Origin of the sequence: Acinetobacter sp. AL9, assembly GCF_041464035.1 — a bacterium.
Classification (GTDB): domain Bacteria; phylum Pseudomonadota; class Gammaproteobacteria; order Pseudomonadales; family Moraxellaceae; genus Acinetobacter; species Acinetobacter towneri.
Genome location: NZ_JAYFSK010000016.1, coordinates 1 through 49615, shown reverse-complemented (window position 1 = coordinate 49615; position 49615 = coordinate 1). Strand labels below are relative to the sequence as shown.

47 protein-coding genes, 6 tRNA genes, 1 other RNA gene and 1 pseudogene are annotated in these 49615 nt (G+C 42.2%); 25 read left to right on the top strand and 30 right to left on the bottom strand.

Going from position 1 to position 49615, the window contains the following annotated elements:
• Nucleotides 1–127: 127 nt before the first annotated feature.
• The 4 genes and pseudogenes from ACEO2X_RS05945 to ACEO2X_RS05930 form a co-directional block, all read left to right on the top strand.
• Nucleotides 128–340 (top strand): annotated as a pseudogene (locus ACEO2X_RS05945) (RsiV family protein); the annotation flags it as partial.
• Nucleotides 341–460: 120 nt separating this feature from the next.
• On the top strand, nucleotides 461–1732 hold the full coding sequence (gene serS, locus ACEO2X_RS05940; protein WP_104853137.1) for a serine--tRNA ligase: 1272 nt from the start codon (nucleotides 461–463) through the stop codon (nucleotides 1730–1732).
• A 63-nt stretch (nucleotides 1733–1795) separates the two neighbouring features.
• Complete coding sequence (cysG, locus tag ACEO2X_RS05935; RefSeq protein ID WP_131260688.1) at nucleotides 1796–3166, top strand: siroheme synthase CysG; 1371 nt, start codon at nucleotides 1796–1798, stop codon at nucleotides 3164–3166.
• A gap of 92 nt (nucleotides 3167–3258) precedes the next feature.
• Nucleotides 3259–3738 carry a tRNA (cytidine(34)-2'-O)-methyltransferase gene (locus ACEO2X_RS05930; protein WP_136144597.1) on the top strand — a complete coding sequence of 160 codons (480 nt, stop codon included), beginning with the start codon at nucleotides 3259–3261 and terminating at the stop codon, nucleotides 3736–3738.
• A 194-nt stretch (nucleotides 3739–3932) separates the two neighbouring features.
• Here ACEO2X_RS05930 and ACEO2X_RS05925 read toward each other — a convergent pair whose 3' ends face one another.
• From ACEO2X_RS05925 to rpoD, 6 genes are all read right to left on the bottom strand, one after another.
• A complete protein-coding gene (locus ACEO2X_RS05925; protein ID WP_178866175.1) occupies nucleotides 3933–5327 on the bottom strand; it encodes an APC family permease in 1395 nt (464 codons plus the stop codon).
• Nucleotides 5328–5594: 267 nt separating this feature from the next.
• Nucleotides 5595–6779 carry an iron-containing alcohol dehydrogenase gene (locus ACEO2X_RS05920; RefSeq protein WP_371971220.1) on the bottom strand — a complete coding sequence of 395 codons (1185 nt, stop codon included), beginning with the start codon at nucleotides 6777–6779 and terminating at the stop codon, nucleotides 5595–5597.
• A 1-nt stretch (nucleotide 6780) separates the two neighbouring features.
• The gene (locus tag ACEO2X_RS05915) at nucleotides 6781–7314 is read right to left on the bottom strand and encodes a hypothetical protein (RefSeq protein ID WP_371971218.1); all 534 of its coding nucleotides are present in this window, start codon (nucleotides 7312–7314) and stop codon (nucleotides 6781–6783) included.
• Nucleotides 7315–7389: 75 nt separating this feature from the next.
• On the bottom strand, nucleotides 7390–8046 hold the full coding sequence (gene lipB / locus ACEO2X_RS05910) for a lipoyl(octanoyl) transferase LipB (RefSeq protein ID WP_004972253.1): 657 nt from the start codon (nucleotides 8044–8046) through the stop codon (nucleotides 7390–7392).
• Between the two features lie 152 nt (nucleotides 8047–8198).
• The gene (locus tag ACEO2X_RS05905) at nucleotides 8199–8492 is read right to left on the bottom strand and encodes a YbeD family protein (protein ID WP_004972250.1); all 294 of its coding nucleotides are present in this window, start codon (nucleotides 8490–8492) and stop codon (nucleotides 8199–8201) included.
• A 113-nt stretch (nucleotides 8493–8605) separates the two neighbouring features.
• Complete coding sequence (gene rpoD, locus ACEO2X_RS05900; protein ID WP_004972247.1) at nucleotides 8606–10492, bottom strand: RNA polymerase sigma factor RpoD; 1887 nt, start codon at nucleotides 10490–10492, stop codon at nucleotides 8606–8608.
• 373 nt (nucleotides 10493–10865) lie between these two features.
• Here rpoD and ACEO2X_RS05895 point away from each other — a divergent pair, with 373 nt between their 5' ends.
• A complete protein-coding gene (locus ACEO2X_RS05895) occupies nucleotides 10866–11075 on the top strand; it encodes a PA3496 family putative envelope integrity protein (protein WP_004972246.1) in 210 nt (69 codons plus the stop codon).
• Between the two features lie 68 nt (nucleotides 11076–11143).
• Complete coding sequence (locus ACEO2X_RS05890) at nucleotides 11144–11668, top strand: YecA family protein (protein WP_004972244.1); 525 nt, start codon at nucleotides 11144–11146, stop codon at nucleotides 11666–11668.
• 105 nt (nucleotides 11669–11773) lie between these two features.
• Here the strand turns inward: ACEO2X_RS05890 and ACEO2X_RS05885 are convergent, their stop codons facing one another.
• The 5 genes from ACEO2X_RS05885 to ACEO2X_RS05865 form a co-directional block, all read right to left on the bottom strand.
• On the bottom strand, nucleotides 11774–12316 hold the full coding sequence (locus ACEO2X_RS05885; RefSeq protein ID WP_131260684.1) for a hypothetical protein: 543 nt from the start codon (nucleotides 12314–12316) through the stop codon (nucleotides 11774–11776).
• A 225-nt stretch (nucleotides 12317–12541) separates the two neighbouring features.
• A complete protein-coding gene (locus ACEO2X_RS05880; RefSeq protein WP_004972241.1) occupies nucleotides 12542–12958 on the bottom strand; it encodes an ABZJ_00895 family protein in 417 nt (138 codons plus the stop codon).
• 48 nt (nucleotides 12959–13006) lie between these two features.
• Entirely contained in the window at nucleotides 13007–13621 is a 615-nt protein-coding gene (locus ACEO2X_RS05875) for a DedA family protein (protein WP_004972240.1), read from the bottom strand.
• Between the two features lie 75 nt (nucleotides 13622–13696).
• Entirely contained in the window at nucleotides 13697–13984 is a 288-nt protein-coding gene (locus ACEO2X_RS05870; RefSeq protein WP_004972238.1) for a hypothetical protein, read from the bottom strand.
• A 342-nt stretch (nucleotides 13985–14326) separates the two neighbouring features.
• On the bottom strand, nucleotides 14327–15259 hold the full coding sequence (locus ACEO2X_RS05865) for a rhodanese-related sulfurtransferase (RefSeq protein WP_104853141.1): 933 nt from the start codon (nucleotides 15257–15259) through the stop codon (nucleotides 14327–14329).
• Nucleotides 15260–15477: 218 nt separating this feature from the next.
• Here ACEO2X_RS05865 and ACEO2X_RS05860 point away from each other — a divergent pair, with 218 nt between their 5' ends.
• Nucleotides 15478–15963, top strand: coding sequence for a DUF1289 domain-containing protein (locus ACEO2X_RS05860; RefSeq protein ID WP_180005774.1), 486 nt, complete (start codon nucleotides 15478–15480; stop codon nucleotides 15961–15963).
• A gap of 95 nt (nucleotides 15964–16058) precedes the next feature.
• Here ACEO2X_RS05860 and panD read toward each other — a convergent pair whose 3' ends face one another.
• From panD to ACEO2X_RS05805, 11 genes are all read right to left on the bottom strand, one after another.
• Nucleotides 16059–16439 (bottom strand): aspartate 1-decarboxylase, encoded by a 381-nt coding sequence (gene panD, locus ACEO2X_RS05855; RefSeq protein WP_004972232.1) that lies wholly within the window; start codon nucleotides 16437–16439, stop codon nucleotides 16059–16061.
• Nucleotides 16440–16585: 146 nt separating this feature from the next.
• Nucleotides 16586–17167: an aminoacyl-tRNA hydrolase gene (gene pth / locus ACEO2X_RS05850; protein WP_178318531.1), complete on the bottom strand. Its 582-nt coding sequence runs from the start codon at nucleotides 17165–17167 to the stop codon at nucleotides 16586–16588.
• A gap of 18 nt (nucleotides 17168–17185) precedes the next feature.
• Nucleotides 17186–17482, bottom strand: a complete 297-nt coding sequence (gene rplY / locus ACEO2X_RS05845) for a 50S ribosomal protein L25 (RefSeq protein ID WP_168418024.1) — start codon at nucleotides 17480–17482, stop codon at nucleotides 17186–17188.
• Nucleotides 17483–17583: 101 nt separating this feature from the next.
• Nucleotides 17584–18537 (bottom strand): ribose-phosphate pyrophosphokinase, encoded by a 954-nt coding sequence (locus ACEO2X_RS05840; RefSeq protein ID WP_004972226.1) that lies wholly within the window; start codon nucleotides 18535–18537, stop codon nucleotides 17584–17586.
• 36 nt (nucleotides 18538–18573) lie between these two features.
• Nucleotides 18574–18648 (bottom strand) — tRNA-Gln (locus tag ACEO2X_RS05835).
• A 93-nt stretch (nucleotides 18649–18741) separates the two neighbouring features.
• Nucleotides 18742–18816: transfer RNA gene (locus tag ACEO2X_RS05830), tRNA-Gln, on the bottom strand.
• A 19-nt stretch (nucleotides 18817–18835) separates the two neighbouring features.
• Nucleotides 18836–18910, bottom strand: a tRNA-Gln gene (locus ACEO2X_RS05825).
• A gap of 27 nt (nucleotides 18911–18937) precedes the next feature.
• Nucleotides 18938–19012 (bottom strand) — tRNA-Gln (locus ACEO2X_RS05820).
• The gene (gene ispE / locus ACEO2X_RS05815) at nucleotides 19011–19841 is read right to left on the bottom strand and encodes a 4-(cytidine 5'-diphospho)-2-C-methyl-D-erythritol kinase (protein ID WP_104853142.1); all 831 of its coding nucleotides are present in this window, start codon (nucleotides 19839–19841) and stop codon (nucleotides 19011–19013) included. The genes ACEO2X_RS05820 and ispE overlap by 2 nt, the downstream gene beginning before the upstream one ends.
• Before the next feature lie 19 nt (nucleotides 19842–19860).
• The gene (gene lolB, locus ACEO2X_RS05810; protein WP_004972223.1) at nucleotides 19861–20439 is read right to left on the bottom strand and encodes a lipoprotein insertase outer membrane protein LolB; all 579 of its coding nucleotides are present in this window, start codon (nucleotides 20437–20439) and stop codon (nucleotides 19861–19863) included.
• A 3-nt stretch (nucleotides 20440–20442) separates the two neighbouring features.
• Complete coding sequence (locus ACEO2X_RS05805) at nucleotides 20443–22158, bottom strand: tetratricopeptide repeat protein (RefSeq protein WP_180168176.1); 1716 nt, start codon at nucleotides 22156–22158, stop codon at nucleotides 20443–20445.
• Nucleotides 22159–22236: 78 nt separating this feature from the next.
• Here ACEO2X_RS05805 and hemA point away from each other — a divergent pair, with 78 nt between their 5' ends.
• Nucleotides 22237–23511, top strand: coding sequence for a glutamyl-tRNA reductase (gene hemA / locus ACEO2X_RS05800; protein ID WP_004972216.1), 1275 nt, complete (start codon nucleotides 22237–22239; stop codon nucleotides 23509–23511).
• A gap of 68 nt (nucleotides 23512–23579) precedes the next feature.
• On the opposite strand, the gene ACEO2X_RS05795 is transcribed toward hemA, so the two are convergent.
• Nucleotides 23580–25535, bottom strand: coding sequence for a DNA primase (locus tag ACEO2X_RS05795; RefSeq protein ID WP_026438292.1), 1956 nt, complete (start codon nucleotides 25533–25535; stop codon nucleotides 23580–23582).
• A gap of 199 nt (nucleotides 25536–25734) precedes the next feature.
• Nucleotides 25735–26715 carry an outer membrane protein assembly factor BamD gene (locus ACEO2X_RS05790; RefSeq protein WP_180061196.1) on the bottom strand — a complete coding sequence of 327 codons (981 nt, stop codon included), beginning with the start codon at nucleotides 26713–26715 and terminating at the stop codon, nucleotides 25735–25737.
• 71 nt (nucleotides 26716–26786) lie between these two features.
• Here ACEO2X_RS05790 and rluD point away from each other — a divergent pair, with 71 nt between their 5' ends.
• The 3 genes from rluD (at nucleotide 26787) to ACEO2X_RS05775 (ending at nucleotide 29263) form a co-directional block, all read left to right on the top strand.
• Nucleotides 26787–27839: a 23S rRNA pseudouridine(1911/1915/1917) synthase RluD gene (gene rluD, locus ACEO2X_RS05785; protein WP_004972212.1), complete on the top strand. Its 1053-nt coding sequence runs from the start codon at nucleotides 26787–26789 to the stop codon at nucleotides 27837–27839.
• Between the two features lie 71 nt (nucleotides 27840–27910).
• On the top strand, nucleotides 27911–28654 hold the full coding sequence (pgeF, locus tag ACEO2X_RS05780) for a peptidoglycan editing factor PgeF (RefSeq protein WP_167845845.1): 744 nt from the start codon (nucleotides 27911–27913) through the stop codon (nucleotides 28652–28654).
• 39 nt (nucleotides 28655–28693) lie between these two features.
• A complete protein-coding gene (locus ACEO2X_RS05775) occupies nucleotides 28694–29263 on the top strand; it encodes a flavodoxin family protein (protein WP_004972210.1) in 570 nt (189 codons plus the stop codon).
• Between the two features lie 78 nt (nucleotides 29264–29341).
• Here ACEO2X_RS05775 and smpB read toward each other — a convergent pair whose 3' ends face one another.
• On the bottom strand, nucleotides 29342–29818 hold the full coding sequence (gene smpB, locus ACEO2X_RS05770; protein ID WP_004972209.1) for an SsrA-binding protein SmpB: 477 nt from the start codon (nucleotides 29816–29818) through the stop codon (nucleotides 29342–29344).
• Between the two features lie 179 nt (nucleotides 29819–29997).
• On the opposite strand from smpB, the gene coaD reads away from it, so the two are divergent.
• From coaD to ACEO2X_RS05750, 4 genes are all read left to right on the top strand, one after another.
• Entirely contained in the window at nucleotides 29998–30489 is a 492-nt protein-coding gene (gene coaD, locus ACEO2X_RS05765; RefSeq protein ID WP_004972207.1) for a pantetheine-phosphate adenylyltransferase, read from the top strand.
• Nucleotide 30490: 1 nt separating this feature from the next.
• On the top strand, nucleotides 30491–30754 hold the full coding sequence (locus ACEO2X_RS05760; protein ID WP_371971209.1) for a YfhL family 4Fe-4S dicluster ferredoxin: 264 nt from the start codon (nucleotides 30491–30493) through the stop codon (nucleotides 30752–30754).
• Nucleotides 30755–30781: 27 nt separating this feature from the next.
• An RNA gene (gene rnpB, locus ACEO2X_RS05755) (RNase P RNA component class A) lies at nucleotides 30782–31159 on the top strand.
• Nucleotides 31160–31232: 73 nt separating this feature from the next.
• Nucleotides 31233–31309, top strand: a tRNA-Met gene (locus tag ACEO2X_RS05750).
• Nucleotides 31310–31347: 38 nt separating this feature from the next.
• Here the strand turns inward: ACEO2X_RS05750 and ACEO2X_RS05745 are convergent.
• Nucleotides 31348–31761, bottom strand: coding sequence for a hypothetical protein (locus ACEO2X_RS05745; protein WP_371971207.1), 414 nt, complete (start codon nucleotides 31759–31761; stop codon nucleotides 31348–31350).
• A gap of 193 nt (nucleotides 31762–31954) precedes the next feature.
• Between ACEO2X_RS05745 and ACEO2X_RS05740 the strand changes: the two genes are divergently transcribed.
• Nucleotides 31955–32031, top strand: a tRNA-Met gene (locus ACEO2X_RS05740).
• Between the two features lie 143 nt (nucleotides 32032–32174).
• Here the strand turns inward: ACEO2X_RS05740 and ACEO2X_RS05735 are convergent.
• From ACEO2X_RS05735 to gltA, 3 genes are all read right to left on the bottom strand, one after another.
• Nucleotides 32175–33800: an NAD+ synthase gene (locus tag ACEO2X_RS05735; protein WP_004972204.1), complete on the bottom strand. Its 1626-nt coding sequence runs from the start codon at nucleotides 33798–33800 to the stop codon at nucleotides 32175–32177.
• Nucleotides 33801–34154: 354 nt separating this feature from the next.
• The gene (locus tag ACEO2X_RS05730) at nucleotides 34155–34670 is read right to left on the bottom strand and encodes a hypothetical protein (protein WP_371971205.1); all 516 of its coding nucleotides are present in this window, start codon (nucleotides 34668–34670) and stop codon (nucleotides 34155–34157) included.
• 192 nt (nucleotides 34671–34862) lie between these two features.
• Complete coding sequence (gltA, locus tag ACEO2X_RS05725) at nucleotides 34863–36137, bottom strand: citrate synthase (protein ID WP_371971203.1); 1275 nt, start codon at nucleotides 36135–36137, stop codon at nucleotides 34863–34865.
• Between the two features lie 1154 nt (nucleotides 36138–37291).
• Between gltA and sdhC the strand changes: the two genes are divergently transcribed.
• The 9 genes from sdhC to sucD all read left to right on the top strand — a co-directional run bounded on the left by sdhC (nucleotide 37292) and on the right by sucD (nucleotide 49369).
• Nucleotides 37292–37690, top strand: coding sequence for a succinate dehydrogenase, cytochrome b556 subunit (sdhC, locus tag ACEO2X_RS05720; RefSeq protein WP_026438062.1), 399 nt, complete (start codon nucleotides 37292–37294; stop codon nucleotides 37688–37690).
• Nucleotides 37690–38055: a succinate dehydrogenase, hydrophobic membrane anchor protein gene (sdhD, locus tag ACEO2X_RS05715; protein WP_004972200.1), complete on the top strand. Its 366-nt coding sequence runs from the start codon at nucleotides 37690–37692 to the stop codon at nucleotides 38053–38055. The genes sdhC and sdhD overlap by 1 nt, the downstream gene beginning before the upstream one ends.
• A 12-nt stretch (nucleotides 38056–38067) precedes the next feature.
• Nucleotides 38068–39966, top strand: a complete 1899-nt coding sequence (locus ACEO2X_RS05710; protein WP_371971201.1) for an FAD-binding protein — start codon at nucleotides 38068–38070, stop codon at nucleotides 39964–39966.
• 14 nt (nucleotides 39967–39980) lie between these two features.
• Complete coding sequence (locus ACEO2X_RS05705) at nucleotides 39981–40691, top strand: succinate dehydrogenase iron-sulfur subunit (protein WP_004972196.1); 711 nt, start codon at nucleotides 39981–39983, stop codon at nucleotides 40689–40691.
• Nucleotides 40692–41574: 883 nt separating this feature from the next.
• Nucleotides 41575–44397 carry a 2-oxoglutarate dehydrogenase E1 component gene (locus ACEO2X_RS05700; protein ID WP_371971222.1) on the top strand — a complete coding sequence of 941 codons (2823 nt, stop codon included), beginning with the start codon at nucleotides 41575–41577 and terminating at the stop codon, nucleotides 44395–44397.
• A 16-nt stretch (nucleotides 44398–44413) separates the two neighbouring features.
• The gene (odhB, locus tag ACEO2X_RS05695) at nucleotides 44414–45628 is read left to right on the top strand and encodes a 2-oxoglutarate dehydrogenase complex dihydrolipoyllysine-residue succinyltransferase (RefSeq protein WP_004972191.1); all 1215 of its coding nucleotides are present in this window, start codon (nucleotides 44414–44416) and stop codon (nucleotides 45626–45628) included.
• 60 nt (nucleotides 45629–45688) lie between these two features.
• Nucleotides 45689–47122, top strand: a complete 1434-nt coding sequence (gene lpdA, locus ACEO2X_RS05690; RefSeq protein WP_004972188.1) for a dihydrolipoyl dehydrogenase — start codon at nucleotides 45689–45691, stop codon at nucleotides 47120–47122.
• 174 nt (nucleotides 47123–47296) lie between these two features.
• Nucleotides 47297–48463 carry an ADP-forming succinate--CoA ligase subunit beta gene (sucC, locus tag ACEO2X_RS05685; protein ID WP_168418044.1) on the top strand — a complete coding sequence of 389 codons (1167 nt, stop codon included), beginning with the start codon at nucleotides 47297–47299 and terminating at the stop codon, nucleotides 48461–48463.
• Nucleotides 48464–48475: 12 nt separating this feature from the next.
• Nucleotides 48476–49369, top strand: a complete 894-nt coding sequence (gene sucD / locus ACEO2X_RS05680; protein ID WP_371971197.1) for a succinate--CoA ligase subunit alpha — start codon at nucleotides 48476–48478, stop codon at nucleotides 49367–49369.
• Nucleotides 49370–49520: 151 nt separating this feature from the next.
• Here sucD and ACEO2X_RS05675 read toward each other — a convergent pair.
• Nucleotides 49521–49615: transposase domain-containing protein (locus ACEO2X_RS05675; RefSeq protein WP_046889966.1), on the bottom strand; the 95-nt coding region annotated here is incomplete at its 5' end.

The following is a 49615-nucleotide window of genomic DNA, read 5'->3' as shown; positions in this document are numbered from 1 at the left end:
GTCATGAGAAAGCCCATATAAATGGGTAATGTACAAGTTGCTGTAGAAGCATGTTTAATTCGTCTGATCACAGATACTTTATAAAGTATTTTAATACTTTTTTGAATCCGTCAATGCGTAAGTCCTAAATTGGTTAAATGAACATGATATTTCCCGTGAAAAGTTTAAATTGAGCGATAATTTTTATTATGGCGCTAATGGTTTGGTCTTTGTCTATCCGTTGTATGAATTAGCATCTTATGCAGAAGGTATGCCTGAGTTGATTCTGCCTTACTATGCGACGGAAAAATTAATTAAGCCTGAATATTTGCCAAGTTTGCCGCAGTATCCTCGCCAATAAAATTGCACAAAAATACGCAGAGATTGCTGTAATAAGGTGCAGCCGTGAATCGGGTTACTGTATTTTTTAACCCGAAGCGCTTACACTATAGCCAGTTTTTTTCTTATTCCAAGATTGGCTATGATTGACCCGAAATTACTCAGAAATAATATTGAGGCTGTAAATTTAGCCTTGGCAAAACGTGGTGTGCAATTAGATGTGGCAGAGTGGGCAGCACTTGAAGCACGTCGTAAAGAATTGCAATCTAAAACCGAAGCATTACAGGCAGAGCGTAATTCGGGCGCAAAACAAGTCGGTCAGATTAAAAAAGCAGGTGGTGATGCTTCTGAAATTATGGCTCGCATGGCTGCTATTGGCGATGAAATCAAAGCCGCTGAAGTGGCTTTGGCAGAGTTACAAGATGAGTTAGAAGCTAAATCATTGTCTATTCCAAACTTGCCAGATGAGTCTGTGCCTGAAGGTAAAGATGAAGCTGATAATGTGGAAGTATTGAAATGGGGCACACCACGCCAGTTTGATTTTGAAATTAAAGATCATACCGACCTTGGCGAAATGATGGGTGGTTTGGAATTTGAAACTGCAACCAAATTAACAGGTTCTCGTTTTAGCGTTCTGAAAGGGCCATTGGCGCGTTTACAACGTGCGATTACACAGTTCATGTTAGATACGCATACTGTTCAAAATGGTTATACCGAAGCGTATGTACCGTATTTGGTCAATGCAGATTCATTGCGTGGTACTGGTCAGCTGCCTAAATTTGAAGAAGATTTGTTCAAGCTACAAGGTGAAAAAGAATACTATCTAATTCCAACTGCCGAAGTTCCAGTAACCAACTTTGTGCGTGATGAAATCATTGATCCTGAACGCTTGCCATTAAAATATGCCGCTCATACCCCTTGTTTCCGCAGCGAAGCAGGTTCTTATGGTCGCGATACTCGTGGTTTAATCCGCCAACACCAATTTGATAAAGTCGAAATGGTGCAGATTGTAAAACCAGAAACCTCAATGCAGGCTTTAGAAGAATTGACTGGACATGCAGAAGGTATTTTGCAGGCACTTGGTTTACCGTACCGTAAAATTATTCTATGTGGTGGCGATATGGGCTTTGGCGCAACCAAAACCTATGACTTAGAAGTTTGGGTGCCAAGTCAAAACACTTACCGTGAAATTTCATCATGCTCAAACATGGGGGATTTCCAAGCGCGTCGTATGAAAGCACGCTACCGTGCCGACCAAAAGAAAACTGAATTTGTGCATACATTAAACGGTTCAGGTTTGGCGGTAGGACGTACTTTATTGGCTGTTATGGAAAACTATCAACGTGCCGATGGTTCGATTGAAATTCCTGCAGTATTACGTCCGTACATGGGCGGTTTAGAGTTTATTGACTAAGTTGAGTGCAGGTCGACTTAGGATGAAATTGCTTACAATCAGATTTAAATATTGAGGTTTAGTGTGGATATTTTTCCAATCTCGTTAAAGTTGCAGCAGCAACCTTGTCTGATTGTGGGCGGTGGGCATATTGCTTATCGCAAAGCGGTGTTACTGGCTAAAGCGGGCGCAAAAGTTGATGTGCTTGCCCCTGAAATTGATGTCAATTTATTGCAACTGGTGCAACAAAGTCAGGGGCAGTATGTGCAAGATGTTTTTAGTCCATCTACTGCGTTACGTCACTATCGTTTGGTGATTGCTGCAACGGATAACAATTTGGTCAATCAGCAAGTTTTTGCAGCTTGCGAAGCCGAAAATGTGCTGGTCAATAGTGTTGATGATCCACCACATTGCCGTTTTATGGTGCCTGCCATCATTGACCGTTCGCCTTTGGTGATTTCAGTCGCGAGTAATGGCACATCGCCTGTATTGTCACGTCAAATTCGTACACAACTGGAAAGTACCATTCCGCATGGTATGGGCAAACTGGCAGAGTTTTCAGGTCAGTGGCGTGCCGCAGTAAAACAGAAAATTGTAAATCCAGATGAGCGCCGTATTTTTTGGGAGGAGCTATATGCCAGTCCTCTTAAAGAACAGGTGTTCAACGACAATCTTGACGCTGCAAACCAAAGTATCCAACAGGCTTTAGCGGAATGGCAAACACCGAAAGGCGAGGTGTATTTGGTTGGTGCAGGGCCAGGTGATCCTGAGTTACTGACCTTAAAAGCCTTGCGTTTAATGCAGCAAGCCGATGTGGTGATTTATGATCGTTTGGTGTCTGCACCTATTTTAGAATTGTGTCGCCGTGATGCCGAAAAAGTCTATGTCGGAAAAGCACGTTCTAACCATGCTGTACCGCAAGAAGGCATCAATGCATTATTGGTGAAATATGCACAAGCAGGTAAGCGAGTTTGCCGTTTAAAAGGTGGCGATCCGTTTATTTTTGGGCGTGGCGGTGAAGAAATTCAAGAATTGTATGAAGCAGGTGTGTCATTTCAGGTCGTACCGGGCATCACCGCAGCCTCGGGCTGTTCGGCTTATGCAGGCATTCCACTGACTCATCGAGATTATGCGCAAAGTGTGCGTTTCCTTACTGGGCATTTAAAAGAAGGTTCGCCTGAATTGCCGTGGTCAGAATTGGTGTATGAACACCAGACTTTGGTGCTGTATATGGGCTTGGTTGGCTTAGAAAGCATTTGTGAAAAACTGATTGCACATGGACAACGGGCGGATATGCCTGTCGCCTTAATTTCTAAAGGCACGACCCCTGAACAAAAAGTGGTGGTGGGGACGTTGGCGGATATTGCCAGTAAAGTCGCACAGCACCACATTCAGGCGCCTACCTTGACCATTATTGGTGAAGTGGTCAATTTACGTGAACAGTTGAAATGGTAATGAATCTCCCCCAACCCCTCTTTTAAAAAGAGGGGAGTTCCTACATTTTCTAAAGGGAGCTGGGGAGGGATTGTGAAAAGTAGAGAAAATTTGTGATCCACGTTGTTTTATATGAGCCTGAAATTCCAGCCAATACAGGAAATATCATTCGTTTGTGTGCCAATACAGGTGCGCAATTACATTTGATTAAGCCATTAGGTTTTGAGTTGGATGATAAAAAGCTGAAACGTGCAGGTTTAGATTATCACGAATGGGCACGTATGCAAATTTGGGACAATCTTGAGCAATGCTTGGCTAATTTAGACAGCAAAGGCGTGGGGTTGGATGCGATTTATCCATTAACCACCAAAGGTACAGAAACACCACATACTTCGGATTTAAACCGACCTGTTGCCTTGTTGATGGGGCCTGAAACACGTGGTTTGCCAGAAGCAGTACGCATGTTGTTTCCGCAGCAGCACTGGATTCGTTTACCCATGGCAGAAAACTCACGCAGTTTAAACTTGTCTAATGCAACGGCTGTGATTGTGTATGAGGCATGGCGTCAGCAAGGTTTTAAAGCATTGCTCTAATTTGAGCATCAATTCATTTCAAATTTAATGCGATCTTTAGCATCAATGCGTACAATTGATAGATAAAAAGCTGAGACAAAACTGTACTCAGCTTTTTTGTTTTCGCTATTTTGCTGATTTAACGCTGCAATCCATTTGAGGCATAAGAAAAGGCGCATAAAGCGCCTGATCTTAAAGTTGTGATGCTATTTGTCTTAGCGATCATCAAACTCATTGTGCTGCGGAGCAGGGTGTTTAAAGCCTTTGGTTTTATAACCGAGGTATAAAACCCCAAACATTGCCCACCATAAGCCATACTTCAATGAAGTTTCATCGACTTCGAGCCATAAAGCAAAGACTGCAATAAAGCCGCACAACGGTACGATCACAAAATTGAGAAGGTCTTTAAAGCCTTTGGTACGACCATCACGTAGCGCGTAACGTGAAATCACCGATAAATTCACAAAGCTAAATGCGGTGAGGGCACCAAAACTGATTAATGAAATGACAAAATCCAAGTCCATAAAACCAGCAGTTAACGCTACAGCACCTACAATTAAAATATTGTATGAAGGTGTATAGCTGCGTGGGCTGATATGACCAAAGATTTTTTTGTTGATCACGCCATCACGACCCATCACGTACATTAAACGCGATACGCCCGCATGAGCCGAAATACCCGATGCCATTACCGTTACAATAGCAAAGGCAAGCACATATGACTGGAACAACGAGCCGCCGACCAAGAGCAGAATTTCTGGCTGTGTTTCAGCAATATTTTTAAAGTAGCTGCCTGGTTCATTCGGGAAGAAAATCTGCATGAAATAGGTGCTGACAATAAAAATCACACCCGCAATTAGCGCAGTTAAGAACATTGCTTTCGGTAAGGTTTTTTCAGTGTCTTTGGTTTCTTCTGCAAGCGAGCTGAGTGAGTCAAAACCTGTAAATGAAAAGCAGAGTAGGGTTGCACCTGTAATCAATGCGCCTACCGAAGTCAGTTCATTCCAGAAAGGTTCTAAGCTCCATAACTGATAGCGTTGCTCGGCAGTAATTGGACCATCGGCATTGAAGCCTGCCTGAAGTTTGGTGTACATCATCCATGTAAATACGCCAATGACCACCAACTGTACCAAAACGATCATACTGTTAAAGTTGGCGACAAAACGCGCGCCACGCAAGTTGACACCCGTCATAAATGCCGTGAGTACCACCACCCAAATCCAGTGATTCACATCAGGGAATAAGGCTTCCAGATAAATCACCGCCAAGATGATGTTGACCATTGGCGAGAGTAAATAATCTAGCCAAGATGACCAACCCACCATAAAACCAACGTTGGGGTGAATCGATTTTTGTGCATAGGTATACGCCGACCCAGAAGAAGGATAACGACGAATCATGTGACCATAACTTAAAGAAGTTAAAAGAATGGCAACCAGTGCAAAAATATAAGATGTGGGTACGTGAAAATGACTTTCTTCCGATACTAAGCCGAAAGTGTCGAATAACGTCATCGGTTGAATGTAGGCTAAACCAATAATAATAATGTGCCAGAGTCCTAGCGTTTTTTGCAGTTTAGCTGCCGATTGAGTCCCAGAGATATTTGTCAACGGCGTTATCCTCTTAATCGTTGATCAAGGATCAGTCATGTTTGTTCAGGATTGTTTGAGACGAACAATCCCCCCTACATAAAAAGTAAAAACGCGCCAATCTACTCCATAATGACGCGCTTTGTCAGTATCTTTGCTTTCTTTTTTAGCAGAAAAAACGCCATATTGATGAAAAAACATCAGACGCAGCAGTCTACCAATGAAAAGCCCGATGTTTAGAAAAACATCAGGCTAGATTTTCGGCTATGTTCGCCTATTTTGTAGGAATTACCAAGCCTTTTTTAAGATGGCTTTGAGTTCTTCTAAATTGGCTTCTTTCGGGTTGTAAATAATCGAACCATCGTTCAGGGCTTTTTCAGCGACTTCATCTAATTGTGCTTCGCTGACTTTACCAGTTTCTTGTAAAGTGCGTGGCAATTTGGTCAGTGCATATAAGCGGTCACGAATGGCTAAGAGTGTCGCAACGGTTTTATCGGCACGTAAATGTGCAGGGGTTTGCGCATAGACGTCTGCGCCTGCCAACGGTAATAGCAGCTCGGCAATTTTATCGGCATTGACGTCTTTGTTGTATTCCAACACGTATGGCAAGAATAAATTCATGCACAGTCCATGTGGCAAATGTGCCACAGCACCCAACGCATGACCTAGGGAATGCACTAAACCAACCATGGAATTTGAAAATGCAATGCCCGCCATAGTCGATGCTTGTGCCAGTTCCAAACGGCCTTGTTCATCGCTTGGGTTGTCTAATACATTGAACAGGTTATTGCTGATTTTTTTAATTGCTGCAGTAGCATAAGCATCAGAAATTGGGTTGGCTGCCATGCAACTATAAGCTTCAATGGCGTGCGTCATGGCATCCATAGCCGTCATTGCCGTTAAATGTGGTGGCAAAGTTTGCGTCATACGTGAGTCTAAAATGGCTGCATGTGGCATTAAGTAATACGATGCAAATGGCATTTTGACGTTCTTTTCGGTGTCGGATACCACCGCAACCATAGTCACTTCTGAACCTGTGCCTGATGTGGTTGGAATCACAAAAAAAGGTTTCAGTGGGCGTGGTAAGTTATGCGCACCTGAATATTGCAATAAGTCATCACCGCCCTCGCTGACTAAAATATTGGTGGCTTTAGAAGTGTCAATGACTGAACCGCCACCCACCGCGATAATGGCATCACAGTTATTTTCACGGTACAACTGTGCCGCACGACGCACTGTTGCCACACTTGAATCTTGCGGGACATCATCAAAAACATAGCCAATCACGGCATCGGTAGATTCAAAAGCCGCTTCAATCGGTGCAAGCAAATTGTTGGAACGCACACCTTTGTCGGTAATGATCATTGGACGCTGCGAACCGAGTGTCGCCAATTCAAACGGAATATGTTCAAGCGCGGCATGACCTGCAATGACTTTGACTGGGCAAAAAAATTCGTAATAAGGCTTCGCCATGTTATGCACTCCGTTTGAAATAAGATTGGGTAACTTTTAGATAGATATTGGCTGCACCTGATAGTTTTTCTTTTAAGCTGAGTTCAGTCGGATATTGTTTTACCGCCAGTTCTGCCAGTAATTTAGGCAAGATCAGTGCTTCCATTTTATTCAGGCAACGTACCAAGCGAATTGCATAAGACACATCACCATCGGCAATCATGCGGTCATGCGCAAAGGCCTGTGCGGTACTTTCCTGAAATGAAAACACTAAAAATGCATGATTTAAGTGTTTGAAGGTAATGGTTAAATCGGGTTTTTGTGCCGTATTCTGTAACAGTTCTAATTGATGATCTGCAGTGACTTTGGCAACAAAGGCTGGACCATTCGGAAAAACTTTCATAGACAACACAAAGTTGCTGGGAAATTTGGCAACTTCTTGTTTAATTTCTTCATCGACCTGACTTGCCATGACTAAACCTCTGCCAATCACATCCATCATGAGTTTGACATAGGCCAGTTGCAAAGCGGGTTTCACAGATTTAGTTGAAATCACGCGCTGAATCCCTGTGTTATAAATCATTATTTAGAGTAAATACTCTATTTTATTTCTTATTGAAAAGAAAGCCATTTATACGTGAATGACTTGAACGTCATTAAAGTAACCGCTGTTTTGTAAAGTTTCAATGATATCTGCGCAGAAGTTTTCAAAATGTGGATAGTCATTGACTAAATCCATCACACGTACCATTTCCAAACCTGCATAGCCGCAAGGGTTGATACTTTGAAAACCAGTCAAGTCACAATCAATATTGAGGGCTAAACCGTGATAACTACGGCCTTTACGAATTTTAAAACCAAGTGAGCCAATTTTCCGTTCATTGACATATACCCCCGGTGCATCGGCTTTGGCATAGGCTTCAATGCCGTATTTTTTAAGCAGCTCAATCATCAAGTTTTCAGCATAAGATACCAAAGTACGGACATTCCAGCCTAAACGGTTCAGGTCAAACATGAAGTAGGCGACCAATTGGCCTGGGCCATGCCATGTGACTTGACCACCACGATCAGTCTGTACCACAGGAATATCTGTCGCCATTAAAATATGTTCGGCTTTGCCTGCTTGCCCTTGGGTCAGTACATTCGGATGTTGCAAAATCCAGAGTTGGTCAGGGCTGTCTGCATCACGTTGTTCAGTCCAGTCTTTCATTTCCTGAAAGCGAGCTTGATAGTCAGTCAGGTCATGATATTGACGAATAATCAGGTTTGGCCGTTGTGCAGTATCCACAGTGATGCAGTCCTATCCATAAAAGCAAGAAATTGATTTTATTATACGAAAATGTGGCGGCTGTAGGGGATTTGTGGATTGAATAAGATTTTGGCAGCGCAGAAACAAAAAACACGCCCGAAAGCGTGTTATTTGAAAATCAATCTACAAAATTACAATGCAGTTTTAATCAGTGGGCAAGCTGCCAAATCTGCATAAATGGCATGCACTTGTTCCAATTCTTCAAAACGCAATTGTGCTGTAATTGAATGATACTTGCCTGTGCGTGATGGGGTAATGCTGATGCTTTGTGCATCAAACTCAGGGAAGTGCTTCACTAAAATTTCAAGCACAGCAATACGCAGTTCATCACCCGCGTCACCAATGAGTTTAATTGGGTAATCCATTGGAAACACCCAAAGATGCTCTTGTAGTTCACGAGATGGGGTACGGTTGAATAACGTCATAAGCGTGTGTCTCTATCTCTATATCAAACGCCTGCATAGGGCAGGCGTTTTTTGTCTTGTTGAATAAATGAGGCTGAATTTAAAAATTTCAATAGCTCATTTATGCAGCAATCTTAGTCATTTTCCAAGAACGAGCGTAAGTGTTCAGAACGAGAAGGGTGACGAAGTTTACGTAAGGCTTTGGCTTCAATCTGACGGATACGTTCACGGGTCACATCAAACTGCTTCCCAACTTCTTCCAAAGTATGATCGGTTGGCATATCAATACCAAAACGCATTTTCAGAACTTTGGCTTCACGTTCAGTCAAGTTTTCAAGCACTTCACGGGTCGCTTCTTTTAAGCCTTCAGAGGTTGCCGCATCAACAGGTGAGGTGATGTTGCTGTCCTCAATGAAGTCACCCAAATGTGAATCTTCATCATCACCAATTGGCGTTTCCATAGAAATCGGCTCTTTGGCAATTTTCAGAACTTTACGAACTTTAACTTCATCCATTTCCAAGCGTTCGCCTAATTCTTCTGGAGTCGGTTCACGACCCATTTCCTGAAGCAATTGACGCGATACACGGTTGATCTTGTTAATGGTTTCGATCATGTGTACTGGAATACGAATGGTACGCGCTTGGTCGGCAATAGAACGAGTAATCGCCTGACGAATCCACCATGTTGCATAAGTCGAGAACTTATAACCACGACGGTATTCGAACTTGTCTACCGCTTTCATCAAGCCGATGTTACCTTCCTGAATCAAGTCTAGGAATTGTAAACCACGGTTGGTGTATTTTTTTGCAATCGAAATAACCAGACGCAAGTTGGCTTCAACCATTTCTTTTTTCGCACGACGGGCTTTGGCTTCGCCTACTGCCATACGCTTAGAAATTTCTTTGATGCCTTTAACATCTAAGCCTAACTCTTTTTCAATGTCGGCAATTTTTTGTTGGAACGCCAAAATATCTGGACGTACTTTTTCCAAATAGCCTTTTTGGTCGGCAGGTGCTTTGGCAATGTGCTCGTCTAACCAAGCAAAGTTAGATTCCTGACCTGGGAATGAGGTACGGAATTGAGTACGATCCATACGACCACGACGCACCGCATAACGCATCACTTCACGTTCAGCAGTACGAATTTGTTCATGTGTACCACGAATCATTTCCGAAATAATATCGAATAAACGTGGCGTAAATTTAAACATCATGAATACAGTCGCTAAAGCTTCTAAAGCCTCTTGAGCTTCGGCACTTTCACGACCATGTTTTTCAATGGCAGCAATTTTTGCAAGATAAGCCTGTTCCAATTCACCAAAACGCATTCTTGCAATTTCTGGGTCTGGACCTGAATCTGCTTCAGATTCTTCTTCGGCTTCAGCTTCTTCTTCCTCATCGTCATCATCAAGTTTGACGTCTTTGGTTGGTTTGTTGCTGGTGTCTTCTTCTTTGTCTAAATCGGCTTCGTCTTCTAAAACTTCTGGAATTTCTTCATCGGTTTCAGGGTCTAAATAACCTGATAAAATATCGGCAAGGCGACGTTCGCCTGCTTCATAATCTTTATATTCTTGCAGTACCACTTGCACTGCGTTTGGCCAGTAGGCAATCGAGTGAAGTACATCGCGAATCCCTTCTTCAATACGTTTCGCAATGCTAATTTCACCTTCACGCGTTAACAGCTCAACCGTACCCATTTCACGCATATACATACGCACAGGGTCTGTGGTGCGACCAGGCTCATTTTCTACAGAGGCAAGTACCGCTGCAGCTTCTTCTTCAGCAACTTCGTCGGCAGCTTCCGCATTATCCTCGAACATTGCATCATCAGATTCAGGCGCACGTTCATGCACAGGAATACCGACGTCTTGAAGCATTTGAATAATGTCTTCAATCTGCTCGCTTTCTGTGATTGAGTCCGGGAGATGATCGTTAACCTCAGCGTAAGTTAGGTAACCTTGCTCTTTGCCTCGGCTAATCAGAGCCGCTACTTGCGAAGTAGGGGAATTCATATCGCTCATCTTTGCTTACTCTTCGTTGAATCTGTGGCAGTGAAAAACCGTGCATGATAGCACAATTCGCTTTAAATAGGGGGTGAATTGATCAATCAAGCATGATTTTAAAATGATGTTTGAATGAAGAATGTGATAGGAATATGGGGCTTCATTACTGTTTTTCAAGTCAATTTCCTTTTTGCCCGCAAAATATTTTTATGATTGGGGCGAATCTCAAATAATGATACTAACTTGTTCATAAATACACAAATTTGCCGCAATGTTGCAAGCTGTCTATGTTGCAGTTTTTTGAAAAAAATAAATAAAACTTGACAATATTTATAAAGGCAGATAAATAGCGGCTAGACCCTTCACATTTTTTCATTCTGAGGTAGTTTTAGTGTCTTCTACAGATTTTGAACTAGATGATAACTACGGTGATGATGATGTTAATTTCGATGAGGCATCAAACAAAATAAGCGCGAAAGAATCTTTAGAAAAGCGCCGTTTGATTGATGATTTACTCGCACAACGTCGTTTGGAACGTGAGCTCAAAGATTTTGATTATGATTTTGACGATGACGACGATTTTGACGATGAAGATGACTAAAATCAGGTACTGTATCTGGCATTGAAAATGCTATGCTACACCCCTAAATTGACACCGATGGATTTGAAATGACTGCTTTAGATTTAGACCTGTTAAGTGAATATCTAGATGGTGACCAAAACGAGTATGGTCTAGACTTCGCTGCAACGCATGGTTTCTTGTGTGCCATTGCAGTTGGACCTCAATTTGACCCATGGTTAAATGAATTGTTTGAAGGCAACCAAAAGAAAGTGCCTGCTGAAATTATTGCGCAAATTCAGGCTTGGTTAGAAAGCATTCGCCAAAGTTTAGCCAATGAAGAAGGCATTGAGTTTCCATTTGAAATTGAAGAAGCAGAAGTTGATTCAAGTTTGGGTGATTGGAGCGTTGGCTTTGTCGATGCGATGTTCTTAAACGAAGAAGCATGGTTTACGCCTGAATTTGAAGAGCAATTGGTTGATTTAACTTTGCCAATGATGGTGTTTAGCGGCATTGATGAAGAAGATCCACAAATGGAATCTTTCCGTCGCAATGGTCAGTTAATGGACGAAATTGCAGAAGAAATTCCTGAAAACCTGAATGAATTATATTTGATGTACCACACGCCTGATTAATGGCTTGGTTTACATATTGTGTAATATGTAATCCTCATAAAAAAAACGCACTGCGCAAATCGCAGTGCGTTTTTTATTATGGCGCTTCAATGATCATGTTACCAATTAGCGTGTCGCACGATCCCAAGCATCTTTGACAGCAAATTTAGCTTGTTCCCACGTTAAGCGTGAACTACCTTTAATTTGCCCCCATTTGCTTCTTAGATCGGGCTCAACATCTTCGAAACGTGTGTGCGTATCATAATGTGGGCGGTTTTCATAACCAATGCGATAGGCATTTTGATAGTCACGATCATAATCTAAATCATGATAATGGTTGCGTGTTTCTGTAAAGTAGGTTGTATTTAAGCTATTGGTACGCCAGTAAGCTTCTTCTTCGGTAGGGTTCACAACTTCTGCTGCACCTTTACCTGCCAAACCACCCACTACAGCGCCTACAGCACCACCGACCACAGCACCTACTGGACCACCCAGCGCACCTACTGTTGCACCAGTAGCCGCACCGCCAACAGCACCTAAACCAGTACCGACAGGGTGTGCACCAGGTTCTCCTGTAATTGGATCGGCATTTAAGCGATCACGTTCTTCTTTTGGTAAGTTCTTAACCACATCACGGTCAATTTTTTCATTGCGTTCAAAATCTGACATTCGAATCACCTTTTTATCTTTGTATGCGTTATAGCGTTCCTATATTCATAAATCGCTATGAATAGGCTTAATCTACGCTGCTACAATGTAGGCTTATAGCCTATTCAGAATGCATTTCAGTTACAGCGCATGTCAGACGTAAATTTATGTGTGATATATCAGCCTGATGTTGATTTTAAGTGTTTGATGTTGCGGTTCAGTGTGAAATACGTACTTTAGGTAAGCTTATAAGTACTTTTTTTGATAATAACGGTTCGCATACCAACCATAGGCAACATGAAAAACTGCACCATGAATCGCAATCAAACACAGCATCACCACCGCAGCCAGTGCTAGTCCTGCTTTATCTGCAGCTTTTAAAATGGCTTCTGCATTCGGATTCATCAGCACCAAGAAAAACACAAAGAAGCTACCAATAATAATTGCCACCGCACTTGAGCCCCAAACCAGTTGAATTTTTTCATCACTGCTCGGTAAGCGTTGTTCTTTTTTGACAAAATGTCCTGCGCTAATGAATGCTGCGGCAATTAATGCAGGGAGCAAGGTCAAGCCACCTAAGTTCAGACCAAAAATCAATACGGTAATGAGTAAGACCAGCGTAATACTGTAAACCGCAGCAAAAAATAATAAATATGGTTTCATGTCTGATTTTCCCCAAAAAATTGATTCAATTGCGCAGCAACACAAGCATTAGTCACGCATTTTACGGCGATGCCTACGGTATAAAATAATTGCGATGACTAAGAGCACCAAGCCTATAATGACATGGCTGACCTGACTGAAAATTTGCTGCATCAATTGTTGGTTTTCACCAAAATAATAACCCACGCAAGCTAAAAAAGTGGTCCAAATTATTGTGCCTAAACCACTATAAAACATAAATTTCCAAAATGGCATGTGGCTCATGCCTGCAGGAATACTGATGAGAGAACGAATAGCGGGAATCATGCGCCCAAAAAATACAATCCGATGTCCATATTGTTCAAACCAATGCAGGGAGTTTCGGACGTCTTGTTCTTTAATCCATAGATATTTACCGTAGCGATTGACCCAGTGGTAAATACTTTCATGTTTGCAGCGATAACCTACCCAATATAACACTGCCGCTGCGAACAACGAGCCGATACAGCCTGCAATGATGACACCCAATAGCAGTAATTGCCCTTGCGATGCAGAATAGCCTGCAGAGGGCATAATAATTTCAGAAGGAACGGGTGGAAAAACATTATCCAGAAACATTAACAGGGCAATACCAAGGTAGCCCAGTTGTTCCATAATGGAAATAATCCATTCAGTTAAGTTCATGCAAGTTGTGCTTTAGAAAAGTGCTTCTATCCTAAGCAGTATTGGACGAACAGTAAAGTCTTGCGCAATTTAGACTTAATCAAGCTCTGCATGGGTCAGGGTATAGATATATACACGTCTTAAGCTATATGCCACAAGTATAGGAATGGCACAGAGCAGGGCGTAATTCAAGAAATGCGCTTGCAGATGGTAGCCCACAAATGCTGCAATAATACCGCCTAAAATTGCACCTAAAGCCACAATAAAAGTATGTGACTCATGTTCCAAACAATCTTGCATTGTTGTGCTATGCGCAGCAGTCACAGATTTTACAGGCGTAAAACGTAGTGTGTGCATTGAATTTGAAATTGTTGTTTTAGGCATAGCGTCACTCCTGATTGTGGCATATAAATTTAGGAATACATAACGATCCTTGAATTTTGGGTTATGGGAGATGTTGAGTTTGTGCTAAACATCTGCACCAATATAGCCACAGATTTTGTGGCTTATTTTGATTGAATGCTATCACCCAATCTGGGGATATTGCGCAATGCTTGGTAAACAAGCGTTGTATTTTTATGTTCTATGTAATCTTGCGTGAAGCATATATGTAGACATAAAAAATCCCCATACTGGATGAGGACTTTTACAATATGATTAGAGTGGTCGATACAACATCAACATGGCTTTTGTTAGACCTTGTTGATGTGTATGAGCCTGTACGGATTACAGACGTTTACGTTTAGCTGCGGCAATTTGTGATTGGCGCATACGGAAACCTTCTTTTTGTTTCTCACTGGTTTTATCAATACAGTACACACAAGATACGCCGTGTTCATAGCTTGGTAATTCAACTTCTTCAGGCAGTAATGGCCAACCGCAAGCATGACATTTGGTGTTTTGACCTTCTTGCATACCATGTGTCACCGCAGTACGGCCATCAAATACGAAACATTCACCTTCCCATAAGCTTTCATCTGCTGGTGTTTCTTCTAAGTATTTAAGTACGCCACCTTTTAAGTGATAAACCTCGGTAAAACCTTCTTGCAACAATAAAGAGGTCGATTTCTCACAACGAATCCCGCCTGTGCAGAACATCGCAATTTTTTTATCTTTATGCTGTTCTAGGTTTTGTTTCACATATTCTGGAAATTCACGGAACGTTTCAGTTTTCGGGTCAATTGCGCCCTTAAACGTTCCTGCTTTGTATTCATAGTCATTACGGGTATCAATCAGAATGACATCGTCACGGGCAATCAGTTCATTCCATTCTTTCGGGTCTAGGTAGTGACCGACTAAATCACGTGGTTTTACTTCTACACCCAAAGTCACAATTTCTTTTTTCAGCTTGATTTTCATTTTACGGAATGGCTTTTCAGAGCTGTGCGACTCTTTGTATTCCATTGTAGTAAAGCCTTCATTCAACAGAAATTGGTGAACTTGATCAATCGCGGCACGATCACCCGCTACAGTTCCATTAATGCCTTCACCTGCCACAATAAGAGTACCGCAAAGGTTGATTGAATTTACCAAATCTAATAAGCGTTGTTGAAGATCGGCAGGATCTGCAACTTCTTTGAATTGATAAAGTGCGGCAACAACCCAAGTCGTGGTCGCTGGCTGTTCTACAGGTGCAAGCTGTTCTACAGTAGCGTTCATGGAGTACTCCAATAGATGAAAGACAAAAATTTAAGGCGCATATTCTAACCTGCTTTGTGTGAATATGCGAGAAAACCGAGTGCGGTACATGGTTTTTAAAGCACGACACAACATTTTAAAAATGTAGCAGAACGGGGTATGATGCCACTCGTTTCAAAGAAGAATGTTGTGTTCATGTTGATGCGCCAACAGGTGTTGTTAAATATTGGAGTGTTGTGTTGAGTAAGGATCGTCAAATTGCCACTTTAACCCCGTGTGCAGGTCGTTGTTCTACGGTGTTTGGTGATGCTGTCTGTCGAGGTTGCCGTCGCTTTAACCATGAAGTGATTCGATGGAACAGCTATACGCCTGAACAACACACTGCCGTTTGGCGTCGTTTAGATGCACAGCTCGATCAGATTTTAGTGCCTATGTTGCCGTTTGCCGACCTGCGTCATGTTGAGGGGTTTATCCGCTCTAAGCGTGTGCGTTTACGAGATGATGCTTCAAAAGGGCGTAAGCTGTACCATGCACTGAAAATTTGTGAAAAAAATCGACATTTTACCGATGAAAGCGGCTTGGGCATTCACTACAAAGAAGTGCGACCTTTGTGGCAGGAGTTTGAACGTCGCGTGTTGGCGCTTGCAACCGCAAGTTATGATTTTGCATTTTTAAGGGCTGATGGTATTAGCCATAGCTTATTGCATAGCTTGCAAGATGATTAATTTGTAATTCTTGCGATTAAAGGCTAGAAAGACTTTTATTGAGCCATAAAAAACTCGCAAAATTTGCGAGTTTTTTTATTTTGTACAGGAATGGCTTAAGCCACTTGTACAGGAATACAGTTTGCAGTGTGGCTCACGGTATTGTCTGGGTTTGCATAGACCAAACGTGGTTCGTGTGCATTGGCTTCTGCTTCAGTGAAGTCACCAAAGGTTGCAATAATAATAATATCGCCTACATCGGCTTGGTGTGCAGCACCACCATTGACTGAAATGATGCCTGAGTTGTCTTCACCACGAATTGCATAAGTTGTGAAGCGCTTACCATTGGTCACGTTCCATACGTGGATTTCTTCATATTCACGAATGCCAGCCAAATCCATGAGTGTTCCGTCAATTGCACATGAACCTTCGTAGTGAAGTTCTGCATGAGTTACAAAAGCACGGTGGATTTTGCATTTTAATAAACGAGATAGCATGGTGAGCGTCTCCTTAGTGGACCTAAGATTTTATCTTATGGTTGAATTCAAACACTGCTTGCTGGATGTCAGTTCCGAGCAGAAAGCGCATTTTGCTCTGAAAATTGCGACATGGCAAGTGTGATTGTTCAACAATTGTGGATTCATCAGTTCGGTTTATAGGCATTGATTTGATTCATGGCTTGTTGTACTTCGCCATTGACCAGTAACTTGATACGACCTAATGCATGTGCAAGTGCATCATCCATTAAAGTTTGCTCGCTACTTGGTGCTTTGCTCAGTACATGACCAGACACGCGTTCTTTTGAACCTGGATGCCCAATACCAATGCGTAAACGATGGAAGTTTGGACCTGTGTGCGGCACGATGTCACGTAAACCATTATGTCCACCATGACCACCACCCGTTTTTAGGCGAATAATCCCTGGGTTCATATCCAGTTCATCATGAGCAATCAGCATTGCTTCAGGTGCAATTTGATAGAATTTGGCGAAGGGAACAACACTTTGACCAGAACGATTCATAAAGGTTGTGGGTAATAACAGACGAACGTCTTGACCTTCGATATTACCACGTCCGCTGATCCCGTGAAATTTAGGATCGGCTTTTAATGTAATGCCATATTGATCTGCAAGCTGTTCTACAAACCAGAAACCTGCATTATGGCGGGTTTGGGCATACTCTTTACCAGGGTTGCCCAAACCAACAATCAGTGAAATATTAGCCACTAATTACACCGTAAACACTTATGCGCGTTTGAAGTCAGCGTGCATAGGTGTGTTTTTAGCAGGGTGACGTTGTAAAGCTTGGATTTTAACGCTTTCAACTTTGTCGCCTACTTTGATTTCTACAACTTCTTCAAAGAAAGCATTGCTTTCTAAAGCTTTTACAAGCTCACGAAGTTCTAAAGTAACAGCTACTGGCTCAGCGTCGCCACCATAAATGATAGCTGGAACTAATGCAGCGTGACGAAGGCGGCGGCTCGCACCTTTCCCTTGGTTAGCTGCTTCACGCGCTTGAGCGTTTAATACGAAGTTTGCCATGATAGACATCCTTATTTTGAGTTTAAATAAACTAGATCTGCGACCAATCTAGTGATAGAAAACCCTGCCAATTGGCAGGGCTTTGAAAATTCAGCGCTCTATTATAGATAAGAATCGAACATTGCGCTAATAGATTCTTCGTTGTTAATACGACGAATTGTTTCTGCAACCATGCTCGCAACAGACACTTGACGGATTTTGCCAAGTGCTTGCGCTTCTTCTGAAAGAGGAATGGTGTCAGTTACAACCAATTCATCAATTACAGAATTTTTCAGGTTTTCAATCGCTTTGCCTGAAAGTACAGGGTGGGTAGCATAAGCAACAACGCGGCGAGCACCAAAAGTTTTAAGTGCATCGGCAGCTTTGCATAATGTACCTGCAGTATCCACCATGTCATCTACAATGACACAGTCACGATCTTTTACATCACCAATCAAATGCATCACTTGTGATTCATTCGCTTTTTGACGACGTTTATCGATAATTGCAAGATCGATATCACCCATTTGTTTTGCAACAGCGCGCGCACGAACCACACCACCAACGTCTGGTGAAACTACCATGAGATTGTCGTGTGACTGTTGACGCAGGTCAGCCAATAGCGCAGGCGTACCATAAATGTTGTCTACAGGGATGTCGAAGAAACCTTGAATTTGGTCTGCGTGCAAGTCAATCATCACTACACGGTCAATCCCTACAGTGGTGAGCATATCTGCAACCACTTTAGCGGTAATTGGAACACGTGTAGAACGAGGACGACGGTCTTGGCGGGCATAACCGAAGTAAGGAATAACGGCAGTAATACGACCTGCACTTGCACGACGCAACGCGTCAGCCATCACCAAGATTTCCATGAGGTTGTCATTGGTTGGCGCACAAGTAGGTTGTACGATAAATACGTCTTTACCACGGACATTCTCGGTAATCTCTACAGCAATCTCACCATCAGAGAAGGTAGAAACTGATGCAGCACCTAAAGGAATGTGCAAGTGGCTTACGACTTTTTGAGCGAATTGTGGATGCGCGGTTCCACTAAAAACGACAAGATTGGGCATGAAGCACCCTTGGCGGTTGGTGTATGTAGGAATAGATGGCAGGGGTAGCTGGATTCGAACCAACGGATGCCGATATCAAAAACCGGTGCCTTACCACTTGGCGATACCCCTAATGCGGCAGAACTTTAATATTTTTACTGCGTTCTGTCAAGGTAAATTAACAGGATAGCGGTAATATTGGGGGTTCTGTCTAATGCGAGAAAATGGCAGGGGTAGCTGGATTCGAACCAACGGATGCCGATATCAAAAACCGGTGCCTTACCACTTGGCGATACCCCTAGATTTGATCACTGTAAGATGGCAGGGGTAGCTGGATTCGAACCAACGGATGCCGATATCAAAAACCGGTGCCTTACCACTTGGCGATACCCCTAATACAGTAATCTACAGGTGAAAGAGATGGCAGGGGTAGCTGGATTCGAACCAACGGATGCCGATATCAAAAACCGGTGCCTTACCACTTGGCGATACCCCTATTGTACTGTGAAATGTCGTAATGGAGATTCATCTAAGCTGTTCACAACGTACGCAGTACATGGTGAGTGTGCCAAAATGTCGTCTACATTCATTTCTGCAGTCACTTCAGTAAAGACACAAGCACCTGTACCTGTAAGCTTTGCTTGACCAAATTGGTCTAAATAACGCATTGCTTCATCAACTTCGGGGTATAAATTTCGTGCCACAGGCTCAAAATTATTTCCAAAGTCAGATGGCTTTATCTGATAGCCGCAGAATTTAGTGGGCTTCGTGTTTCTTGTCAATGTTTTTTGTGAAAAAAGTAGTTGAGTGCTGATAAAACAGTCAGGTTTTAACACAATATATTGTTTTGGGGCTAAGTCTATGAATGTTAACTGTTCACCAATGCCTTCTGCCCATGCATTACGACCATGCACAAAGATAGGTACATCTGCTCCGAGCTGTAAACCAAGTTCAGCTAGTTTTTGAGTATCCAAGCCACATTGCCAAAGTTGATTGACTACAATTAAGGTGGTTGCGGCATTGGATGAACCTCCGCCAAGCCCTGCACCCATAGGGATGTACTTCTCAATTGAAATATTTAAACCTGTGGCTTGTTTCGCGTAAGGTTTTAAAATTTGCGTGGCTTTGTAAATCAGGTTTTGCTCTAAATCGACACTATTTAAGCCCTGAATTTGAACAGTCTGCGTAGCATTGACTTCAAATTCTAACCAGTCGTATAAATCAATCAGTTGAAAAATCGTCTGCAATTCATGGTAGCCGTTGTCACGACGCCCAGTAATGTGCAAAAACAGATTTAATTTGGCAGGTGAGGGTACACGAATCATGGCGAAACTTGGCAAGTGATTAACGATTTTGGATGAGCATTGTAATACGGTTTTCTTGCCCTGATTCAAGTGCTTGTTTCAAAATCAGACGGTTTGGCAAACTGGCACTGTCGTTATAGCTTAAATCGACTGTCCAGCCATCTTCAATAAATTGAGTTGGGCGCTGTTGGGGGTCTTTTTGAATTTGGGCATTGACCGTTGCAGGTCGGGCTTGTACCCAATCGACCAAGTGGGTGATGGGCGCTTGCCAACCTGTGGCTTGTTCTAACAGTTCTTCAGGACTTTCGGCATAAATTATCCCTGTTTTGGCACTGTTGAGGGTGACTTGTCCTGGTTGTCCGCTAATTTGCGTTTTACCAACGCCCAAAATGCCGCTCAGTTCAATATCAAACTGCTGTTGCTGCTGTACCCAAGTAAAAAAGGCACTGCCAGATTGCTGCGGAGTGCGCACACCAATTTTGCCTTGTAGGTTAAATTGATTTTCGGCTTCAACTTGCTGTGAAATGTTGGCTGGTTTTTGTACGAAAGGCTGACAACCTGTCAGTACAAGGCTACTGGTGGCAAAAAGGGTTAATCCTAATTTTGAAAATAAACGCATGAATCATTTAACTCTTTTAACTGGCTGCGGTAACAATAGCGAATTTAATTGTTGCAATTGCGGATCATTCGGATGATTTTGTTGTAATTGTTGTAACACTTGGCTGAATTTTTGAATATCGCCTTGCATATACAACGATTTTGCATAACGTGAGCCAATCGCAGCACTATGACTCAGGGCGTAAGCTTTTTCTAAAGCTTGTGCCGAAGCGGTGTAGTCATTTTGCAAATAGCTGACATAACCTAAAGTATCTAAAATAGAGGCCTGTTCAGGTGCAAACTCAAGTGCTTGTTCTACATAGCGACGTGCTTCATCCAAACGGCGATTTTGCAGTGCAAGGGTATAGGCGTAGGCATTTAAATAGGTTGGGCTGTTCGGCTCAATTTCCAGTAACTTGGTGAGCAGTTGATCCAGTTTGTCTTTTTCCTGATGTGCATCGAGCAGTAAGACTTCTGAATAGATCAGGTCAGGATCATCGGGCAGGTTTTTGATGGCTTCATCTAACAAACGCAGAGCTGCTTTTTTATTGTCCATGCGTTTTAAAATATCGGCCTGTGCCTGATATAAAAAACTGGCATGCTGCGGATAGTTGACCCGTTCCTGCGTTAAAAAGCGCAGGGCATCGTTCAGTTTATCTTGCTGGGCAAAAATACTGATCATGTTGCGACGTGAAACCGTATAGAGGCTACCATCCACCAAACGATAATAGGCTTTGGCTGTTTCAAAGTGCTGTTTACGTTCGGCATTGACCGCTAAATAAAAATAGGCTTCGTTTTGATATTGTGCCGAATAGCGTAGCTCTACCAAATACTTTTCGGCTTTTTCGTATTGTTTTAAGTCAATACTGGTCAAACCTGCAATAAATAAGGCTTCATCTTCCGTAGGCCATTTTTTTAAAATAGCTTCTAGCTTTGTTAGCGCCAAAGTGGCTTCATTTTTTTTGACCAGATATTTGGCTTCGGCTAAACGGACTTCAAAGTTATTGTTGTGCTTACGGCTAGATTTAGCATACCAAGCTGCCGTTTCTTCTTCATTGCCAAGTACGCTCAACAAATTGGCTTTCATTAAAATATAGCCAGTGACTTTCGGGCGTTTACGCAGCGCTCGGTTAATGGTATCGAGCGCGGCTTGATATTGTCCATTTTGCGCTTTTAAACCTGCAATCAATACCAAAATAGATGGATTGTCTTTGGCTTTGCTGGTGCGCAGGGCTTGAATCAGAAATTCACGGTCTTCTACAGATTCAGGGGAAATTCCCGCCAAAATTTGTTCTAAGTCAGCCGTGGCATCAATATTTAGAATTTTATCTAAGGTTTCTGCAGCCAAGTCATATTCATGCGCTTTGAGTGCAATGTGCGCCAAATAAAACAGTGCAGGGACATCGGATGGTTCTTGTACCACCCAATGTGTTGCAATATCTAATGCGGCACGTAGGTCATTTTGTTCAATGGCAATATTCAGGGCGCGTTGTTTAATGGAAGTCGAATTGTTCTTAATTGCCAAGACCGTGTAGTTGTGTAATGCAGTTGGAATATCACCATAAGCCAAGGCAAATTCTGCCACCATGGTTTGTTTTACCGCATTATAATTTGAATTTGCATGATAAATTTCTTCAGATGCTCTAAGATGAGCAACTGAAGCCATGCTACCGACCAGTAAGAATGTGGTAGAATATTGCTTAATTGTCGCGCCGTATGGTCGGCTATTTGTTTGACGCAATTTTTCTTGATCCAAGTAATGCTTTTTATGACACCGTTATTGCACAATAGCATAAATTTAGCGAAATGATGATCTGATATGTCTTTCTTTGCATTGGGTGTCAACCATCAAACCGCCTCTGTAGAATTGCGCGAGCAAATTGCATTTAACCCAGAAAAGTTAAGTGCCTTACTTGCTGAGCAAAGCCAACATCCCGAACTGAATGATTTGGTGGTGGTGTCTACCTGCAACCGTACCGAAGTCTACGCCATGTCTGAACATCCAGAACAGGTGTTGGATTGGCTTGCACACGTCAATGGTATTGATGCGAAGCAATTGAGTCGTCATGTTTATCGTTATGAAAATGCACAGGCGGTGTCGCATTTAATGCGCGTAGCCAGTGGGCTAGATTCACTCATGTTGGGTGAGCCGCAAATTTTAGGTCAGGTCAAAACTGCGCTGTCTTTAGCCAAAGACTCACATACGGTTTCGCAACAACTCAACCGAATTTTTGAATATGCGTTTTATGCTGCCAAACGGGTACGTTCAGAAACTGCCGTAGGCAGCCATGCCGTGTCTATGGGTTATGCGGTAGCGCAACTGGCGTTACAAGTATTTAGCCATCCTGAAAAACTAACAGTGATGGTGGTGGCTGCAGGCGAAATGAATAGCCTTGTGGCGAAGCATTTGGCCGAGATGGGCGTCGCTAAAATTTTAATTTGTAACCGTACCCGCGCCCGCGCCGAAACTTTGGCACAAGAAATTGCGCATCGGGTTGAAGTTGAAATTATTGAATTTGATCAGTTAGCAGCCAATTTACACCGCGCTGATGTAATTTCAAGCTGTACGGGTAGTTTGCATCAGGTGATTGCTTATCCTGAAGTGAAAGCAGCGTTAAAGAAACGTCGCTATCAGCAAATGTTGTTGGTCGATTTGGCCGTACCACGTGATATTGATCCTAAAATTGAAAATTTGGATGGCGTGTATTTGTACGGGGTCGATGACCTGCAAAGCGTGATTGATGAAAACTTGGCGCAGCGTCGTCAGGCGGCTGTGGAAGCAGAGCTAATGGTCAATCAGCTTGTGACTGAGTTGGTGACCCATCAAAAAGTTCAGCAAGCAGGTGCGACCATTCATGCTTACCGTGAACATGGCGAAAGCTTGCGTCAGGAAGAATTAAATTTGGCGATGGCGCGTATTGCCAAAGGTGAAGATGCTGCACAAGTTATGCAAGAATTTTCCTATCGTTTAACCCAAAAACTGCTGCATCCAACTTCTATTTTATTGCGTGAAGCAGCCAAAGGTGATGAGCCTGAATGTTTTGAGTTTATGCAGGAAAATTTAGCAGCGACTGCCAAACGTCGTCGCAAATAAGTAAGATTAACGTGATTTACAAAAAAGATTTTTGACGATACAAACTTAATCTAATCAGACCAGATCGCTTATTCCTCTAACAAGGTCAGCGATCTTTTTTTATCAATTTCATAAATTTGATGTTTCAATCGCTTCATTTCTTCAATACTGCTGAATTTTTTGGAGCGAATTTTTTGCTGTAAACAGTCGTATTGCAATTTGGTCGAAAAATCCTGCGCCAATTTATCGACGTGTTCAGGAGAAGTCGTGTAATCACTGACATTGGCTTGTTGTAAAATGCGCTGTAATTCATAGTGATACGCTGAGCATGCACCCAAAATATAATATTTGGCTTGTTCAGGATCATCGGGTAGATCATCAAAAATAGTATTTAAAATATTTAAGATTTGGTGTAGCAGATGATCATTTGGAATCAGCGCACGTAACGGTTCAAAGTGAATATACAAATACGGGTGATTGATTAGAATCGCAATCACATATTCTTCGGCATCGACTTTGGTGCTAAAACTTAAAGATGCATCGTTATTGGTCTGTGCCTGCCATTTACGGTTAAAGCCTAACTTTTCACGGAAAAACTGTTGCAGCAAATAGCGATAAGAACCCGTTTTGGGCAAAAGTTCGGTCAACTGCCGCAGTTCACCCATGACCTGACTTTTGCCTTCAGGGGTACTGATATTATGGTTTTGGGTGAGATGCGCAAAGACAAAATCTGATAGCAAAGGTGCTTGATCTAATAAACGTCGGAAATTTTCGATGCCTTCACGACGAATAAGTGAGTCAGGGTCGTGCTCATTGGGTAAAACAAAGAACTTCAGTTCACGTCCATCATTGAGCAAAGGCAGTGCAATTTCCAGTGTACGACGTGCGGCTTTTTGACCTGCGGCATCGCCATCAAACGCGATGGTAATGCGGTTGTTTTGGCGGAATAGAATGTTTAAATGATCGGTATTACTGGCTGTACCGAGTGTCGCTACAGCACCATGAATGCCGTATTGCTGCAAGGCAATCACATCCATATAGCCTTCGACCATTAAATAATCTTGGGCTTTTTGTTTGCGTCCTTCATATAAACCATAGAGCAATTGGTTTTTATGAAACACTTCCGAATCGGGCGAGTTGATGTATTTGGGTTTGATTTCATCATTAAGTGCGCGACCACCAAAGCCGACCACACGTCCTTTGCTGTCACGGATTGGAAAAATCACCCGATCACGTAATAAATCGAAGTCACGTCCCTTGTCACTGGTACGAATTAAGCCTAGCAGTTTTAAACCTGCAATGTCTTGCGGAAAGGCTTTTTCTAAATGCTGCCAATCTTCGGGTGCGTAACCCAAGCGCCAAAACTGCAAGGTTTGTGCGGTTAAACCACGTTTTTGAAAATACTGTTGCGCGGCAGGGCTGTGCGGCAATTGCTGCTCATAATATTGCGCTATATTTTCTAGCAAGTCGTATAAGTTGCCTTCTTGTGCAGGTGTGTCCTGCATGGTGTCCCATTGCTCAAAACCTGCAAACGGGTCGGCATTGTTTTGAAATTCCGAGTTTGCGTATTCAGTACTTTGAAACTCGGCAAAAGGATCAAAGTCGATGCCTGTAGCATCAAAAGCATGTTCGCTTGATGTGGTTTGAACTGCAGAAGTTTCATTCTGGTCTTTTGCTGTTGGCTTGGGTTGAGCTATCGATGTTGGCTTTTTGGCTTCACGTTTATAAGAGAGTTTTTTATTGTCGTGCTGATCTTTTGGGAGTTCGATGCCTGTTTGACTGGCCAAGTCTTTCATGACATCTACAAAATTGCGGTTATCAATATCCATTAAAAAACGGATGGCGTTACCATTTGCCTGACAGCCAAAGCAATGATAATACTGCTTGTCACGGTAAACGTGAAAAGACGGGGTTTTTTCCTGATGGAACGGGCAGCAGCCCGAATAGGTACGACCAGTTTTTTTTAATTTCACGCGCTGGCTAATCAGATCGACAATATCAGTGCGATCTAAAATTTGATCAATCGTGTGCTGTGGAATGGCCATACGGTTTTGTCTGTTTATCTCTTGGTAGTGAAAGGTTCGCCGAACAGGTTGAATACATCAGACTGTGCTGATTGACTCAATGAGTATTCTCTTTTGTATCTTTTTCTAGGACAGGAAACAAGCCCATAAAAGAACAAAGGGCAAGTATCATAACTTGCCCTTTGCATTTTTCAAAACTGAAAAATCAGTCGGAATGGTTTTATTCAGTGCTGTCGTTTTGAGATTTTGGACGATCGAGCAAGCCAAAACTCAAACGGTTGGTGAGGCTGCGTGATGGCTCTGCTTGTGCTTTAGTATCTGACTGTTGTGTTTCAGTGCTGCTTTGCGCTTCACGTCCGAAAATACCCAAAGTTGCACGGTTAATCCAGCTTGCGTCATGACGGGCAGCACGTAAATTCACGCTACCATCTGCTTTAACCAAATTTGGATAGTTCAGTTTCAACACATCAATATATTGCTGAGCTGTGGCTTGATCGCCCAGTTTGCCATAACCATAAGCCACCGTTGCCAATGCTTCTGGAATTTGTGGAGTTTGCGGATAATGCTCAACTACCCACAATGAACGCTCTACTGCAGCCACCCATGCTTTACGTTTAATGTTATAACGTGCTGCATTCATTTCGGCTTCTGCCAGTTCCTGACCAATAAACTGCATACGCTGTGCAGCATCTACCGCATAAGTGCTCGATGGATAGCGACGGATAAAATCGACAAAGTTTTGATACGCTAGTTTTAAATAGCTGACATCACGGTGCGCTTGCTTGAGCGAGGTATAACGCAACAAACCATCATAGTTTTGTTCCATATTCGCTACGCCACGTACATAGTAGGCATAATCGGCTTTAGGATGCTGCGGGTTCATGCGGATAAAACGATCTGCAACAGCAATTGCGCCTTCATAATCTTTTTGCTGGAATTTTGCATACAACAATTCAAGCTGCGCCTGCTGCGCATAATCACCCGTTGGGTAATAGGTTTCTAAAGCTTCAAGATGCTTAACGGCATCGGTGTATTGACCACGATCCAGTGCTTTTTCTGCTTTTTCAATATAAACTTGTTCGCTAGATTGCGGACCAGTATCGACCACTTCTTTTTTTGGATTGCTGCTACAGCCCACAATTGCAGACGCAACGCCGAGTGAAAGAGCAAGCATTGTTATTTTATAACGTGGTAGCGACATAAAAATTCCTCTGTTAATACGGGCAATGAGCTACAATTGCGCTATTAAACCACTTTTGTCTGAATGAGCAAATGAGTCAAGCACAATCTACCCATTCCAATTTACCTGAAACTGAGTTCAATTTACTTGAAGATGCTGAGGATGCAGATAACCATACTTCAGACTCAACTGCAACACGTTTATCGTTGCAATTTCAATTGGATGACAGCCACTTAGGACTACGCATCGACCAAGTTGCAGCCATCATTTGGAGTGAATTTTCACGTGAAAAGCTAAAACAGTGGCTCAAAGACGGTCATTTGTTGGTAAATGGTAACACGGTCAAACCTAAATATAAGTGTGAAGGTGATGAGCTTCTTACCCTAGAAGTCGAGCTTGAAGCGCAAACCCGCAGCCTGCCTGAAGATATTCCACTGGATATTATTTATGAAGATGATGACATCATGGTGATTAATAAACCTGTGGGCATGGTGGTGCATCCGGGGGCGGGAAATAGCTCTGGAACTCTGGTAAATGCCTTGCTGCATCATTATCCAAAATCGGCAGAGTTAACTCGTGCAGGTTTGGTGCATCGTATTGATAAAGATACTTCGGGTTTGCTGGTGGTTGCCAAAAATCTGGAAGCACAGTTTGCCTTGACCAAGCAACTGGCGAAAAAGTCAGTTTATCGTTTATACGACTTGGTGGTGTACGGCAACATGATTGCGGGAGGCACTGTCGATGAGCCGATTAAACGCCATCCTGTAGATCGAGTGAAAATGGCTGTTTTGCCGGGCGGCAAAGACGCCGTCACACATTACAATGTTAAAGAACGCTTTCAGCATTTCACTCGTGTTCAGGCGCGTTTGGAAACTGGACGTACTCATCAAATTCGTGTGCATCTAAGTTATATTGGTTATGGTTTGGTTGGCGATCCTGTTTATACGCCACGTGTACGTGTGCCAGCAGGCGCATCGGCATTATTAAACGATACCTTGCGTAACTTTAAACGTCAGGCCTTACATGCCGTCAAACTCGGTTTGGTGCATCCACGTACTCAAGAAGAAATGATGTTTGAAGCGCCGTGGCCTGAAGACTTTAAACAATTGGTAGACGTGTTACGCAGTGAAAATGCTGCCTATTAATTGTTGCATAGACAGCATTAACAAGATCAACTCAGATACGGCAATGCCAGAAAACGACTAAGGATAGATTTATGCAATTTGTTCAAGGATTACCTGCAGGTGTGTATGTTGGGCAAACCCGCATACAACATGTGCAAGCTTTAGCGACAGACTGTGCCGATGTATCTGGTTTTAATCTGGCGCTGCATGTGCAGGATGATGCATGGCGTGTGCAGCAGCATCGTATGAGTTTACTGGCAGAGTTTGCTGAATATGGGGTCGATAAAATGACGTGGATGACGCAAACACATAGCGTGTTGTGTCAGACCATTAATGAGCAAATCACTTGTGAAGCTTTAGAAGGCGATGGTTTGGTCACTCAGCGTAAAGCGCATGCTTTAATGATGATGACCGCAGACTGTTTACCTGTGGTTTTGGGCAATGCCGAAGGCACTGAGGTTGCGAATCTGCATGCAGGCTGGCGTGGTCTTGCCAACGGTATTATCGAAAACACCATCGTCGAAATGCAAAGTGCTCCAACATGGGCGTGGTTGGGTGCGGCTATTAGTCAGCCGTGTTTTGAAGTTGGGGCTGAGGTGAAACAGGCATTTTGCGATAAATATCCTGAATTAGACACGGCTTTTATTGCAGGGCAGCAGCAAGGTAAATATCTTGCTGACTTGTATGCGATCGCGCGTTTTATTTTGCAGCAGCATGGTGTTACAACGGTCTTGGGCGGTGATCAGTGCTCGTATCAACAAGCCGATGATTACTATTCTTACCGCCGTCAAGCACGTACAGGACGTATGGCAACATTCGTGTTTATGCAGGCTTAGTGTTAAACTTGACTTAATTATTTAGTTTTAAACATTCTCATGTCAGTGACTCATTCAACATCTTCTTGCGCTGCTATTCGTGTGGCGGTGGTTTATCACAGTCCTTATGGTCATACTGCTAAGGTGGCACAGCATATTGCACAAGGTGCTGCGCAAATGGATGCTCAGGTGACTTTGATGGATGTGGCTGAAATTGAATGGGATAGCCTAGATCAAGCCGATATTATCATTATGGGCTGTCCAACTTATATGGGCAGCATTACTTCGGCTTTAAAACAGTTTATGGAGCAATCGTCTAAGCGTTGGTTGGCCAGAACTTGGCAGGGCAAACTGGCGGCAGGTTTTACCAATGGCGGTGGTTTAAGTGGCGATAAACTGGCGGTGCTGCAACAAATTAATTTATTTGCGATGCAGCATGGCATGTTGTGGTCAGGTTTACCGTTTATGCCGACAGGGCGTAGTCCACACGATATTAACCGCATGTCGAGCTTTTTGGGTTTAATGACGCAGTCTGATAATGCCAGTGTTGAAGTTACGCCACCCGAAGGTGATTTGGAAACTGCAGTCAAATTTGGTAAATATTTGGTGGAATTAAAACTTAAAGACTAAGCATTTTTAGTTTTACAACTTCCATAAAAAATGCTCGATGTTGATCTCGAGCATTTTTTATGGGCGGAATGTGCAAAATTATTTGTGCATCAAACGTGCTTTATCACGCTGCCAATCGCGGTCTTTTTCAGAAGCGCGTTTATCGTGCAATTGTTTACCTTTCACCAAAGCAATTTCAAGCTTCGCTAAAGGGCCTTTCCAATAACATGCTAAAGGTACGCAAGAATAACCTTTTTGATTGACTGCACCCATCAACTTTTCAATTTCACGTCGTGAAAGTAAGAGTTTGCGGGTACGGGTCGCTTCAGGCACTACATGCGTTGAAGCCGACAAGAGTGGTTGAATTTGTGCACCAAATAAAAAGGCTTCATTGTCACGAAACAGGATATAACTTTCGGTAATAGTCATACGTCCTGCACGCAAAGATTTGACTTCCCAACCTTGCAAAGAAAGTCCTGCTTCAAATTTTTCTTCAATAAAATAATCGTGGCGTGCACGTTTATTCTGTGCAATTGTTCCGCCCGTATTTTTTTTAACTACAGTTAGCTTCGCCATATTCAATTACTTCCAAACTTATGACTATTGTGCCTCAAACCAAGGCTTGCTGACAAATCAAAATCATCACAACTGTTGGCTAAACTGCTTTGATATTTCATAATTTGGTAGACTTTAGTTCACTAAAATTTTTTGTATTTGTTAAACTAACTTTGACAAAACCAACTAGAGCATAATGGATGTCTAAAACTCGCGTAATTTATCCGGGCACCTTTGACCCGATTACTAATGGTCATATTGACTTGGTGACACGTGCTGCAAAAATGTTTGATGAAGTCGTGGTCGCAATTGCCATTGGACATCATAAAAATCCAATTTTTACTTTGGAAGAACGTGTGGAATTGGCACAGGCATCTTTAAAGCATTTGCCTAATGTTGAATTTGTCGGATTTGATGGTTTATTGGTTAATTTTTTCCGTGAGCAAAATGCGACTGCAGTTTTGCGTGGTTTGCGTGCTGTTTCAGATTTTGAATACGAATTTCAGTTGGCAAATATGAACCGTCAATTAGATGCGAAATATGAAGCGGTATTTCTGACTCCTTCAGAGCAATATTCATTTATTTCTTCTACATTAGTTCGTGAAATTGCACGCTTAAAAGGTGATGTGACTAAATTTGTTGCACCTGTTGTGGTCGAAGCCTTTGAGCGTAAATTACGACAAGGTTGGTAGCGTGTCTTTATATATTACCGATGAATGTATTAACTGTGATGTCTGTGAACCTGTATGCCCAAATGAGGCAATTTATATGGGTGAGCTGATTTATGAGATTAATCCAGCATTATGTACTGAATGTGTAGGACATCACGAGCAGCCGCAGTGTCAGTTATTTTGCCCAGTCGATTGTATTCCGCTCGATCCAGAGCATGTAGAAACACAGGAACAATTGCTGGAAAAATATAAAAACCTGATTGCTCAAAAAAGCGCAAGCAATTAACTTATAATTTTGCTAAGATGCGCCTTCGAAGTGAACCAGACGATCGCTGCTGTGGAGGTCTCCGTGACTGAAACAGGGGAGGAAAGTCCGGGCTTCATAGGGCAGGGTGCCAGGTAACGCCTGGGCGGCGTGAGCCGACGGAAAGTGCAGCAGAGAGTAGACCGCCTTCGTATGGTTTCTTTTTCGGAAGAAATTGAAGGTAAGGGTGAAAGGGTGCGGTAAGAGCGCACCGCATGGCTGGTAACAGTTCATGGCATGGTAAACCCCACCAGAAGCAAGACCAAATAGGAATCCTGAGGTACGGCCCGTACTGGATTCGGGTAGGTCGCTTGAGCGTATGAGTGATTGTACGCCTAGAGGAATGATCGTTCTCGACAGAACCCGGCTTATCGGTTCACTTCACCAAATTTTAAGCAATTGATGCGTGATAAGGCTTGACGTTGCCTAGATTACAGCAGATAATGCGCGCACAGTTTTTGGCTATGTAGCTCAGTTGGTTAGAGCACCGCACTCATAATGCGGGGGTCACAGGTTCAAGTCCCGTCATAGCCACCATTTTTCAGACCACGTTCACTAACGTGGTCTTTTTTTGTTTAAAATTTATTTGTGCAATCTATTTGAGCTGTATCTAGTTGAATCTGCATTTGTAGGTTTTGAATCTGTTGCCAATTGGCTTGTTGATCAAAGTGAGCAAAAATTTTGGCATCGACCTGATTTAATTTTTTTAGCGAAATGTGTTGTGATGCACAATAACGCCCTACAGCACGCTCATAAGCCAGTTGTTGCTGCGCTGCAGCATTGAGTTGATGTGCCGTTAAAATCTTTTGCTGCCCTTTGGCATAAGCAACCAAGACACGTCGGTCTGCGATGCTATAACTCATTTTAGAATTAATAAATTGCGCAACATCACGCCGTACACCGTTGTAATCTACAAAAATAGGTGAAACCAAAGCGCAGGAACTTAAGCCAACAACAAGGCTACTCAGTATTATAGACTTCAAGATCATGGTTGAATTTATTCTCTTTTTTCTGTGTGACTTGATATAGATTTTGCTGCAAATATTTAAGAATCTCCGTAAGAAAATAGTAATTTGATTAAAATTAAACAAATTGCACTGTTTTTGCTTAAACTGTGAGCGTTTGTAAATTAAAATACTTGACGATGCAGGGCTAAGTTTAGATAATGCGCACACAGTTTATGGCTATGTAGCTCAGTTGGTTAGAGCACCGCACTCATAATGCGGGGGTCACAGGTTCAAGTCCCGTCATAGCCACCATTTTTATAGACTAAGCTCTCAGCTTGGTCTTTTTTTATGTCAAAATTTTAGGCTACTTTTTGCAGCATTGGTTTAATGGCAGGTACAAAAAAACCAAGCCGTAGCTTGGTTTTTTATATCTTTGTTTAAGCAATGCTTTAGCGTTAAATCCCTGCTTTCCAACCATTGACGAGCGGATAGCGACGTTCACGACCAAAAGCGCGTGAACTAATACGTGGTCCTAATGCACCTTGGCGACGCTTGTACTCGTTGCGATCAACCAATTGAATGACTTTCTCGACCATCGCGCGTTCAAAGCCTTTGCTAATGATGTCTTCTTGGCTCTGATCTTCTTCAATATACGCATACAAAATCGCATCGAGCACTTCGTATGGTGGTAAAGAATCTTGGTCTTTTTGGTCAGGACGTAATTCTGCTGAAGGTGGGCGCGTGATCACACGCTCAGGAATCACAGGAGTATCGGCAATACTGTTACGGTATTTAGCCAGTTCAAACACAATGGTTTTGTACACATCTTTGAGTACCGCATAACCACCGACCATATCGCCATAAAGCGTGCAATAGCCAACTGCTAACTCAGATTTGTTACCTGTAGAAAGCACGAGGTTACCAAACTTATTCGACAGACCCATTAAGATTGTGCCGCGGGCACGGGCTTGTAGATTTTCTTCTGTGGTATCGCTAGGGCTGTTACCAAAGAAAGGATACAGCGTTTGCATAAAGCTATTTACGATCGGATGAATTTCGGCAATACCAAAAGTCACGCCTAAAGTTTTGGCTTGCTCTGCAGCATCTTCCACACTAATTTGCGCGGTATAAGTGTACGGCATCATTACCGCTTGTACCTTATCTGCACCAATTGCATCAACCGCAATAGCAAGAGTGAGCGCTGAATCAATTCCGCCCGACAAGCCAAGAATTACACCAGGGAAGCCAGAGCGTTGCACGTAGTCACGGGTTGCGAGCACTAAACCTTGATAGATTTCTGCAAGGGTGTCTAAAGCTGGGCTAATTTCGGCAGTTTTAAAGTGCTTCTGTGCAGCGTCATATTCTGCGTAGAATAAACCTTCTTGGTAGGTTGGGGCTTGTAATGCAACATTGCCTGCTTGGTTAATCACAAAGCTCGTACCATCGAAGATTAAATCATCTTGACCGCCAACTTGGTTTACATACACCACATTGAGATGTAATTGTTTTGCCAGTTCGGTCATGGTCTGTACACGATGCTGCGGTTTACCCACTTCATAAGGCGATGCGTTCAAGACCAATGCAGTTTCTACATTCAACTGTGCCAATTGCTGCACGGTTGGCAAAGACCATAAATCTTCGCAAATCAAAACGCCAAATTTATGACCAAGGTATTCAAAAACTAAGTGTTGATGACCTTCATCAAAATAGCGTTTTTCATCAAATACAGCATAATTTGGTAAATTTTGCTTGTTGTAAATACCTAAGATGTTGCCATCTTTCATGACGGCAGCCGAGTTAAAGCGCTGACCATCTTCAGTTTCATTGACAAAGCCGAAAACTAAAACAATATCTTTAATTTCACGTAATTGTTCAAATGCTTGTTGTGTGCGTTGATTCAAGCTTGGGCGCAGTAATAAATCTTCTGCAGGGTAGCCCAAAATTGAAAGTTCAGGAAAAATAATCAAATCTGCATGTTGTTTTTTCGCTTCATTTGCTTGTTCAAGCATTTTTTGCGCGTTTGCTTCGAGATTGCCAATGTGTGGAGAGAACTGTGCAAGGGCAATTTTAAAAGATTTCATTTAAATTAAGTCCTATTCCTATAGGTGTAGAATACACGTAAGTGGCTGATGATTATTGTTATAAAAATTTCAGCGTAGTGTATTGTGGATTAAACGACTGCCGAAAGGCACAAATAAAAACCATTTATTATCTAACAGATAAAGATCTTATTTTGCGGTGCAAAAATAGAGACTTTTGCTATTTTATCGTAATTTAGAATAGATGCTAGCATCGAATACACTTTATTCTTGTATGCTGCAGAATATCACTGAAATATGACAGAATTTTTATGCTATTTATTTGAAATTATTATATTTTAAGATTGGGCTTGTCTGTGGTTTTAAGTCGGATCGCTCAAGTTAAAGAATATTCAGTTAAGCAATTGGTTTTGGTGGATTCAGAATAATATTGTCAATTTTTTTCAGGAAAATATCTTTAGCGATGTCGCCTTGTTGTTCAATGTTATAGGCAAAAAAAGGCTTGTTTGTAATCAATTGATAGCGATATGGATTGTACTGTTTAAAGCTTAAATAATATGCCGTTTGTAAGAGTGCGCCATGTAGCAAGACATTGATTTTCTGTTGATATTGCAAGACATGCGCCATTTCGTGAATAAAAATGGCTTGATAGCCTAAATGTGCTTGAGTGTAGTCTGAACGGTAATGCAAATTGCGCACATGAATATCACCACAGGGTGCCATAAATATATGTTGTGGTTGCCAAGGTAAATAGGGGTGATTCATGACTCTGACTTTGCTGTAGTCAATTAAATGGCCGAACACAGACTGGCAGAGCTGTATTTCTGCAGGTGTTAAGTAGCGATATTTAAACTGCGCAAGTTTTAAAAAACGCATGAGCAGACTTAAAAATAAGAAATGCAGTTGCAGCATGTAAATTGATCATGAAAGGCTGACATTAAAAATATAGCGTAAAATGGGTTGTGACCCAATTTAATTATGTTGTCTAAGTCAAACTACCAAGGCTTTGTATTCTAGTGTGGATAAATATTCAAAAATAAAAAAAACCACCCGAAGGTGGTTTTTTGAGTCGTACTCGTTTTACAAGGTACAACGCGAACCGAATTAACGGTTGATGTCGCGTTGAGTGTAACCTGTGTAAAGCTGACGTGGACGACCGATTTTGTAAGGACCGCTGTGCATTTCTAACCAGTGGCTGATCCAACCAACTGTACGTGCAAGTGCGAAAATTACAGTAAACATTTCTGTTGGGATACCAATCGCTTTAAGGATGATACCTGAGTAGAAGTCTACGTTAGGGTATAAGTTACGCTTGATGAAGTATTCATCAGATAACGCAATACGCTCAAGTTCCATTGCAAGAGCGAGTTGTGGATCGTTGATACCTAAGTCGTTAAGTACTTCGTCACAAGTTTGCTTCATTACAGTCGCACGTGGGTCATGGTTTTTATAAACGCGGTGACCGAAGCCCATAAGCTTCACTTCTTTAGTCTTCACTTTTTCCATGAAGTCTGCAACGTTTTCTACAGAGCCGATTTCGTCAAGCATCTTAAGAACAGCTTCGTTCGCACCACCGTGAGCAGGACCCCAAAGTGCAGAAATACCTGCAGAGATACATGCGTATGGGTTAGCGCCAGTAGAACCGGCTAAACGTACAGTTGAAGTAGACGCGTTTTGTTCGTGGTCAGCGTGAAGCGTGAAAATACGATCCATAGCGCGTGCATGAACAGGGTTAACTTTGTAGTCACGGTCTGCTGGTGTAGCAAACATCATGTACAAGAAGTTTTCTGCGTAGCTTAAGTCGTTACGTGGGTAAACGAATGGTTGACCAACTGTGTACTTGTAGCTCCAAGCCGCTAAAGTAGGAATCTTCGCGATTAAACGAATCGCTGTGATTTCACGGTGGTTAACATCTTCGATGTCCAAATTGTTGTGATAGAACGCAGATAACGCACCAACAACACCAACCATGATTGCCATAGGGTGAGCATCACGACGGAAACCGTTATAGAAACGCTTAACTTGGTCGTGAACCATAGTGTGGTTGCGAACTTTTGCGTCAAAATCAGCTTTTTGTTCTGCAGTTGGAAGCTCGCCATTTAATAATAAGTAGCAAGTTTCTAAGTAGTCAGCTTTAGTTGCCAATTGGTCAATTGGGTAACCACGGTGTAAAAGAATACCTTTGTTACCATCAATAAATGTGATTTTAGACTCGCAAGACGCTGTTGCCATAAAACCAGGATCAAAAGTAAAGTGACCTGCCGCCAACACATCCTTAACGTCAATTACATCTGGGCCTAATGTGCCGCTGTAAATTGGTAATTCAATTTCTTTTCCATCAAGCTGTAATACGGCTTTTTTGCCAGTTGCTTCAGACATTCAATAGATCTCCTGTCCTGGTGAATGTTGATCTGACTCGAAGTATCAATCTTTTAATGCGCAAGTCAGACGGATTAAAAATTTGCTCTAAGATTAGAGAGTACTGAAATTTTGTCAATTATACTTATGGATTAAGTAGACGACTATTTATAGAAAAAGTCGAAAAAATTCCAGTAAAAAAATCAATAAAATCACAGCACAGCCGCCGTATCATAAGTCAAAATTTGTCGGATGTGCAGAAAAAAATCATCAATACGGATTAATTGTAAGCAATTTTAAATGCTGGTTTTGGTGTGCTATTTCTTTAGCAGGATTCAGTCCAATACTTAAATTTATCTAATTCTCATAACTTACACGTTTTTACATACACGGTAGGGTGGTCAGATTATTTGTAATAGGCAGTAAGTCTGGTATTTAAATTCGATATTGATTGATCAAAAAATGACTGATTAAACTCCTGAAAATAGTCATAACCCATCATATTTTGAGTGGGAAATGATGAAATCTTTGTGAATAAAGCGCGGTTATTTATCCATACAGATACAAAAAATACTGGATAAGTCATTCATTCGCATGATGATTATCATTTTTAATATTTATTTAGGTGTGGTGTTTAAAGTAAATATAAGTTGTATAAATAGATTGAGGTATGTGCCGACATTAAAGTTTAATCCATGATCAGGTGTACCTTGACCAAAGCAAAGTGATGGGCTGTCTGGATCTAAGAGTCTTGTGTTGTGGTTGTAAATTGCTGCAAACAGTGGAGTACACACATATATAGTGCTGCTACTTATATATAAGTATGTGAAAACCCGAAGAACATCTGAAAAACAAAGTACAAATTTATCTTTAGTCTAAATATTCTAAAGCCACTGATTGTGTCATCAAGAGTTTTCACTTTAATAATTTGTTTAAAAACATAGATTTATGTTTGATTGTGTGGTTGTGGATGGTAATTGGTTTGTCTTTATACTTGTTAATGATTCTTATTTAAGGGTTTTTTAGCCAAAAAGCCGAGTAGAGTTGTTTGTATTTTAACAGTTGACGTTTTATAATTCAGTGTCGTTTTAAGGTTAGGCATGAATTTGCCTGACAATGCCAGCTTTCCTTCGAATTTATTCCAACAAACTCCGGATGGAGTTTTTACTTACAGGATGCCCGCTGTGAAAAGCAACAGACCTGTCAATTTGTCCATGGGTCAAGTTTTAGAAGTAAACTTAAAATCGCCCGTGGCTATTGCATCAATTCTACACCGTCTTTCTGGTGTCATCGTATTTTTACTCGTACCGGTACTTTTATGGTTGTTAGACAAGTCTTTGTCTTCACCTGAAGGTTTTGCTCAAGTTCAAGAAATTTTTAACGGTTTCTTTGTGCGCTTTATCGTATGGGTATTTGTAGCCGGCTTAATCTATCACTTCATTGCTGGTGTTAAGCACTTACTTGCTGACCTTGGTTTTGCAGAAGAACTGCAAAGTGGTCGCATTGCAGCTACTATTTCATTGATCTTGTCTGCTATCGGTATCGTTGCAGCATTTGTATGGATTGTAATCTAATGAAAAGTGCTACAGGTTTAACGGGTTCAGGTTCTCGCGATTGGTTTATCCAACGTATTAGTGCTGTTGTTCTTGCTGTTTATACCGTTGTGGTATTTGGTTGGATTCTTCTTAACGGTGGATTCAACTTTGAACAGTGGTACGGCTTTATGATGACATTACCAATGAAGATTATGTCTTTATTGGCAGTCTTATCTCTTGTTGCACATGCTTGGATCGGTATGTGGCAAGTATTCACTGACTATGTGACTACTCGTCAAATGGGTCCTTCAGCTTCAGGTTTACGCCTAGTGCTGACTTCAGCAGTGATTATTGCTGTTTTTGCATACGCAATCTGGGCAATCCAGATTTTCTGGGCGAATTGATAGGAAAATATCATGGGCGCGATTAACCCTAAAGAAGATTATACAAATATTCCACACCAATTCTTTGACGCAGTCATCGTTGGTGGTGGTGGTTCAGGTATGCGTGCATCTTACCAACTTGCTCAAGCAGGTTTGAAAGTTGCGGTATTGACTAAAGTATTCCCTACACGTTCACACACTGTTGCAGCGCAGGGTGGTATTGGTGCATCTCTTGGTAACATGCAAGAAGATAACTGGCACTACCACTTTTACGACACGGTAAAAGGTTCTGACTGGTTGGGCGACCAAGACGCGATTGAATTCATGACGCGTGAAGCGCCACAAGTGGTTTATGAATTAGAACACTTGGGTATGCCATTTGACCGTAACGCAGACGGTACAATTTACCAACGTCCATTCGGTGGTCACTCTGCAAACTACGGTGAAAAAGCAGTTCCACGTGCATGTGCTGCAGCTGACCGTACAGGTCACGCACTTCTTCACACGCTTTATCAAAGCAACGTGAAAATGGGCACTCAATTCTTCGTAGAATGGATCGCTCTTGATTTGATCCGTAACGAAGCTGGCGATGTACTAGGTGTGACTGCAATTGACCAAGAAACAGGTAAAATCGCAGTATTCCAAGCGAAAGCGACATTGTTTGCTACAGGTGGTGCAGGTCGTGTGTACCGTGCATCTACAAACGCATATATCAACACTGGTGACGGTCTTGGTATGGCTGCGCGTGCAGGTATTCCATTACAAGATATGGAATTTTGGCAGTTCCACCCAACAGGTGTTGCGGGCGCGGGCGTATTGTTAACGGAAGGCTGTCGTGGTGAGGGTGGTATCCTTCGTAACGATTCAGGCGAACCGTTCATGGAGCGTTATGCACCAACTTTGAAAGACTTGGCGCCACGTGACTTCGTATCACGTTCTATGGACCAAGAAATTAAAGAAGGTCGTGGTTGTGGTCCAAACAAAGACTACATCTTGCTTGATATGACGCACTTAGGTGCAGACACAATCATGAAGCGTCTTCCATCTGTATTTGAGATTGGTAAGAAATTCGCGAACGTTGACTGTACTAAAGAGCCAATTCCTGTTGTGCCTACAATCCATTACCAAATGGGTGGTATTCCAACCAATATTCATGGTCAAGTGGTTGTTCCAGAAAGCCGTGAAACTCAAGAGTTGGTTGCGAACTACAACGCAGAAACTGATACATATACAACCAACGCGGGTGACCGTGACTTTGCTAAACCAGTAAAAGGTTTCTATGCAATTGGTGAGTGTTCATGTGTATCTGTACACGGTGCAAACCGTTTAGGTACAAACTCATTGCTTGACTTGGTTGTATTTGGTAAGGCTGCTGGTCAACACATCATTGAGTATGTGACTAAGCAACATGATGGTGAGTACGAACCACTTCCAACAACTGTACTTGAAAATACTGTGAACCGTATTCGTAAACTTGACGAATCGACTTCAGGTGAAAACGCTCAAGAAGTTGCTGATGCAATTCGTAACATCGTTCAAGACCACGCAGGTGTATTCCGTACTTCAGCATTGCTTGAAGAAGGTGTTAAGCAAATTCTTGCGCTTGAACCACGTGTTCGCAACATTCATTTGAAAGACAAATCTAAAGTATTTAACACTGCACGTGTAGAAGCTTTAGAAGTTGAAAACTTGTATGAAGTTGCTAAAGCGACACTAATCTCAGCTGCTGCACGTAAAGAATGTCGTGGTGCGCATACGGTTGTAGACTTTGAGTTACCACCAGATCACCCAACTTATTCTTATGGTCGTCGTGATGATGAGTGGATGAAGCATACTTTATGGTTCTCTACAGATAACCGTCTTGAGTACAAACCAGTACGTTACAAGCCGCTTACTGTAGCTGCTATTCCACCTAAACCACGTACATTCTAATTGGGAGAAGTAAGATGAGTAGAGGTACTCGTACATTTAATATCTACCGCTACGATCCTGATAAGGATAAAGCACCGTACATGCAAACTTTTAAGCTTGAATTGACTGATAAGCACCGTATGTTGCTTGATGCACTTCTTGAATTGAAAGTACAAGACGAATCTTTGACATTCCGTCGTTCATGTCGTGAAGGTATTTGTGGTTCTGATGGTGTAAACATCAATGGTAAAAACGGTTTAGCGTGTCTTTGGAACCTAAACGATTTACCAGAAGTGATCACAATTCGTCCACTTCCAGGTCTTCCTGTAATTAAAGACTTGGTTGTAGACATGAATCAGTTCTACGATCAGTATAACAAGATTCATCCGTTCTTGATCAACAACCAACCTGCGCCACCAAAAGAGCGTTTACAATCTCAAGAAGAGCGTGAGCATCTTGATGGTTTGTATGAATGTATTCTTTGTGCATGTTGTTCAACTTCATGCCCATCATTCTGGTGGAACCCAGACAAGTTCTTGGGTCCTTCAGCGTTGTTGAATGCATATCGTTTCATTATCGATTCGCGTGATACTGCAACTCAAGAGCGTTTGGCTCGTCTTGACGATCCATTCTCTTTGTTCCGTTGTAAAGGTATTATGAACTGTGTATCTGTATGTCCTAAAGGCTTGAACCCAACTAAAGCAATCGGTCACATCCGTAACATGCTTTTAGATATGGCTGGCTAATAGACTGCGTGATCAGTTGAAAAAAGCACACCTAGGTGTGCTTTTTTTTGTGCCAAAATTACGATAAAAGTCGTGTGATAAGTTGCTTGTTTTTGATGAGTACGTAAATGAAAAATGTTGCATGCAAAGAAGTGATTAAAAAGTGAGTATTTGATATTTTTTAGGTATAACTGTTGGATAAATAGACAAAAACAGCATTTAGCCGACTAAAGTTGCACACAATTGTAATCCAGTGCTGCTATTTTGTTGTAAAGCATGGGCAAATGCCAAGTTTAGCTGCAATATTTATTTTTAGATGTTATCATGTAACGTGTAAGTGAGAGGGCAGATTGAGAGATGTGCTCTCTTTTATTTTATCTGAAATAGCGGTGTTGGACTTTGGTCTAAATTGCATCTGTTTTTTAAATAAAGCACCATATGTTAGATGAAAATAGAATCAGTGTATTTCGCCAATTTATAGGAGGTATGTGTCAAAAAAATCAATTGCATTTCTGAGATCATGTTACGATTAACAAATGACTATATCTGAAAAATGTTGAATTTTTGTACATTTTATCAACATTTTAAGTGCAAATGATGTGTTATTAAATCAGGACTATTGCAGAAAAGTCGTATTAGAAAAGCTAAGACTGAGCACTTATTTTTTCTAAAACGATTTTGCAAAAAATTGCTCGGCTTGGGTCGAGTATATAAATGAGTGATGATGCCAATGAGGGCGTTATGATTCATAAATGACATTGGGTTTTCCTAATGTAGTGATAACGCCTCATGACATATGTCAACTGGGGACTAATGTCATGTTACCAATTTGACATTATCAATCATGGGTTTTGCTTAAAAAGCATCCTGGAAAATGTTTTTGCAATAGGAAATGGGTCCACAAATGCAAGAAGTTGCTGACGCACTGCGTCTTGACACTGAACTTTCCGCTGATAGTGCAGCGTATATTGAAGAACTTTACGAGCATTATTTGACGTCACCGGAATCAGTCGGTGCTGATTGGCGCGAATATTTCGATAAATTCCCGAAGGGTGATCAACCACACAGTAATGTACGTGAGCAATTCCTTTTATTAGGTCGTAATTCAAATCGCGTTCAAGCCATTGTTCAAGGTTCAGTGAGTTCTGAACATGAACAACGTCAAATTGGCGTGTTGCAACTGATTGCTGCTTACCGTAACCGTGGTCACCAAAAAGCAAAATTAGATCCACTAGGTTTGGCAAAACGTGAAGACGTGCCAGATCTCGATCTTGCTGCACATGGTTTAACCAAGTCTGATTTAGATACTGTTTTCCATACAGGTAATTTGGAAATTGGTAAGTCTGAAGCAACACTAGGCGAAATGGTTGATGCCATGCAGGCGATCTACTGCGGTTCAATTGGTGCAGAATACATGCACATTGTTGATACCAAAGAAAGACGCTGGATTCAACAACGCTTAGAAAGCGCACGTGGTAAGTTCACATTTACTGCAGATCAAAAGAAACACGTTCTTGAACGCTTAACAGCAGCTGAGGGTCTAGAAAAATATCTAGGTAATAAATACGTTGGTGCGAAACGCTTTGGTGTAGAAGGCGGTGAATCATTTATCCCTATGGTGAATGAAATCATTCAACGTGCGGGTGCTGTTGGCTGTAAAGAAGTCGTGATTGGCATGCCACACCGTGGTCGATTGAACCTGCTTGTGAATATCATGGGTAAAAACCCAGCAGACCTATTTGGTGAGTTTGAAGGTAAGAGCTTGCATAAAAAAGGTTCTGGCGACGTAAAATATCACCAAGGTTTCTCATCTAACGTGATGACTCCAGGTGGTGAAGTGCACTTGGCACTTGCGTTTAACCCATCACACTTGGAAATTGTTGGTCCAGTGGTTGAAGGTTCTGTTCGTGCACGCCAAGTACGTCGTAAAGACATTGGTGGTGATGACGTATTGCCATTAATCGTACATGGTGACGCAGCATTTGCAGGTCAGGGTGTGAACCAAGAAACCTTCCAAATGTCACAAACTCGCGGTTATACCGTAGGTGGTACAGTTCACATTGTGATTAACAACCAAGTTGGTTTCACAACATCTGACCCACGTGACGCGCGTTCTACAGAATACTGTACTGACATTGCAAAAATGATTCAGGCGCCAATTTTCCACGTGAATGGCGATGACCCTGAAGCTGTGATTTTTGTATCTCAATTGGCACACGATTTCCGTCACACATTCCGTAAAGACGTTGTGATTGATTTGTTCTGCTACCGTCGTCGTGGTCACAACGAAGCTGACGAGCCAGCAGCAACTCAGCCAATGATGTATCAAGTGATTAACAAAAAGACCACAACACGTACTTTATACGCTGACCAATTGGTGCAAGAAGGTGTGTTGGATCGTGCTGCGGCAGATCAAATGGTTGAAGACTACCGTTCTGATTTAGAAGCGGGTAATCACGTTGCGAATGCGTTGGTACTTGAGCCTAATACCAAAATGTTTGTAGATTGGTCTCCGTACTTAGGTCATGACTATACAGACGTTTGGGATACGACTTTCCCTGTTGAGCGTTTGAAAGAACTTGGTCAAACCATGCGTAAACTTCCAGAAGGTTTCGTAATGCAGCGCCAAGTTGCCAAAGTGATTGACGATCGCTTGAAAATGCAAACAGGTGAAATGCCACTAAACTGGGGTGCAGCTGAAACTTTAGCTTATGCAACTTTGTTGGATGAAGGCTATTTAGTTCGTTTGACTGGTGAAGACGTAGGTCGTGGTACTTTCTCACACCGTCATGCGAAATTGCACAACCAAGTCGATGGTAAAACTTATATTCCGTTATGCCATATCAAAGAGAACCAACCACGTGTTGCAATCTACGACTCTTTATTGTCTGAAATGGCAGTATTGGCATTCGAATATGGTTATGCAACGACACTTCCAAAGAGCTTGATCATTTGGGAAGCACAATTTGGTGACTTCGCAAACTGTGCTCAAGTGGTGATTGACCAGTTCATTTCATCTGGCGAAACCAAGTGGGAGCGTGTGTGTGGTTTAACGATGCTTCTTCCACACGGTTTTGAAGGTCAAGGTCCTGAGCACTCATCTGCACGTTTAGAGCGTTTCTTACAGCTTTGTGCGGAAGAAAACATGCAAGTGATGACACTAACAACACCTGCACAGATTTTCCACGCTTTACGTCGTCAGGCGATTCGTCCAATCCGTAAGCCAATGATCATCATGTCGCCGAAGTCTTTACTTCGTCACAAGTTAGCAGTGTCTAACCTTGATGAGCTTGCAACTGGTACATTCCAGACTGTGATTGATGAAATTGACAACATCAACAAATCAGACGTGACGCGTTTGGTATTGTGTGGTGGTAAAGTGTATTACGACTTGCTTGAAAAGCGTCGTGAATTAGAATTGAACAATACTGCAATTGTTCGTATTGAACAGTTGTACCCATATCCAGAACAACGTCTTGCTGAAGTTCTTGCTTCTTATCCAAACGTAAAAGAATTAGTTTGGACTCAAGAAGAGCCGAAGAACCAAGGTGCTTGGTTATTCATCGCGCCACGTTTATATGATGACGTAATGAAAACTGGTAAACAGATTCGCATTAGTTATGCGGGTCGTGAAGCATCTGCAGCACCAGCGTGTGGTTCACCATATTTGCATGCAAAACAACAAGCTCAGCTCATCAATGACGCGCTTGCGATCGTAGCTGAATAACAGGAGATTCGAAGTAATGGCAACCGAAATTAAAGCACCGGTATTTCCAGAGTCAGTTGCAGACGGTACGATTGCAACTTGGCACAAACAACCAGGTGAAGCAGTTTCACGTGATGAAGTGATCTGTGATATTGAAACCGATAAAGTTGTTTTGGAAGTAGTCGCTCCTGCTGATGGCACAATCTCTGCAATCATCAAAAACGAAGGCGATACAGTTCTTTCTGACGAAGTAATTGCTCAATTTGAAGCGGGTGCTGTTTCTGGCGCTGCTCAAACTCAAGCAGTTCAGTCTGAAGCACAAGTAGAGCAAGCTGCGGCGAAAACTGAAGCAGGCGCTGCGCCAGTTGTTGAGCGTGCACAACCAGTTGCTGACCAAGCACCAGCAGTACGTAAAGCGTTGACTGAAACAGGTATCAATGCTGCAGACGTTTCTGGTACAGGTCGTGGTGGTCGTATCACTAAAGAAGATGTTGCAAATCATCAAGCTAAACCTGCTGCTGCAGCTGCGCCATTAAGCGTTGCGGTAGGTGAGCGTATCGAGAAACGTGTTCCTATGACACGTTTACGTAAGCGTGTTGCAGAGCGTTTACTTGCAGCGACTCAAGAAACTGCAATGTTGACAACATTCAACGAAGTGAACATGAAGCCAATCATGGAAATGCGTGCACAATACAAAGACGCATTTGAAAAACGTCATGGTGCACGTTTAGGCTTTATGTCTTTCTTTGTGAAAGCTGCAACTGAAGCACTTAAGCGTTATCCAGCTGTAAACGCTTCAATTGATGGCGAAGACATCGTATATCACGGTTACTACGACATCGGTGTTGCGGTTTCTTCTGACCGTGGTTTAGTGGTTCCTGTATTACGTGATACAGACCGCATGAACTACGCTGAAGTAGAAAACGGTATTCGTGACTATGCTTATAAAGCACGTGACGGTAAGCTAGGTATTGAAGATATGACTGGCGGTACATTCACCATTACTAACGGTGGTACTTTCGGTTCATTGTTATCTACACCAATTCTAAACACGCCACAAACTGCAATTTTGGGCATGCACAAAATCCAAGAGCGTCCTATGGCGGTAAATGGTCAAGTTGAAATCTTGCCAATGATGTACTTAGCGCTTTCTTATGACCACCGTTTAATTGATGGTAAAGAAGCTGTAGGTTTCCTTGTAACAATCAAAGAATTGTTAGAAGAGCCAGCTAAACTCATCCTTGACCTTTAATTCTAAAGAATAAATCAGTGGGCTTGGAGCGATCCTCTAAGCCCATTTTTGGAGATAAAAATGTCTCAACAATTTGATCTTGTTGTTATTGGCGGTGGCCCAGGTGGTTATGAAGCGGCAATTCGTGCGGCTCAACTTGGCTTTAAAGTTGCGTGTATCGAAAAACGTATTCACAAAGGTAAACCATCTTTGGGTGGTACATGCTTAAACGTGGGCTGTATCCCATCTAAAGCATTACTTGATTCTTCACATCGTTATGAAGATACGGTTCATCACTTGGCTGATCATGGTATCACTACAGGTGAAGTACAGTTTGACCTTGCGAAGCTATTAGCACGTAAAGACAAAATCGTTGACCAATTAACTGGCGGTATTGATCAGTTATTAAAAGGTAACGGTGTTGAGTGGTTAAAAGGTACGGGTAAATTGCTTGCAGGTAAAAAAGTAGAGTTCGTTTCTCATGAAGGCGAAACTCAAGTTTTAGAGCCTAAGTATGTGATTCTTGCGACTGGTTCAGTTCCTGTAAATATTCCTGTTGCTCCTGTAGATCAAGACATTATTGTTGATTCTACTGGTGCATTAGAATTCCCAGAAGTGCCTAAGCGTTTAGGTGTGATTGGTGCAGGCGTAATTGGTCTTGAACTTGGTTCAGTATGGCGTCGTCTAGGTGCAGAAGTTGTTGTATTTGAAGCAATGGACGCATTCTTACCAATGGCTGACAAAGCTTTGGCAAAAGACTACCAAAAACTATTGACCAAGCAAGGTATGGATATCCGTATCGGTGCGAAAGTTTCAGGTACTGAAGTTAATGGTCGTGAAGTGACTGTTAAATATACCCAAGGCGGCGAAGACAAAGAACAAACTTTCGATAAATTGATCGTTTGTGTAGGTCGTCGTGCTTATGCTGAAGGTTTATTGGCAGATGACTGCGGTATTAAACTGACTGAACGTGGTTTGGTTGAAGTAAACGATTGGTGTGCAACTTCTGTTGAAGGTGTATATGCAATTGGTGACTTGGTACGTGGTCCAATGCTTGCACACAAAGCAATGGAAGAAGGCGTAATGGCAGTTGAGCGTATTCATGGTCATGCTGCACAAGTCAACTACGACACAATCATTTCAGTAATCTACACACACCCTGAAGCGGCGTGGGTTGGTTTAACTGAAGAGCAAGCGAAAGAAAAAGGCCACGAAGTGAAAACTGGTCAATTCGGTTTCGCGGTAAATGGTCGTGCTTTAGCTGCAGGCGAAGGTGCTGGTTTCGTGAAGTTTGTTGCAGATGCAAAAACAGATCGTTTATTGGGTATGCACGTGATTGGCCCTGCTGCGTCTGACATCGTTCACCAAGGTATGATTGCACTTGAGTTTGTATCTTCAGTTGAAGATTTACAATTAATGACATTTGGTCACCCAACCTTCTCTGAAGTGGTGCATGAAGCCGCTTTAGCTGTAGATGGGCGTGCGATTCACGCGATTCAGCGTAAACGCAAATAAAACTAAAAAGAGCGGCTTAGGCCGCTCTTTTTGCATTTGATGGTTGTATTTATGGGAATAATCATCTAAAAGTAAAGAGCATAGGAAAAACACCACACAAGGAAAGCAATATTAAAACTTCGGTTTGATATTAGTGGTGATAACTGAATAAAAGAAGTAGTAAAAGGTTAGTCAATGAATCTACATGAGTATCAAGCAAAAGCGCTATTAAAAAAATATGGTATGCCAGTACAAGAAGGCATTTTGGCCACGACAGCAGTAGAAGCCGTGCAAGCTTTCGAGCAACTGGGCGGTAAATTTGCGGTGATGAAAGCTCAGGTGCATGCAGGTGGTCGCGGTAAAGCGGGCGGCGTGAAGGTCGTAAAATCTGCACAAGAAGCAGCAGACTATGCCAATGAAATTATTGGTACACGCTTGGTCACTTATCAAACTGATGCTTATGGTCAGCCGGTAAACAGTATTTTGGTTGCAGAAGATGTCTATCCTGTAGAGCGCGAATTGTACTTAGGTGCTGTGGTAGATCGTTCAAGCCGTCGTGTCACCTTTATGGCATCTACCGAAGGTGGGGTTGAAATTGAAAAAGTCGCAGAAGAAACTCCAGAAAAAATTATTAAAGTAGAAGTTGATCCTTTAGTGGGTTTGTTGCCATTTCAGGCGCGAGAAGTTGCTTTCGCCTTAAAACTAAAAGATAGCCAAATCACTCAGTTTGTAAAAATTATGACTGCGGCTTATCAGGCATTTATTGATAATGATTTTGCATTGTTTGAAATTAATCCACTTTCAGTGCGCGAAAATGGTGAGATTTTATGTGTCGATGCTAAAGTCGGAATCGACTCTAATGCGTTGTACCGTTTACCTGAAGTATTGGCGCTGCGAGATAAGTCACAAGAAAATGAGCGCGAATTGCGTGCTTCAGAATTTGATCTGAACTATGTGGCTTTGGAAGGCAACATTGGCTGTATGGTCAATGGTGCGGGGTTGGCAATGGCAACGATGGATATTATTAAGTTATATGGTGGCCAGCCAGCGAACTTCTTAGATGTAGGTGGTGGTGCAACCAAAGAACGTGTGATTGAAGCCTTTAAAATTATTTTGGCAGATCACTCAGTCAAAGGCGTGTTAATCAATATTTTTGGTGGAATTGTACGTTGTGACATGATTGCAGAAGCAATTATTGCAGCGGTTCAAGAGGTAAATGTTACTGTGCCTGTGGTGGTTCGTTTAGAAGGAAACAACTCAGAGCTAGGTGCTAAATTACTGGATGAATCAGGACTAAAACTTATTTCTGCAAATGGCTTGTCCGATGCTGCAGAAAAAATTGTTGCTGCAGTGAAAGCTTAAGGAGAATCAGGCATGAGCGTATTAATTGATAAAAACACCAAAGTATTGGTTCAGGGTTTTACGGGTAAGAACGGGACTTTTCACTCAGCACAAGCACTTTACTATGGCACCAAAGTGGTGGGCGGTGTAACGCCAGGAAAAGGTGGTCAAACCCATTTGGAATTACCCGTATTTAACACCATGAAAGAAGCCGTACGTGAAACAGGCGCAGATGCATCGGTGATTTATGTACCTGCACCGTTTGTTTTAGATTCAATTGTAGAAGCAGTTGATTCAGGCGTGGATTTGATTGTGGTGATTACGGAAGGTGTGCCAACCATCGACATGCTCAAAGCCAAACGTTATTTAGAAACCAATGGCAATGGTACACGTTTAGTGGGTCCAAACTGCCCAGGTGTGATTACACCAGGCGAATGTAAAATTGGCATCATGCCAGGGCATATTCATCAACCAGGACGAATTGGCATTATTTCACGTTCAGGTACTTTGACCTATGAAGCTGTGGCACAAACCACTAAGTTAGGTTTAGGACAATCGACTTGTATCGGAATTGGTGGTGACCCGATTCCAGGTATGAACCAAATTGATGCTTTAAAACTGTTCCAAGACGACCCAGATACCGATGCGATTATTATGATTGGTGAAATTGGTGGTACAGCAGAAGAAGAGGCTGCGGAATATATCCAGTCGAATGTCAGCAAACCTGTGGTGGGTTATATTGCAGGAGTGACGGCACCTAAAGGTAAGCGTATGGGACATGCGGGTGCAATTATTTCAGGCGGTAAAGGCACTGCGGAAGAAAAATTTGCAGCCTTTGAGCGTGCTGGAATTGCTTATACGCGTAGCCCTGCAGAACTGGGTTCTACCATGTGGCAAGTATTAAAAGATCAAGGTATGCTTAAATAAGTCAAATTTTGAAGAGCTTGATTTTATTTAGCACTCAATCCCCAATATTGGGGATTTTTTTATGCTGAAAAATTAGCCACATTTGAGAGATAAAGTATATGATAAGAGTTAATTTGGTATGTAAGCGTCCGCTGAATCCCATACCTATTTTTTAATTCGATTTAGGTTTCCAGCAGTGCGGCAGCAATTCTTCAATTTGGGTCACTTTGTGTGTCGGTAACCTTTTCAGCACATCACTTAAATAGG

Excerpts from the sequence above, each read along its gene's own strand:
- ACEO2X_RS05920 (WP_371971220.1), bottom strand. The coding sequence starts at position 6,779 with ATGGCGAAGCCTTATTACGAATTTTTTTGCCCAGTCAAAGTCATTGCA.
- lolB (WP_004972223.1), bottom strand. The coding sequence starts at position 20,439 with ATGCGTTTATTTTCAAAATTAGGATTAACCCTTTTTGCCACCAGTAGC.
- ACEO2X_RS05730 (WP_371971205.1), bottom strand. The coding sequence starts at position 34,670 with ATGCTGCAACTGCATTTCTTATTTTTAAGTCTGCTCATGCGTTTTTTA.
- lpdA (WP_004972188.1), top strand. The coding sequence starts at position 45,689 with ATGTCTCAACAATTTGATCTTGTTGTTATTGGCGGTGGCCCAGGTGGT.
- serS (WP_104853137.1), top strand. The coding sequence starts at position 461 with ATGATTGACCCGAAATTACTCAGAAATAATATTGAGGCTGTAAATTTA.
- ACEO2X_RS05875 (WP_004972240.1), bottom strand. The coding sequence starts at position 13,621 with ATGAACTTAACTGAATGGATTATTTCCATTATGGAACAACTGGGCTAC.
- pgeF (WP_167845845.1), top strand. The coding sequence starts at position 27,911 with ATGCAATTTGTTCAAGGATTACCTGCAGGTGTGTATGTTGGGCAAACC.
- sucC (WP_168418044.1), top strand. The coding sequence starts at position 47,297 with ATGAATCTACATGAGTATCAAGCAAAAGCGCTATTAAAAAAATATGGT.
- sucD (WP_371971197.1), top strand. The coding sequence starts at position 48,476 with ATGAGCGTATTAATTGATAAAAACACCAAAGTATTGGTTCAGGGTTTT.
- ACEO2X_RS05905 (WP_004972250.1), bottom strand. The coding sequence starts at position 8,492 with ATGACGTTATTCAACCGTACCCCATCTCGTGAACTACAAGAGCATCTT.
- ACEO2X_RS05745 (WP_371971207.1), bottom strand. The coding sequence starts at position 31,761 with ATGATCTTGAAGTCTATAATACTGAGTAGCCTTGTTGTTGGCTTAAGT.
- hemA (WP_004972216.1), top strand. The coding sequence starts at position 22,237 with ATGTCTTTCTTTGCATTGGGTGTCAACCATCAAACCGCCTCTGTAGAA.
- ACEO2X_RS05840 (WP_004972226.1), bottom strand. The coding sequence starts at position 18,537 with ATGCCCAATCTTGTCGTTTTTAGTGGAACCGCGCATCCACAATTCGCT.
- smpB (WP_004972209.1), bottom strand. The coding sequence starts at position 29,818 with ATGGCGAAGCTAACTGTAGTTAAAAAAAATACGGGCGGAACAATTGCA.
- ACEO2X_RS05880 (WP_004972241.1), bottom strand. The coding sequence starts at position 12,958 with ATGAAACCATATTTATTATTTTTTGCTGCGGTTTACAGTATTACGCTG.
- ACEO2X_RS05700 (WP_371971222.1), top strand. The coding sequence starts at position 41,575 with ATGCAAGAAGTTGCTGACGCACTGCGTCTTGACACTGAACTTTCCGCT.
- sdhC (WP_026438062.1), top strand. The coding sequence starts at position 37,292 with ATGCCCGCTGTGAAAAGCAACAGACCTGTCAATTTGTCCATGGGTCAA.
- ispE (WP_104853142.1), bottom strand. The coding sequence starts at position 19,841 with ATGATTCGTGTACCCTCACCTGCCAAATTAAATCTGTTTTTGCACATT.
- rplY (WP_168418024.1), bottom strand. The coding sequence starts at position 17,482 with ATGGCAAACTTCGTATTAAACGCTCAAGCGCGTGAAGCAGCTAACCAA.
- rpoD (WP_004972247.1), bottom strand. The coding sequence starts at position 10,492 with ATGAGCGATATGAATTCCCCTACTTCGCAAGTAGCGGCTCTGATTAGC.
- ACEO2X_RS05885 (WP_131260684.1), bottom strand. The coding sequence starts at position 12,316 with ATGTCAGATTTTGAACGCAATGAAAAAATTGACCGTGATGTGGTTAAG.
- ACEO2X_RS05735 (WP_004972204.1), bottom strand. The coding sequence starts at position 33,800 with ATGAAATCTTTTAAAATTGCCCTTGCACAGTTCTCTCCACACATTGGC.
- rluD (WP_004972212.1), top strand. The coding sequence starts at position 26,787 with ATGAGTCAAGCACAATCTACCCATTCCAATTTACCTGAAACTGAGTTC.
- ACEO2X_RS05890 (WP_004972244.1), top strand. The coding sequence starts at position 11,144 with ATGACTGCTTTAGATTTAGACCTGTTAAGTGAATATCTAGATGGTGAC.
- coaD (WP_004972207.1), top strand. The coding sequence starts at position 29,998 with ATGTCTAAAACTCGCGTAATTTATCCGGGCACCTTTGACCCGATTACT.
- ACEO2X_RS05865 (WP_104853141.1), bottom strand. The coding sequence starts at position 15,259 with ATGAACGCTACTGTAGAACAGCTTGCACCTGTAGAACAGCCAGCGACC.
- ACEO2X_RS05790 (WP_180061196.1), bottom strand. The coding sequence starts at position 26,715 with ATGTCGCTACCACGTTATAAAATAACAATGCTTGCTCTTTCACTCGGC.
- ACEO2X_RS05710 (WP_371971201.1), top strand. The coding sequence starts at position 38,068 with ATGGGCGCGATTAACCCTAAAGAAGATTATACAAATATTCCACACCAA.
- ACEO2X_RS05795 (WP_026438292.1), bottom strand. The coding sequence starts at position 25,535 with ATGGCCATTCCACAGCACACGATTGATCAAATTTTAGATCGCACTGAT.
- sdhD (WP_004972200.1), top strand. The coding sequence starts at position 37,690 with ATGAAAAGTGCTACAGGTTTAACGGGTTCAGGTTCTCGCGATTGGTTT.
- gltA (WP_371971203.1), bottom strand. The coding sequence starts at position 36,137 with ATGTCTGAAGCAACTGGCAAAAAAGCCGTATTACAGCTTGATGGAAAA.
- panD (WP_004972232.1), bottom strand. The coding sequence starts at position 16,439 with ATGCTATCTCGTTTATTAAAATGCAAAATCCACCGTGCTTTTGTAACT.
- ACEO2X_RS05870 (WP_004972238.1), bottom strand. The coding sequence starts at position 13,984 with ATGCCTAAAACAACAATTTCAAATTCAATGCACACACTACGTTTTACG.
- odhB (WP_004972191.1), top strand. The coding sequence starts at position 44,414 with ATGGCAACCGAAATTAAAGCACCGGTATTTCCAGAGTCAGTTGCAGAC.
- ACEO2X_RS05775 (WP_004972210.1), top strand. The coding sequence starts at position 28,694 with ATGTCAGTGACTCATTCAACATCTTCTTGCGCTGCTATTCGTGTGGCG.
- ACEO2X_RS05705 (WP_004972196.1), top strand. The coding sequence starts at position 39,981 with ATGAGTAGAGGTACTCGTACATTTAATATCTACCGCTACGATCCTGAT.